General features: G+C 48.2%; 54 protein-coding genes, 1 pseudogene and 2 riboswitches (1 of these 57 running past the window's edge). Of the genes and pseudogenes, 20 read left to right on the top strand and 35 right to left on the bottom strand.

Going from position 1 to position 57671, the window contains the following annotated elements:
• Positions 1–235, top strand: partial view of a hypothetical protein gene (locus tag BLQ99_RS02790; protein ID WP_093687930.1) — the 3' end only. Its footprint begins 545 nt before the window's first position; the window shows 235 of its 780 coding nt (coding positions 546–780); the start codon falls outside the window, past its left edge; the stop codon is at positions 233–235.
• 64 nt (positions 236–299) lie between these two features.
• On the opposite strand, the gene BLQ99_RS02785 is transcribed toward BLQ99_RS02790, so the two are convergent.
• From BLQ99_RS02785 to BLQ99_RS02775, 3 genes are all read right to left on the bottom strand, one after another.
• Positions 300–929 (bottom strand): hypothetical protein, encoded by a 630-nt coding sequence (locus BLQ99_RS02785; RefSeq protein ID WP_093687928.1) that lies wholly within the window; start codon positions 927–929, stop codon positions 300–302.
• 100 nt (positions 930–1029) lie between these two features.
• Complete coding sequence (locus tag BLQ99_RS02780; RefSeq protein ID WP_171904575.1) at positions 1030–4299, bottom strand: O-linked N-acetylglucosamine transferase family protein; 3270 nt, start codon at positions 4297–4299, stop codon at positions 1030–1032.
• A gap of 114 nt (positions 4300–4413) precedes the next feature.
• On the bottom strand, positions 4414–4938 hold the full coding sequence (locus tag BLQ99_RS02775) for a hypothetical protein (RefSeq protein WP_093687924.1): 525 nt from the start codon (positions 4936–4938) through the stop codon (positions 4414–4416).
• A 543-nt stretch (positions 4939–5481) separates the two neighbouring features.
• Between BLQ99_RS02775 and BLQ99_RS02770 the strand changes: the two genes are divergently transcribed.
• Positions 5482–6168 (top strand): response regulator transcription factor, encoded by a 687-nt coding sequence (locus BLQ99_RS02770; protein WP_093687922.1) that lies wholly within the window; start codon positions 5482–5484, stop codon positions 6166–6168.
• On the top strand, positions 6165–7250 hold the full coding sequence (locus tag BLQ99_RS02765) for a sensor histidine kinase (RefSeq protein WP_093687920.1): 1086 nt from the start codon (positions 6165–6167) through the stop codon (positions 7248–7250). Before BLQ99_RS02770 ends, BLQ99_RS02765 begins: the two co-directional genes overlap by 4 nt.
• Positions 7251–7662: 412 nt before the next feature.
• Here the strand turns inward: BLQ99_RS02765 and BLQ99_RS02760 are convergent, their stop codons facing one another.
• The gene (locus tag BLQ99_RS02760; RefSeq protein ID WP_171904574.1) at positions 7663–7833 is read right to left on the bottom strand and encodes a YgaP family membrane protein; all 171 of its coding nucleotides are present in this window, start codon (positions 7831–7833) and stop codon (positions 7663–7665) included.
• Between the two features lie 207 nt (positions 7834–8040).
• Positions 8041–9342: a phosphomethylpyrimidine synthase ThiC gene (gene thiC, locus BLQ99_RS02755; protein ID WP_093687916.1), complete on the bottom strand. Its 1302-nt coding sequence runs from the start codon at positions 9340–9342 to the stop codon at positions 8041–8043.
• Positions 9343–9412: 70 nt separating this feature from the next.
• A riboswitch (TPP riboswitch) is annotated at positions 9413–9512 on the bottom strand.
• Positions 9513–9773: 261 nt separating this feature from the next.
• On the opposite strand from thiC, the gene BLQ99_RS02750 reads away from it, so the two are divergent.
• The 8 genes from BLQ99_RS02750 to BLQ99_RS02715 all read left to right on the top strand — a co-directional run bounded on the left by BLQ99_RS02750 (position 9774) and on the right by BLQ99_RS02715 (position 19074).
• Positions 9774–10670, top strand: a complete 897-nt coding sequence (locus BLQ99_RS02750) for a DMT family transporter (RefSeq protein ID WP_143005858.1) — start codon at positions 9774–9776, stop codon at positions 10668–10670.
• Positions 10671–10738: 68 nt separating this feature from the next.
• The gene (locus BLQ99_RS02745) at positions 10739–11149 is read left to right on the top strand and encodes an OsmC family protein (protein WP_093687912.1); all 411 of its coding nucleotides are present in this window, start codon (positions 10739–10741) and stop codon (positions 11147–11149) included.
• Positions 11150–11351: 202 nt separating this feature from the next.
• Positions 11352–12914, top strand: coding sequence for a sigma-54 interaction domain-containing protein (locus tag BLQ99_RS02740; RefSeq protein ID WP_093687910.1), 1563 nt, complete (start codon positions 11352–11354; stop codon positions 12912–12914).
• Between the two features lie 201 nt (positions 12915–13115).
• Entirely contained in the window at positions 13116–13940 is an 825-nt protein-coding gene (locus BLQ99_RS02735) for a beta-keto acid cleavage family enzyme (RefSeq protein ID WP_093687908.1), read from the top strand.
• Between the two features lie 28 nt (positions 13941–13968).
• Positions 13969–14913, top strand: coding sequence for a 3-hydroxyacyl-CoA dehydrogenase family protein (locus BLQ99_RS02730; RefSeq protein WP_093687906.1), 945 nt, complete (start codon positions 13969–13971; stop codon positions 14911–14913).
• A gap of 576 nt (positions 14914–15489) precedes the next feature.
• Complete coding sequence (locus BLQ99_RS02725) at positions 15490–16818, top strand: short-chain fatty acid transporter (RefSeq protein ID WP_093687904.1); 1329 nt, start codon at positions 15490–15492, stop codon at positions 16816–16818.
• 443 nt (positions 16819–17261) lie between these two features.
• Positions 17262–18671, top strand: coding sequence for an ammonium transporter (locus tag BLQ99_RS02720; protein ID WP_093687902.1), 1410 nt, complete (start codon positions 17262–17264; stop codon positions 18669–18671).
• Positions 18672–18702: 31 nt separating this feature from the next.
• Positions 18703–19074: a P-II family nitrogen regulator gene (locus tag BLQ99_RS02715; protein WP_093687900.1), complete on the top strand. Its 372-nt coding sequence runs from the start codon at positions 18703–18705 to the stop codon at positions 19072–19074.
• A gap of 92 nt (positions 19075–19166) precedes the next feature.
• Here the strand turns inward: BLQ99_RS02715 and BLQ99_RS02710 are convergent, their stop codons facing one another.
• A complete protein-coding gene (locus BLQ99_RS02710) occupies positions 19167–20312 on the bottom strand; it encodes an iron-containing alcohol dehydrogenase (RefSeq protein ID WP_093687898.1) in 1146 nt (381 codons plus the stop codon).
• A 179-nt stretch (positions 20313–20491) separates the two neighbouring features.
• On the opposite strand from BLQ99_RS02710, the gene BLQ99_RS15245 reads away from it, so the two are divergent.
• Positions 20492–21337 carry a methyl-accepting chemotaxis protein gene (locus BLQ99_RS15245; RefSeq protein ID WP_093687896.1) on the top strand — a complete coding sequence of 282 codons (846 nt, stop codon included), beginning with the start codon at positions 20492–20494 and terminating at the stop codon, positions 21335–21337.
• A gap of 166 nt (positions 21338–21503) precedes the next feature.
• Here the strand turns inward: BLQ99_RS15245 and BLQ99_RS02700 are convergent, their stop codons facing one another.
• The 4 genes from BLQ99_RS02700 to BLQ99_RS02685 form a co-directional block, all read right to left on the bottom strand.
• The gene (locus tag BLQ99_RS02700; RefSeq protein WP_093687894.1) at positions 21504–22001 is read right to left on the bottom strand and encodes a DUF6803 family protein; all 498 of its coding nucleotides are present in this window, start codon (positions 21999–22001) and stop codon (positions 21504–21506) included.
• Between the two features lie 292 nt (positions 22002–22293).
• The gene (locus BLQ99_RS02695; protein WP_093687892.1) at positions 22294–22965 is read right to left on the bottom strand and encodes a GNAT family acetyltransferase; all 672 of its coding nucleotides are present in this window, start codon (positions 22963–22965) and stop codon (positions 22294–22296) included.
• A gap of 12 nt (positions 22966–22977) precedes the next feature.
• Positions 22978–23652 carry a GNAT family N-acetyltransferase gene (locus tag BLQ99_RS02690; protein WP_093687891.1) on the bottom strand — a complete coding sequence of 225 codons (675 nt, stop codon included), beginning with the start codon at positions 23650–23652 and terminating at the stop codon, positions 22978–22980.
• Between the two features lie 31 nt (positions 23653–23683).
• On the bottom strand, positions 23684–24538 hold the full coding sequence (locus tag BLQ99_RS02685; protein ID WP_093687889.1) for a carbon-nitrogen hydrolase family protein: 855 nt from the start codon (positions 24536–24538) through the stop codon (positions 23684–23686).
• Between the two features lie 170 nt (positions 24539–24708).
• Between BLQ99_RS02685 and BLQ99_RS02680 the strand changes: the two genes are divergently transcribed.
• Complete coding sequence (locus BLQ99_RS02680; RefSeq protein WP_093687887.1) at positions 24709–25038, top strand: winged helix-turn-helix transcriptional regulator; 330 nt, start codon at positions 24709–24711, stop codon at positions 25036–25038.
• A 298-nt stretch (positions 25039–25336) separates the two neighbouring features.
• On the opposite strand, the gene BLQ99_RS02675 is transcribed toward BLQ99_RS02680, so the two are convergent.
• The 5 genes from BLQ99_RS02675 to BLQ99_RS02655 all read right to left on the bottom strand — a co-directional run bounded on the left by BLQ99_RS02675 (position 25337) and on the right by BLQ99_RS02655 (position 28885).
• Positions 25337–26167: a HipA family kinase gene (locus BLQ99_RS02675; RefSeq protein ID WP_093687885.1), complete on the bottom strand. Its 831-nt coding sequence runs from the start codon at positions 26165–26167 to the stop codon at positions 25337–25339.
• Between the two features lie 97 nt (positions 26168–26264).
• Entirely contained in the window at positions 26265–26864 is a 600-nt protein-coding gene (locus tag BLQ99_RS02670; protein WP_093687883.1) for a hypothetical protein, read from the bottom strand.
• Between the two features lie 321 nt (positions 26865–27185).
• Positions 27186–27635: a DoxX family protein gene (locus BLQ99_RS02665; RefSeq protein WP_093687881.1), complete on the bottom strand. Its 450-nt coding sequence runs from the start codon at positions 27633–27635 to the stop codon at positions 27186–27188.
• Between the two features lie 25 nt (positions 27636–27660).
• A complete protein-coding gene (locus BLQ99_RS02660; RefSeq protein ID WP_093687879.1) occupies positions 27661–28107 on the bottom strand; it encodes a MarR family winged helix-turn-helix transcriptional regulator in 447 nt (148 codons plus the stop codon).
• A gap of 307 nt (positions 28108–28414) precedes the next feature.
• On the bottom strand, positions 28415–28885 hold the full coding sequence (locus BLQ99_RS02655) for a glycosyltransferase family protein (protein ID WP_093687877.1): 471 nt from the start codon (positions 28883–28885) through the stop codon (positions 28415–28417).
• 225 nt (positions 28886–29110) lie between these two features.
• Here BLQ99_RS02655 and BLQ99_RS02650 point away from each other — a divergent pair, with 225 nt between their 5' ends.
• The 3 genes from BLQ99_RS02650 (at position 29111) to BLQ99_RS02640 (ending at position 31918) form a co-directional block, all read left to right on the top strand.
• Positions 29111–29704: a peroxiredoxin gene (locus tag BLQ99_RS02650; RefSeq protein ID WP_093687875.1), complete on the top strand. Its 594-nt coding sequence runs from the start codon at positions 29111–29113 to the stop codon at positions 29702–29704.
• A gap of 271 nt (positions 29705–29975) precedes the next feature.
• Entirely contained in the window at positions 29976–31268 is a 1293-nt protein-coding gene (locus tag BLQ99_RS02645; protein ID WP_093687873.1) for a dicarboxylate/amino acid:cation symporter, read from the top strand.
• Positions 31269–31360: 92 nt separating this feature from the next.
• The gene (locus BLQ99_RS02640; protein ID WP_093687871.1) at positions 31361–31918 is read left to right on the top strand and encodes a flavodoxin family protein; all 558 of its coding nucleotides are present in this window, start codon (positions 31361–31363) and stop codon (positions 31916–31918) included.
• A 166-nt stretch (positions 31919–32084) separates the two neighbouring features.
• On the opposite strand, the gene BLQ99_RS02635 is transcribed toward BLQ99_RS02640, so the two are convergent.
• Complete coding sequence (locus BLQ99_RS02635; protein ID WP_093687869.1) at positions 32085–33440, bottom strand: amino acid permease; 1356 nt, start codon at positions 33438–33440, stop codon at positions 32085–32087.
• A gap of 106 nt (positions 33441–33546) precedes the next feature.
• Positions 33547–33724: riboswitch (Lysine riboswitch) on the bottom strand.
• Positions 33725–34117: 393 nt separating this feature from the next.
• Here BLQ99_RS02635 and BLQ99_RS02630 point away from each other — a divergent pair.
• The gene (locus BLQ99_RS02630; protein WP_093687867.1) at positions 34118–35344 is read left to right on the top strand and encodes an IS256 family transposase; all 1227 of its coding nucleotides are present in this window, start codon (positions 34118–34120) and stop codon (positions 35342–35344) included.
• A 182-nt stretch (positions 35345–35526) separates the two neighbouring features.
• The gene (locus BLQ99_RS02625; RefSeq protein ID WP_342721889.1) at positions 35527–35688 is read left to right on the top strand and encodes a DUF1836 domain-containing protein; all 162 of its coding nucleotides are present in this window, start codon (positions 35527–35529) and stop codon (positions 35686–35688) included.
• 609 nt (positions 35689–36297) lie between these two features.
• Here the strand turns inward: BLQ99_RS02625 and nagB are convergent.
• The 7 genes from nagB to BLQ99_RS02590 form a co-directional block, all read right to left on the bottom strand.
• Positions 36298–37011: a glucosamine-6-phosphate deaminase gene (gene nagB / locus BLQ99_RS02620; RefSeq protein WP_093687865.1), complete on the bottom strand. Its 714-nt coding sequence runs from the start codon at positions 37009–37011 to the stop codon at positions 36298–36300.
• 41 nt (positions 37012–37052) lie between these two features.
• Positions 37053–38072 (bottom strand): N-acetylglucosamine kinase, encoded by a 1020-nt coding sequence (locus tag BLQ99_RS02615; protein WP_093687863.1) that lies wholly within the window; start codon positions 38070–38072, stop codon positions 37053–37055.
• A complete protein-coding gene (gene argH / locus BLQ99_RS02610; protein ID WP_093687861.1) occupies positions 38038–39549 on the bottom strand; it encodes an argininosuccinate lyase in 1512 nt (503 codons plus the stop codon). The genes BLQ99_RS02615 and argH overlap by 35 nt, the downstream gene beginning before the upstream one ends.
• Positions 39550–39576: 27 nt before the next feature.
• The gene (locus tag BLQ99_RS02605) at positions 39577–41277 is read right to left on the bottom strand and encodes an ABC transporter permease (protein WP_093687859.1); all 1701 of its coding nucleotides are present in this window, start codon (positions 41275–41277) and stop codon (positions 39577–39579) included.
• Positions 41278–41288: 11 nt separating this feature from the next.
• Complete coding sequence (locus BLQ99_RS02600) at positions 41289–42362, bottom strand: ABC transporter ATP-binding protein (protein ID WP_093687857.1); 1074 nt, start codon at positions 42360–42362, stop codon at positions 41289–41291.
• A gap of 72 nt (positions 42363–42434) precedes the next feature.
• Positions 42435–43499, bottom strand: coding sequence for an extracellular solute-binding protein (locus BLQ99_RS02595; protein WP_093687855.1), 1065 nt, complete (start codon positions 43497–43499; stop codon positions 42435–42437).
• Between the two features lie 6 nt (positions 43500–43505).
• The gene (locus BLQ99_RS02590; protein WP_093687853.1) at positions 43506–44717 is read right to left on the bottom strand and encodes an ROK family transcriptional regulator; all 1212 of its coding nucleotides are present in this window, start codon (positions 44715–44717) and stop codon (positions 43506–43508) included.
• A 245-nt stretch (positions 44718–44962) separates the two neighbouring features.
• On the opposite strand from BLQ99_RS02590, the gene BLQ99_RS02585 reads away from it, so the two are divergent.
• Positions 44963–45499, top strand: coding sequence for a pyruvate kinase alpha/beta domain-containing protein (locus BLQ99_RS02585; RefSeq protein WP_093687851.1), 537 nt, complete (start codon positions 44963–44965; stop codon positions 45497–45499).
• A 54-nt stretch (positions 45500–45553) separates the two neighbouring features.
• On the opposite strand, the gene BLQ99_RS02580 is transcribed toward BLQ99_RS02585, so the two are convergent.
• From BLQ99_RS02580 to BLQ99_RS02530, 12 genes and pseudogenes are all read right to left on the bottom strand, one after another.
• Positions 45554–46246, bottom strand: coding sequence for an aspartate/glutamate racemase family protein (locus BLQ99_RS02580; protein ID WP_093687849.1), 693 nt, complete (start codon positions 46244–46246; stop codon positions 45554–45556).
• Positions 46247–46494: 248 nt separating this feature from the next.
• Complete coding sequence (locus BLQ99_RS02575) at positions 46495–47187, bottom strand: response regulator (RefSeq protein WP_093687847.1); 693 nt, start codon at positions 47185–47187, stop codon at positions 46495–46497.
• Complete coding sequence (locus BLQ99_RS02570) at positions 47184–49898, bottom strand: sensor histidine kinase (protein ID WP_093687845.1); 2715 nt, start codon at positions 49896–49898, stop codon at positions 47184–47186. The genes BLQ99_RS02575 and BLQ99_RS02570 overlap by 4 nt, the downstream gene beginning before the upstream one ends.
• A 36-nt stretch (positions 49899–49934) precedes the next feature.
• Positions 49935–50513 (bottom strand): potassium-transporting ATPase subunit KdpC, encoded by a 579-nt coding sequence (kdpC, locus tag BLQ99_RS02565; RefSeq protein WP_093687843.1) that lies wholly within the window; start codon positions 50511–50513, stop codon positions 49935–49937.
• Positions 50514–50578: 65 nt separating this feature from the next.
• Entirely contained in the window at positions 50579–52609 is a 2031-nt protein-coding gene (kdpB, locus tag BLQ99_RS02560) for a potassium-transporting ATPase subunit KdpB (RefSeq protein ID WP_093687841.1), read from the bottom strand.
• A 16-nt stretch (positions 52610–52625) separates the two neighbouring features.
• The gene (locus tag BLQ99_RS15240) at positions 52626–53168 is read right to left on the bottom strand and encodes a potassium-transporting ATPase subunit KdpA (RefSeq protein ID WP_281240865.1); all 543 of its coding nucleotides are present in this window, start codon (positions 53166–53168) and stop codon (positions 52626–52628) included.
• Entirely contained in the window at positions 53092–54333 is a 1242-nt protein-coding gene (gene kdpA, locus BLQ99_RS02555) for a potassium-transporting ATPase subunit KdpA (RefSeq protein ID WP_281240863.1), read from the bottom strand. Before kdpA ends, BLQ99_RS15240 begins: the two co-directional genes overlap by 77 nt.
• 1 nt (position 54334) lies before the next feature.
• On the bottom strand, positions 54335–54421 hold the full coding sequence (gene kdpF / locus BLQ99_RS15395; RefSeq protein WP_093687839.1) for a K(+)-transporting ATPase subunit F: 87 nt from the start codon (positions 54419–54421) through the stop codon (positions 54335–54337).
• Between the two features lie 181 nt (positions 54422–54602).
• A complete protein-coding gene (locus tag BLQ99_RS02545; protein WP_171904573.1) occupies positions 54603–54893 on the bottom strand; it encodes a helix-turn-helix domain-containing protein in 291 nt (96 codons plus the stop codon).
• 328 nt (positions 54894–55221) lie between these two features.
• Positions 55222–55308, bottom strand: coding sequence for a hypothetical protein (locus tag BLQ99_RS15390; protein WP_425440866.1), 87 nt, complete (start codon positions 55306–55308; stop codon positions 55222–55224).
• A 72-nt stretch (positions 55309–55380) separates the two neighbouring features.
• A pseudogene (locus BLQ99_RS15125) lies at positions 55381–55527 on the bottom strand (thiolase family protein); the annotation flags it as partial.
• A 36-nt stretch (positions 55528–55563) separates the two neighbouring features.
• The gene (locus BLQ99_RS02530) at positions 55564–56046 is read right to left on the bottom strand and encodes an HD domain-containing protein (RefSeq protein WP_093687833.1); all 483 of its coding nucleotides are present in this window, start codon (positions 56044–56046) and stop codon (positions 55564–55566) included.
• 160 nt (positions 56047–56206) lie between these two features.
• Here BLQ99_RS02530 and istA point away from each other — a divergent pair.
• Positions 56207–57671, top strand: a 1465-nt coding sequence (istA, locus tag BLQ99_RS02525; protein WP_093687831.1) for an IS21 family transposase, incomplete at its 3' end; no start/stop codon positions are given.

The following is a 57671-nucleotide window of genomic DNA, read 5'->3' as shown; positions in this document are numbered from 1 at the left end:
CGGTTCCTGCATTAAAGCCGTACTGCGGGCCCAGGTCAACGCCACCGGCGATAGGATCGAGCTTAGAGGCAAAATCATTGACAAACTGTGGCGCCACGAAAACCTGTGGGTCATGGCCGTTCAGCCCTATCCTGAAATCGAAAACTTCGCACAGTTCACGGTCAAAAGCGAGTTCACTACCTTCAGCCATAACTTCCCACTTTGTAACAACATTGCCTGTCCTACCTGTCCGTAGGAAGGTTATTGCCAAGAGAGGGCAGACTGCGGTCTGCCCTCCTTTGTTTTAAAAAAGCCTTCTATTATCTTACGGCTACCACGTCGCCTGTCATTAAAAATTTCTCCAGCCGCGCGAGCTGCTCTTCGATAGCCCGGAGACGGGCGGCTATTTCCTCCAAGAGGGCCTCCTGCTTTTTCTGGCCGGTAGTCATGACCGGTTTTTGCCACAGCCGGTTCTGGCTAAAGTTTTCCGCACTACTGCCTGCCAAATTGCGTAAAAATTCGTCGACAGCGGCGGTATTGGGCAACACGTAAGCTTCCTCCCCGTATTGCCACTCTACCTCCGCATCACCTGGAAACTGTGCCATGTCTTCGCCCGCGGCGGCTGCCGGCTCAGGCGAGGCAGCGTCGGGTATGGCCTGCAGCCGGGCTGCTATTTCCTGCAATGTGACGCTCTGAACATTTTGGGCCTCTGCCTCCTCCCGCCGCCACACCCGGGTCAGAGTGAATTCGCCCGGTTCAGCGTCAGGAAGGCCGCGCAGCAGCTGCTCGCCAGCCTCTGGCGGCAATATATACACTTTTTGCTCCCCGTCCTGCCAGGCCAGATACTCATCCCGCAGCAACTGAGCCGTCGGTTCCGGCGAAGTCAGTTCCCAGCTCTGCCGTTCACCCATGGCTGCCAGTTTGCTAAAAATTTTACCTTCAGCGCTCATCGGTGGTTTAACCTCCTCTGCTTCCGCATGTTCGCCTTCTGGCAATGATTTATCCTGTGGTAAAAGATGATGTAGTATATGCAGTACGCCGGAAATGGTGTCACCATTTCCGGCGTACTGCATAAAAACCGGCCTGGTGTTTGGCAGCGCGGTACTCATTAACAAGCCGGGTTAAGACAGCCTCAAAGGCCGGCTGAGCCGCGGCGCCATTAAACAGGATGCTCCTGGCCCGCTTGCGTATCTGGTCCCTGACCCGCCGGCGCAATTCTTCATCTTGGGCAAACCGCACCGCCCAGTCAACATATTGAGTCTCATTGACGGCAATGCCTTCCTGGATGCCTAAAGCCCGGAGCATATGGGCTCCCCAACGGCTACGGGCCATCTCGCCTTCCTGGGTGACAATAGGCAATCCCATATACAGCGCTTCCATGTTGGTTGTCCAGCCGCCGTAAGGATAAGTATCAAGTTGTACATCGGCAATGGCTAATAGGGCCACTACGTGCTTAAGCGGCGGAATAATGAACAAGCGGTTGTCTACGCCTGCCTCCCGTGCTATCGTCATAATTCGTCGGGTCAACGGATTATCTACATTGGAAGCATGATAGGGCTTAAGTACGATGCAGGCATTAGGTGCCTTTTTCAGAATATCAATCAGGAGGGCGTCCCGCTGGGGACCATGCTTAATGCCGTTGGCGCAGGAAACGAAAACGACAACGTCTTCGGGAATTTTCCAGTCCTTGCGAGTAGGAAGCGGCTCTTGCGTGAACGGCGGCGGATACTGGGCCGCTCCCAAATTGGGCAGTCTTATCAGTGTCTCCCGATAGTGCCTGTCGGCATCGACCGGTTCAAAATCGCCGCTGATATAGTATTGGATTGTCGGCATACCGGTCGTCGTCCCATGGCCTACCATTGCACACTGCACGGGAGCCAACTGCAAACCGGCCAGCATGTAGGTAACCGGGTCCATACCAATGTCGGTATAGATCAAAATATCCAGTTGGCTGTCAACAATGCTTTGGGCGATACTTTCAATATCATACATGTTGGGAAACCGTTTAAAATAGTCGCTATGCTTGACAAATAATTCGCTAATCTCATCATGGTAGCCACCAAGCGCAAATACATATACTTCAAACTTGCTTTTATCATGGTGGATCACCCTGTTCACCATGTAGTAACTAACGGCCTGATGGCGAAACATTCTTGATATATAGCCAATGCGAATTTTATCGCCTGTCCGGCGCTTCTTCCGGCTATGGTCCAATGCTGCATATTGCGGGAAGAACCGCCGCATGTGCCTGGCGATAAAATCGCCAAAAGCCGAAAGAGCATCGACATTGTTGCCGCCGACATAGGAAATACGCCAGAAGCCTTCCATAACCGCGCCGACAAAGGGAATGAAAAACCGGCGTGACATAGACAATTGGCACAATTCGCTTGCGTATTGTAAAAACTTTTGTCGGTGTTGTTCCGCAATATTAAAAAACGGTACGTTAAGCAGCCAATAAGTAATGATGGCTTTGACGCAAAAAGGCAGTACCGGATGTTGCCACAGCTCAACGGCAGTAATGGGACTAGTAGGGGCGGCAAAGGGATAATCCATGCTTGCCACCATCAGCTGTTTATACCAATCGGCCGAACTCCTGTCAACGGGAAAATCTTGGCTATGCCCCGGCGCAGCGGGAACATTGGCCTCAAGGTTGAGGGAAGAGAAAGCATCGAGGAATACCTGTCGCCAGATCTTAAGAAGCAGCTGCTGCCGCTGTTCGTTCAGTTTAGCCAGTTCGGTAAGCGGTGTATGGACTAAATACTCGCGCATTTTCTCCCGCAGGATCTGGCAAAAATACAAAAGCGCCTGTTGTTCCGCCGGCGGCAACCCGTCACAGCGTAACGGCAGCAAGCGATATTTGTGCCATTGTTCAATAATGTCCCAGAATTCTGAGCTCTGGGCCGCCGCGTTTACGGACTGAAGGCAACAGCTAAAGAACCGGTCAAGAAAGATAGCCCGTTGTGGCACATCCTCCGGCGCAAAGGTATTATAGAGTTTCCGAAACTCCTGCCAGACTTGCGCCCAGCCTTGGCTTTGGCTTTTTGCTATCAACCGGGGTAACCGTTCGGGGCCCACGGCTATCAAGTTTGGGCCACCGGCAGCCCATAATATTTCTTCATAAAGATCAATATAGTCGTCTACCATGCGCTTAGCACTGAATTTATCTATAATTCTTAGCCGCGCCGCATCGCCGGCGCGCTGCCGGACAGCGCCATCATCCAGAAAATAAGTAATGCCACGGACAAGGTCGTCACTATCGCCCGGTACAGCGAGATACCCTGTTTCCGCGTGTACCACAATTTCCGGCGTGCCACCGACGGCGAAGGCCACCACCGGCGTTCCGCAGGCCATGGCCTCACAAATGGTGAGGCTTAAGTCCACTAGGGACGTTGAAACAAAAAGGTCAGCCGCCCCATAGTATTCGGCTAAGAGCCGTGGATCGGCGATGAACGGAAGGTCTATTCGCGGTGTTGGCAGCCCGGTGAACGCAGAATTATCTATGGTACCAATATTGAGCAAAAGCAGTTCCGGGTAGCGGTCATGCAATTTTTTCAAGGTCTGGGCCAAAACAACGCCGTCCTTCGCATTTTTGTCAAAACCACCATGGGCGGCAAACATAATGATTTTTTTGTCCGCAGGCAGCCCCAGCTTTTTTCGCAGCTTGGCCCGATCACCCGGACGAAAATTGTCGGTGTCGATGCCGTTGTAAATCAATCTGATGTCATGTCCCTGCAAAATGCTGTCTTTGGCCTGCTTTTCCAGCCACGCTGACGGACAGACCACCGTGAATTTAGCTATTTTGTATACCGACGCTTTAATTAGTTGCACTAACTCCCGCTGCGGCGGTTTCTTAATATTTTCGTCCTGTGGACATTGTGCGCACCAGTTATGCCGCCAGCTGTCGCAGGAACCGGAATTTAAACACCCGGCAGTGAAGGCAAGCGGGTCATGCATTGTCCATACTGTGGGTTTGGCTGTCAGGAACGGTAGCAGCAAAAAGGAAAAATAGCCGCCGTCAATACAGTGCAGGTGGACAATGTCCGCCTGGTCAAACAAAGGATCATTAAGCACCTTGATTAGCGCGGCTGAGTATAAATCAAACAAGCCCTCCTGAGATTGCTGCCTAAGCAGCTTTTGTTGCCATTTGGCCTCTGTAAATGGCGTTGGTATGACCCGTGGGTCGTTAGTAGTACAGCGATGGGCAAAGAGATGGACATCATAGCCTAAGGAGGTCATGCCATCCATGAGCGTCCAGGCAATTCTGGCCGCCCCTCCCTGGAAATCAAAAAGGTTAACATGTACAACCCGCAAGTTTCTCATCTCCTAACGAAAACGACCTTATTGGCTAACTATGCCAGCCGCCGATATCTACTGCGATGGGCGCCATCCTTTGCTATGGACAAAAAAGCGGTAATTCCGCTCTTTTCCACCAATCTATTTTGCTTCAAACAGTTTTTGCCACCATGATAGCTGCTGCCTTTCAACTGTTTTTTTTTCCAGCATAGCCCCTATTTCTGTTAGCAACCGGCGCTCCCGCTCGGCCAATTCTTGCTGCCGTTCGACTTCAATTTTTACCCGCTCGTTTTCTTGTTCCTCCAGTGCCTGGAGCAAAATAGCCACGAAAGAATTCTCCATCTGCTGCAGCTTTTCCTCAATAGTCTGGAGACGGGCGGTAATTTTCGTCAACATCTCGCTTTTCCGCTCGTTTTCAGCCAGCGTTTGGCGTAAAATAGCCGCGAAAGAACTCTCCATCTGCTGCATCTTTTCCTCAATGGTCTGGAGACGGGCGGTGATTTCTTCCAACATCTCGCTTTGACTTTTTGCATTTGTTACCTCAACTGGTTCGGTGACGTATTCATCCAGTGGCTTGTTGCGCAGGCTCAGCACCAGCTCGGTCACATCGTCGGGATTAGATAAAATGAACATTCCGTTTTGGTACTCTATGTTCTTTGGCCCCATCTTATTTGCCCCCCCTTTTCCCGCAAGTTCTTCCCCAACAATCAACACCCAGGCTATTACAATATATGTTAAAAAAATCTAAATTGTGAGTTCCTGGTGCAATAAATGTCCTAGTCCTGTATTCCCATGCCGAAGATTACGCCTTATGGGTAACAATCGCTCTACCGCAAATAATCACTGCTGCGGCCGCTGCCTGCGCTCACGGTCGCTAGCAAGGTTGCATAAAATAAACAAAATAAAATTTGATGGCAGATGCCGCAGGATAAATTAGTCGCTACTGCTAATAGCATTAAGGGAGGAAAAAACACATGGATGTGGGGTTCATGATTCGCTGGCCTAAAGCTGGTACTGTGAGCAATTTTCCTGTCGTCGGCGAAGAACTATACGCCACGTCTCTAACGCCTTTAGCTGGCTTATCTAAATTGTTAGCGTTTCGTCAGTGATGGTATCTGACGCTTACTTTGCCGTTCGCGCTCCGGCGACCAGAAAATGCATTGAACCATGGAGAAGATATAATATAATGTTCCATAGAGGTGCATAAAAATGGCTAAACGAATAGCAATTGTCGACGACGACAAGAAAATCGTCGCCCTTCTAAAAACCTATTTTGAAAAGGAAGGTTTTATCGTCTACGAAGCGTACGATGGAACCGAAGGCCTGCGGCTCATCCAAGATAAAACACCGGATATCGCGGTACTGGATGTAATGCTGCCACAGTTGGACGGGTTTGAAATATGCCGGCGACTGCGAAGAGAAGGCAATATACCGATAATCATGCTTACGGCCAGAGATGAGGAAACCGATAAGCTGATTGGCCTTGAACTGGGCGCCGACGATTATGTGGTAAAACCGTTCAGCCCCAGAGAGGTGGTAGCAAGAGTAAAAGCCATTCTGCGACGGTCCGGCAAAGGAACAGAAGAAAGCAGCGGCGTCATAATTGCCGGCCGGCTCGCGATCGATCGAGACAGACATGTGGCAAAAATCGACGATGTTCCGTTAGAGTTAACGCCAACAGAGTTCAAGCTCCTTGCCCTGCTCGCCGGCAATCCGAAAAGGGTTTTTTCCCGCCTTCAGATTATTGAGCATATACAAGGCTACTCGTTTGAAGGGTACGAAAGAACGGTCGATGCGCACGTGAAAAATTTGCGGCGAAAACTCGGCAATGCCCAGTATATCCAAACAGTCTACGGGATTGGCTATAAGTTCCTGCCGGCGGAGGCAGAAAAATGAGTGTTACTAAAAAAATAACCGGCCTTGTGTTTCTCCTCCTGGCCGTAACTGTAGGGGTAATGATATGGCTGACTGACTGGCAGATGACCACGCATTTCCGGGCTTACGTCACGGCCGTGGGCGCCGCCGGCCACGGGCACATGATGGGCATGTACGGCGTACACGAGCTGGCTTATCTGTCGTCGGTCCACCGGGGACTTGCCTGGGTAGGCGCCGGTATGCTCATTGTCGGATTGGCTGCCAGTTACGTTCTCGCCAGGGGAATTTCGGAACCGCTCAGGCGGCTCAGTCTCGCCGTGGCGGAAATCAAAGAGGGAAAATACGGCCAAAAAGTGGAGATCACCACCGGCGGCGAATTGGCAAGTCTGGCCGAGGCTTTCAACAGCATGAGCGACCGGCTGGCCATTAACGAAAAACTGCGCAAACGTCTGCTCGCCGACATCGCCCATGAACTACGAACCCCGATTACCATAATCCAAGGTAACCTGGAGGGAATGATTGACGGCATCATCGAACCGAATAAAGAACAACTTATATCGCTACACGAGGAAGCGCTTCACCTTAGCCGGCTGATTAAGGATCTGCGGGACCTCTCGCTGGCCAATGCCGGACACCTGCCGCTGGAAAAAACCAAAGTATCCCTCCTGCAATTAGCAGGCAGAAGCGTTGCCCTGCTTAACCCTATTGCCGAAGAAAAAGGGATTTTGCTCTCTTGTTCAGGCTCAGACGCCATCGTCGAAGCCGACCCTGGCCGGACGACGCAAATTTTCCAGAACTTATTGTCCAATGCGCTGCGCTACGCACGAGCCCGCGTAACGGTGACCGTAACGGAAGAAGACGAGTGGTCCGAAGTAACGGTAGCCGATGATGGCCCAGGCATACCGCCGGAACATGTTCCGCACATTTTTGATCAATTTTATCGGTGCGATGAAGCGCGTGACCGGCAAAGCGGCGGCTCCGGCATTGGCCTCGCAATCGTAAAAAGCCTGGTGGAAGCGCACGGCGGGACAGTGACCGTCCACAGCATTCCGGGCGAAGGCACTACTTTTACGGTGCGGTTTAAGACCTCCCCTGGCAATTGAAGATGCGATTCGCCTGGAGATTAACCGGGCGAGCAGAGCGAAAACAAAGCTCGCTCTGCTCGGGTTATACTTACCGCCTAAATTGCGTTCCATCGACAATTCGCCACAACTTTTTACCGTCAAAGACACGATTAGGTCGTTGCTCCGCGAGATAGACTCGGTCTTTTTAACCGAGCAGCGTAATTTATTGCTCCTCCTGCCATTTACCGGCGGGGAGGGAGTAAACGTCATACTGGAAAGACTGAAAAGCCGTCTGCCCATCCTAAACGAGGAAAGTATTTCAGCTGTCATTGCTACCTATCCCGACGACGGGGAAACGGTTCACGAGTTACTGACCGCATTAGAAAATAAACACAATGGCACGTCAAACCTTCGCCTTCCGGGTTGACCAACCCAATAAATCATAGACAAGTCAATACCCATAATAGCCTTCGATGATCTGGGACGCGCCGAAAACGGCAGCAACCACTGCCCAAGGCCCGGCAATTGTCTGGCTGGCAGCCAGCCCAAGCAAAAATCCCCCGACAACCATTCGGACGGCCCGGTCAGTATCTCCCAGGTTCTTTTGAAAATCGAGCCCCATAGCGTTTTCCCCCTTCTTTCTGCCTAAATTTCGGTTAGGTTCTAATCCTATTTTGCCCATGCGGCCAATTCTTCTTCCAGGCGGTCCACCATCCTACACCGTTGTTCTGGTTTGGCTATTCGTTCGAATAGCTCGTCCAGCTTGGCGCGGTCAAGCAGAAACGGCTAATTCGTAAACAAGAGGCCGGGAGAAAAATCTCCCGACCTCTTATTTTATACACAAGTCCTCGCCATTAAGTATTTTTTTCATGTTCTTCATCGGACACATTTTACCGCACATAGTACAAGTATCCTCGTGTTCCGGTTTGGATGATTCCCGGTAGCGGCGGGCCTTTTCCGGATCAATCGCCAGTTCGATCATGCGCGGGAAATCCACATTCGCCCGGGCTTCACTCATCGCGTTGTCCCAATCACGCGCTCCAGGAATACCTTTCGCAATATCGGCGGCGTGAGCGGCAATCTTCGCCGCGATTATTCCTTCTTTCATGTCATCAAGATCAGGTAAGCGCAGATGCTCAGCCGGCGTTACATAACAGAGAAAGTCAGCGCCGTGAGCCGCGGCAATCGCCCCGCCGATGGCGCTTGTAATATGGTCATAGCCCGGCGCGATATCGGTAACGATTGGGCCCAGGACATAAAACGGGGCGCCGTGGCACAGCCGTTTCTGCAGCATCATGTTACCTGGTATTTCATTGATGGGCATGTGGCCTGGTCCTTCGATCATTACCTGGACGTTTTTCTCCCAGGCTCGTTTGGTTAACTCACCCAGGACAATTAATTCTTCGACCTGCGCAGCGTCGGTAGCGTCGTGAATCGACCCGGGGCGGCACGCATCCCCCAGACTGAGCGTAATATCGTACTTAACGCAGATATCGAGCAGCCGGTCATAATATTCATAGAAAGGATTCTCTTGATTGTTCAGTTCCATCCAGGCAAAAAGCAGCGAGCCGCCCCGGGAAACAATATTTGTCAGCCGTTTATTCCGTTTAACCCTTTCCGCCGTGGCCCGGTTGATCCCGCAGTGGATGGTCATAAAATCGACGCCGTCTTCCGCATGGGTCTCTACGACCTTAAAAAATTCATCCACCGTTATGTCCTTGAGGTCCTTTTCCAACAGCCCCACCGCATCATACATCGGAACGGTGCCAATCATCGCCGGTGACATCTCAACCAACTTCCGCCGAAATTCCCGGGTCTTGCCGTAGCAACTTAAGTCCATGATGGCTTCAGCCTTTAACTCGATTGCCTTCCTTGCTTTTTCCAGTTCCAGTTCAATATTGCAGCAATCTTTGGAAACGCCCAAATTTACGTTGATTTTGGTCCGGAGCCCTGCGCCAATGCCTTCAGGATCTAACTTGCGGTGATTTTTGTTCGCGGGAATTACCACTTGCCCGCTGGCGACCAGTTCTCGCAGCCGGTTTGGATCCATCTTCTCTTTGGCGGCGACGATTTTCATCTGTTCGGTTATTATCCCTTTTCGCGCCGCATCCATTTGGGTACTGTAAGTCACGTCAATCCCAACCTTCCTTGTTAATCTAAAATGTAAAAAGAAAAAGCAAGCGCAGAAAAGCTTGCTTCGTATTGTTCGCTGAAAGCTTCCCTACGGTGGTGCTAACCACATCAGGTTCCAAGGGTCAGACATGCCGTCTTCTCAGCCAACAGGCCCCCCTAGCTCTCTGTCTATTCACCTATTTACATTGTATTCCAGATTAGGAGTAATGTAAAGTATCACTATTTTAATTCTTTGCCCCAGGCTTTTCCGAAGGTACCAAGGATGACCGGGGCCGTAAATATAGGTGCTGAGCCCCTCCCGCTCAAAGTCCCGCCAGGGCACATAAATAATTCCGCCTTCATATCGTGTAAGAGTTGAGAGTAAGTTATAATATTTAGAGTAAGTTATAATATTTTCGGTAAGATTTCATCACGGAGGTGCCAACCGTTTTGATACAATTTTTCAATACCGAGCGGGGAGTCTATATTTTATTGACGCTGACGGCCATACTCTGGGGAGGTAACGCAGTAGCAGCCAAATATACGGTTGGCGAGTTGTCACCGGTTACGACCGCATTTTTACGCTTCGCCGCGGTCAGCGTCATCTTGATTCTTCTGGCGTTTTATATTGAAGGCAGAAAATGCCTCCCCCGGCGGGAACAGCTGCCTGGCATCATTGCCCTGGGGATAACCGGGATAGCCCTGTTTAATTTTTTAATTTATAGCGGCGTCAAACTATCGACGGCTACCAACATGAGCCTGCTAAATGCGGTAGGCCCGGTGACTACGGCCTGTCTGGCGGCGCTCCTGCTAAACGAACGCTTAACCTTCCGCCAGTTGGCAGGGGTAGCCATATCTTTTTTCGGGGTTATTGTCGTAGTCGCCAACGGCAGCCTGGCCGTGTTGACCGGGCTAAGCTTTAACATTGGCGATATTATGCTGGCGCTGGCGCAGGTAAGCTGGGCCGTTTACTCCGTCATCGGCCGCAAGGTAATGCGCACCATGTCGGCGCTGGCGGCAACCGCCTGGGCAAGCGCAGTTGGCGCGCTCATCCTATTTGCAATTGCGCGCATGGAAGGCTTTAACGGCGCTATTGCCCTGAGTTTCTTCGGCTGGGTCAGTATGGCATATATGGTGCTGGGGAGCGGCTGTTTAGCCTTCTTTTGGTGGAATCACGGGGTATCGGTTCTCGGTCCCCATCGGGCAGCGATATTTATGAATATCGTGCCGGTAGCGGGGACGATCTTGGCCGTCCTGTTGGTAAATGAAGCGGTTTCCTGGCAGCAAATTGCCGGCGCTATGTTAATTATCAGCGGGGTTTATCTCACGACCCAAAACTCCGGTTAACGGAGGAAAAAATAGCCAAAGAGCGAACTATACATTTAAAAACGCAACTAAGCGAAAGGGGTTTTACTATGGCTACCGTACAAACGAAATATCTGGGCGGGCTACGCACCGAGTCGGTGCATCTCCAGTCCGGGAGCAAACTAATTACCGACGCCCCCACCGATAATCATGGCAAGGGAGAAGCATTTTCGCCTACTGACCTTCTGGCTACGGCTTATGGGGCCTGCGTGTTAACCATCATTGGCATTGCCGCGCAAACTCACGGCTTTAACATCGATGGCGCGGAGGTGCATACAACGAAAGTAATGGGAACCGATCCCCGCCGGATAGTCGAATTGATTACCGAAATTATTCTGCCCCATAATAATTACAGTGCCAAAGAACGAAAGATCATCGAGCTTGCGGCTAAGGAATGCCCGGTATACAACAGCCTCCACCCTGACATGAAGAAAACGGTGACATTCAAGTACCTTGGCTAACAATACCATTCGGAAAGTAAAAACGACCCAGCCGGATAAAATTTTTTAAAAAAGAGAGCGATTAATCACAAGCTCGCCAATTTCACGCTTCCGCCTAAGAAATCATGGCCTATGCTTGCCAGGTGTCAAGACTCGCGCCGCTCTTTCGAAGATAGGCTTTAAGAGCCTTTTGTGCCTTGAACGCCTGCGGGAGGTTATAAAAATGGTAAAAAAACAACAGTTTTGTCCGGTGGCGTTTTTGAAATACCTTATTGATAAATTAAGTACGGATGAATTATCGATAAATGATAAATTGGATCCCGTTAAGGATGTATCAGAAGGTCTGAAAAAAGTACTGGAAGAATATAAGCAGGCAAAAGAGTTTGACCTCAGGGAAGTTGGAGATTATCTGTATGACGGGATATATGTCGCCGATGGTGATGGGAAAACGCTCTATGTAAATAAAGCTTATGTCGAGATGACAGGCATAAACCCAGAAGAAGTAATAAACAAATATGTTACCGATTGCGAAAAAGAAGGATTATACAAAAATGCAGTAACACCCTTAGTGATCAAATATCGGAAACAGGTTAATTCTGTAGGTGAAAGTTTAAGAAATGGCAAAAAAATGCTGATTACAGGTACTCCAATTTTTGATGAAGACGGCCAAGTAAAAAAAGTAGTTGTCATTGACAGAGATATTACTAATTTATTAGCTATGAAGGCCGAATTAGAAGCAACACAAGAAAAAATCAAGGCAGTAGAGGAAGACAAACATAAAAAGAAACAGGAAATTGAACATCTCCGCAAGTTGCATCTGAATAAAAACTTTATCGGCCAGAGCCCTGAGGCCCAGCAGATAATAAAAATGGTGCATCAGGTCGCCACACTTGACGTTACAGTGTTGATTACAGGAGAGACGGGTACGGGGAAAGAAGTAGTTACCAATGAAATTTACCTTAACAGCGCCAGAAAGAATGAGCCATTTATCAAGGTTAACTGCGCAGCCATTCCCGCTAATCTGCTTGAAGCTGAGCTCTTTGGCTATGAAAAAGGCGCTTTTACGGGAGCAGCAAATACCGGCAGGATCGGCGTATTTGAACTAGCTAACAAAGGAACTTTACTGTTGGACGAGATCGGTGAGATGCCGCTAGAACTTCAACCAAAACTACTCAGAGTCCTCCAAAACAAAGAAATTACCCGCATTGGAGGAAAGAAGCCGATAAAACTTGACGTCCGAATAATTGCAGCAACCAATCGTGATTTAAAAGAATTGGTCAGACAGGGGCGGTTCAGGGGAGACCTGTATTATCGGCTCAACATTTTTCCTATCCATATTCCTCCGTTAAGAGTCAGGACAACGGATATAGAATTGCTAACACAATATTTCCTTAGCATTTACAATGGACGCTATGCAAAATATATTGAAATTGAACAGCCCGCAATAGAATTGTTAAAGCAATATCCCTGGCCGGGAAACGTGAGGGAACTCCAAAATATTATAGAAAGGTTGGTCATAATTTCTGAACCTAGAGCAGTCATCAAGGCTGACCTGATTGGTAACCTGTTGAATCTTGATCATTATCATACAGAATTCCCAAACAAGGAGTCTAGCTTGCGGGAAATTGTCCGCAATGCAGAAAAAAATGCCATAAAAAAAGCCCTGGCTATTGGTGGCAGTACAAGAAAGGCAGCTCAAATTTTAAAGATTGATCAATCGACAATTGTAAAAAAAGTCAAAAAATTGGGGATAACTCTGTCTGATGAAAAATGTCATCAAACTTGATGATGCTTTTCATCAATAATATTATTAATTTAAATGTCTGAAATGTCAGTAACTTAAACCGGTGTGTGATGAAAAATTTCATCACACACCGGTTTTATTTATGTACTATCTGGCGCGGTTTGGGGCTTAAACATATTGGCACGTTATTTGCAATATTATAGCGCAACGAAACCCAAATAATTAAACAATGAGGTGAGAGAAATGGAAAAAGTGATTATCACTGTAGCGCCGACTGGAGCATGGCCGACCAAGGAGCACAATCCTAATATTCCGCTTACGCCGCAGGAAATTGCCGATGATGTTTATGAATGCTGGAAAGCCGGAGCAGCGATCGCCCACCTACACATGCGGGATGATCAGGGCAAAGGGACTATGGACAAGGAGAAGTTTAAAGAAACCGTCAGGCTTATAAGGAGTAAGTGTGATATTGTACTTAATCTCACAACATCAGGCGATTTAAACGCTACAGATGAGGACAGGATGGCCCATTTGATTGAACTCAAACCCGAAATGGCTTCATATGACGCGGGCTCAATGAACTGGATGCATACCAGTGTGTTCCTTAACACGCCGCAGTTTTTGGAAAAGCTGGGCAAAACAATGCTTGAAAACGGCATAAAACCAGAGATAGAAATATTTGATGCCGGGATGATTTACAACTCATTATACTATGTTAAAAAAGGCGTGCTTGCTTCACCGCTACACTACCAGTTTGTCCTGGGGGCCGCGGGAGGCGTTGCCGCAACCGTAGAAAACCTTGTGTACCTGAAAAATTTGATACCGCGAGATGCTACCTGGTCAGCATTTGGCATTGGGGCGGGGCACATTCCAATCTTATATGCTACAATCGCGCTCGGAGGCCACGTTAGAGTCGGCATGGAAGATAACGTGTATTATGCCAAAAACCGATTAGCTACTTCTAACTCTGAATTCGTAGCCCGCGCAGTCAGGTTAATCAGGGAAGCGAATAAAGAAGTTGCCAGCCCGGACGAAGCCAGGCAGATATTGGGCCTGAAAACACACTAACACACTAAAAAGAAAGGCAGGAACGAATATGATCACAAAAATCGGAGTTTTAGGCGCCGGGACAATGGGGCATGGTATCGCTGAAGCATTTGCCATGTATGGTTATGATGTCAATTTATACGACATCGATGCCGCCAGGTTGAAAAATGCGTTGGCAGAAATTAGGGATGAACTGGAACTTTTGGCGGAAGAAAACTATATTCCTTTAGACTCAATCCCTAAAATTATTGACAAAATCAAGTTGCATACCGACCTGCAACAGGCAGTGACTGACCGCGACTATGTTATTGAGGCTGTCCCGGAAGTTCTAGAACTAAAACAAAGACTGTTCCAAAAGCTGGACGAGTATTGTCCTGAACATACAGTTTTGGCCAGCAATACATCTAGCCTGAAACTATCAGATATGATGGCATTGGTCAGTGAGCGCCGAAAACAACGAATGATCGTAAATCACTGGTATAACCCAGCTCATTTGATGCCCATTGTAGAAATGTCTTTTTTTGGGAATATGCCTCAGTCTATCTATAAAGAGGTTGAGAAACTATATGCCTCAATAAAAAAACAGACAGTAAAAGTCTTAAAGGACGTTCCAGGCCTTGTCGCTAACCGGATCCAGCAAGGAGTTGCCCGAGAAGTGTTCTCGATAATCGAACAAGGCATTGCAGCTCCCGAGGATGTAGACAAAGCCTTAAAATTTGGCCCCGCTTTCAGGTATGCAACCACCGGACAGCTAGAAATTGCCGATTTTGGCGGGCTGGATATCTGGTGTATTGTCGGTGATAACCTGTTGAAGGTTATGGACAACTCACAGAAGGCCAACCGTCTTTTAAGGGAAAAAGTAAAGGAGGGGAAATTAGGCATTAAATCAGGAGAGGGTTTTTACAAATATTCTTCTGAAGAAGTACCTAAAATCAGAAAAAAATTCATGAAAAAACTGATTCATCAACTTAAAGCTTCCGAGTACTATGTCTGAGACTCCATACCCCGATTTCTCAGCGTAAGAGTTCATTATGCTTTTTGTGATAAGCACACTATGATGATAGTTTCCAAGGTCAGCGGGCAAAAAAAGTCAAAAAAATAGATGTTATAAAACGGATAATATAATGTCATGTGAAAAAAGCATCCGGATTCAAGTGTCCTCCCTTCTAAGCTAAAAAAGAGGGCACTATCCGGATGCACCCCAATAATAACAATCTTAAACATAATTGATAGGGTTTAACGTGTATTCAACCACGTCACGGAAGTTAATTTAAAAGAAGTTAATTTAAAAACAGTATTATTTTATGCTATTTCATATCTATTTTCAAGAATTGAAAAAGCCTCAAAACTCAGAAATTTACCTTTCCTCTTGACACTATTGGATAAAATTCTTTATGTCCCTGATAGTTGATAAATATTTTCAGCAAAATTTTGCTAAGACCTACTCATTAACTGTTTCTAGAGAATCTAACAAAAATAAAATTTAGGACGCAACGAATTTCTAAAAACACAAGCATTATTAGTATGCACAATGTTTGACATTAACTAGAAATAGAATGGAGGGTATGACATGATTAATCGCATATTGATGTTCTTTGTCAACCTCATGCAAAAGTATCTGCCTGACCCTTTTACAATTGCCTGGCTCATAACGTTAGTTGTAGTAGTCATGGCGATAAGTATTACCAATACACCTATTATGAAAATTATCAACGACTGGGGAGAAGGGTTCTTTGGCATCTTGGCTTTTGCCATGCAAATGGCTCTCGTAATAGTATCCGGTTATGCATTGGCTGCAGCCCCAGTCGTGCGCAAATTTCTTCAATTTATTGCCAGTATACCGCACACCCCTAGGCAAACAATATTATTTATTGGTTTTGTGTCTATGGCCCTGTATTATTTAAACTGGGGATTGGGGTTGATCGCCGGTGGTTTGCTTGCCCGAGAAGCTGCCAAATTGCATCGTGATGTCGATTTTCGCCTGTTGGTTACAGCTGCTTTTTCTGGGATTATTATAACGCATGGAGGACTTTCGGCTTCAGTTCCATTATTGATTAACACCAAAGGGCACTTTTTGGAAAAAGAAATGGGCATTATTCCACTCTCACAGACAATCTTTCATCCGCAAGCAATCTTTATTACCGTCGGCCTTGCTGTCATAATTCCGTTGGTTTTGTTGCTAATGATCCCTAAAAAAGAGGATACAGTTCTAGCTGACCCGGCACTATTTGAGGAAGAGCAAAGTGCGGCAACTCCTGTGGCAATGAAAAAGCAGTTGGCGGACCATTTGGATACGAGTTTAATTTTGAATTACTCCTTAGGGTTTATGGGCGTTGCCTACATTGGCTATTTCTTTATTAAAAATGGTTTTAACCTCAATTTGAATTTACTAATCTTCATTTTCATAATCTTAGGCATATTAGCCCATGGTAGCCTGATTAATTATACTAAGGCTATAAGTAAAGGAGCCAATGCGGCTGCGGGAATCATTCTCCAATACCCGTTTTACTCAGGCATCATGGGAATAATGAAAGGCAGCGGCTTAGTATTTGTCATTTCCGACTGGTTATTAAAAATGTCGACATATGAGACTTTCGAGCTGGCTTGCTACTTTTCCTCACTGATTATAAGCATTTTTATTCCCTCGGCTGGTGGGCATTGGGTCGTACAAGCCCCGTTTATGTTGCCAGCAGCTGCCAAGTTGGGAGTAGAACCATGGAAAGTAGCCATGGGGGTGGCTTGGGGCGAAAGTATCTGGAACGTGGTATGTCCGTTCTGGGCCTTGCCTTTGCTGGCAATTGCTAATATTAACATTCGGGACTTAATAGGCTTTACTGTTCTCCTGTTTATTATCGGGAATATTATTGCGATAATGGGCATAATGTTAATACCCCATTGATGATTAAGCATATGCACGATATGTATTCCCTGTGAATGCTGTTTATAAGTGCGCCGTTCCAAGATCTCGAGAGAAGTACGTATGCTTTGCTGGCAGCATAAAACATAAAATTTGAGTAGATCTGCAAAGGCATTGTGAAGATTATGCCAATAAAATTACTAAAATTACAAAAATTACATTATCGAAATTCTAATTTTCAGACACACTTTCTCTTATTGACACATCCCGGCTGGCATAGTATAGTTATTGGCAAATAATATATTTTTAGGCAATGAAGCCTTCGCGTTTCGCGAAGGCTTCATGTTTAACAGGACAATGGCGTCCTAAGGCTTTGCCTTAGGACGCCTTCCTGTTTTTCACGGTGAAAGGAGGAATACGGCCAATGAAATGATTTATACCAGCCGGGGAATACCCAATGACTTAGCATAAAGGAAGGGATAAGGATGAAAAAGTTATGGACCATCTTAAGTTTGTGTCTTCTAATGCTGTCCGTTTTTGTGCCGGCGGCGTTTGCCGACGGCGCCGCTCCTGAACCAGCCAAAATTGACACCGGTGATACTACCTTTGTCCTAATTAGTGCCGCCTTGGTCATGCTCATGACCCCGGGTCTCGCCTTATTTTACGGCGGCATGGTCCGAACCAAAAATGTATTAAACACCATCATGCAAAGTTTCTTTATCGTCAGTTTAATCTCTGTCCAATGGGTGCTATGGGGTTATTCGCTAGCTTTCGGCCCTGATGTCAACCACATTATCGGCAGTTTGGACTGGATTGGCCTCAAGGGCGTCGGCCAAGAGGCTAACGCCGATTATGCGGCAACCATCCCCCATTTTGCGTTCATGATCTTTCAAGCAATGTTTGCCGTTATTACCCCTGCCCTTATCACCGGCGCATTTGCTGAGCGCATGAAATTTCCGGCCTTTGTTATTTTTACCCTGATTTGGGCCACCGTTGTCTATGATCCTGTTGCCCATTGGGTATGGGGTGTAGGCGGCTGGATGCGTGAGTTAGGCGTCCTTGATTTTGCCGGCGGAACCGTAGTCCATATTCTTTCGGGTGTTTCCGGTCTGGTTATTGCTTTAATGCTTGGCAAGCGCAAAGGATATGGTTCTGAGGTAATACTGCCCCACCACCTCCCCATGACCGTAATTGGCGCCTCCCTTCTCTGGTTTGGCTGGTTCGGGTTCAATGCCGGCAGCGCGCTTTCGGCCAATGGCCTTGCCGCCAGCGCTTTTACGGTAACCAATACCGCGGCCGCCGCCGCCACTGTTGCCTGGGTTTTCACGGAATGGCTGTTTCATGGTAAGCCTACCATATTAGGTGCCGCCAGCGGCTGTATTGCCGGCCTGGTCGCCATCACTCCGGCGGCCGGTTTTGTTGGAACGCTGCCGGCCGTAATTATTGGCCTGGTTGCCGGTATTGTCTGCTTCCTGGCTGTAAGTGTGGTAAAAACCAAACTTGGCTACGACGACGCACTGGATGCCTTTGGCGTCCATGGCATTGGCGGCACTTGGGGAGCTATCGCAACCGGCCTCTTTGCCTCCAAAGCGATAAATCCCGCCGGCGCCGACGGTCTGTTCTACGGCAACCCTGGCCAATTAACCGTACAGCTCATTGGGGTCGCGGCGAGTTGGGCGTTTGCCATTGTCATGACGTTCATTATTCTCAAAGTCATGGGTATGTTTATGCAGCTGCGGGCCAGTGAAAACCAAGAGATTATGGGCCTCGATCTTACCGAACATGGCGAGCGGGGTTATGCTTATCAAGATCTGATTACAGGTTCGCCCATCAGTTATGACGTGCCGGCGGAAAAAGCGGTGGCGGCCAATGCATCCGTTAGTTTAAACTCGTAAATAAAAATTAGTATTGTGCCGGAGGAAAACAATGAGAAAAATGACTAAAATTGAAATTATTACCCGTCCGGGCAAACTGGATGAACTCAAGGAGGCGCTAAACGCCATCGGGGTCACCGGCATGACGGTGAGCCAGGTTTTTGGCTGCGGGCTGCAAAAGGGACATACCGAAGTATATAGGGGGAAAGAATATAATATTAATCTTTTACCCAAAATTAAAGTAGAAATTGTCGTCTGTGAGGTACCGGTAGCAAAGGTGCTGGAAACCGCTAAACGGGTGTGTAGAACAGGCAATATCGGAGATGGCAAGATCTTTGTTTATCCTATAGAAAACGCCGTGCGAATTCGTACCGGCGAAGAAGGCGACATCGCCATCATGGATCCAAAGGACGTACCAAAATAATGACCGTTCAGCATGACGCTCGGCAAAAAAAATCGGCCTGAAGCCTTGTAACAGGATTCAGACCGATTTTTTTGTGTTAGTAGGACTACTGCCTAAACGGCGATGGACATACCGCTATAAATGCATTTAAGCAAAGCGGCCATGTCGCTCTTGGTTACGGGGACGGGGTTAACGCGGGTCGAACCTTTCAGCGAGTTTTCGACAAGTTGGTTGAAAGCCGCGGTAAACTCTTGCTCAGTTATCCCCGTTTCCCGCAGCGACTTGGGAATATTAAGAATGTCGTTTAATTTTTCAACAGCGTTGACAAAGTCGTCACACCCGACTTCGCGGGCCAGCCGGGCCAGGCGGCGCCTAACCTCCGCGTCCTGCGAATTATACTTGAGCGCATACGGCAGGACAACGGCGTTGATCAGGCCGTGGCCAAGGTCAAACTGGCCGCCAACCGCATGGGCGATGCCGTGCACCACGCCGAGCCCGACATTGGCAAAAGCCAGACCCGCCATACATTGATAGTGATGTACTTTTTCCCTGCTCTCCGGCGTCATGTCACGATAGGAAACCGGCAGATACTCCAAGAGGCCGGCCACTGCCCCTCTGGCCAAAGCCTCACTGAAGTCGTCAAGACTTTTGTTAATATAGCACTCCACGGCATGCGTGACGGCGTCCATGCCCGTCTCGGCCACAATATGGGGCGGCATGCTCATGGTGATGTCCGCGTCAAGAATGGCCACATCAGGCACAAACGCATCGGTCTTCAACCCGATTTTAAGGCTTTGGTCCCGGAAGGTAATGACCGCCGCCCTGGTCACCTCGCTGCCTGTCCCCGATGTTGATGGTATGGCGATAAACTTTACACCGCGCCTTTGCTGCGGCAGCTCGTCCGCTAACATATTGTCAAACGTAAGGTCCGGATAGTCGTACATCAGGGCCATGACCTTGGCAGCGTCAATCGGCGAGCCCCCGCCAACGGCAATCACCACATCGGGCTCTAGCTCGCGCATTTTCGCAAGGCCATCCAGGACGGCGCCGGTGTCAGGATTTTTGCCGATGCCGGAATAAACGCATGTTTCAATTTTCTTGTCTTGCAGCACTTTTTCGATTTTGGCAATTGTCCCGTTGGCGAACATGGAATTGCCGCCGGTAACGATAAACGCTCTGGCCCCATTTATTTCCCTTAGGCTGTCTAACGACCCGCGGCCGGCGATGATCGCTTGTCCGCCCAGGATAATTCTTTTCACATGCCATCACCTCAATTGATCTTTTAGGTATATTATACCATCGCTTACCGTTTGCATAATCTTTCTTTACGCCGGCGGCAAGACGGTAAATGTCAGTGGTTATTGCAGGGTTTCGCTTAGTTTTATCGAAAACTTAATTGTTTAATTGTTTTGTATTTTAGATATAAGGAGATGTCGCTATGCGGGAGAATGATGAAGCATTATTAGAAAAGTTTCGCTTTGTCCTGGAATTTTTCAATGACCTTTCCATTGGCGACTGCGGAGTCAGCCTCACCGACCGGGAAAAATACTTATATTATAAGCCCGGCAAAAAACTGGACCTTAAGGTGCAAGTCGGTTCACCGCTAAAGCCGGGCAGCGCCGTGTACCGGGCGATTCACGAAAAGAGGCGGGTAGTCATCCGCGGCGACAAATCACTCTTTGGTCAGCCCTATATTGCGGTAGCCATCCCTATCGTTAATTCAAGCGGCGAAGTCATTGGCGCAGCCTGTACGCAGGAAACGGTTGACCGCCAGGATACCCTGAAAGAAATGGCCGGCAAGTTGACCGAAAGTATTGCCGTCCTAGCCAGTACGTCTGAAGAAATTACCGCCCAAGCCGAGGAGATTACGGCAATTACGCAGGAATTGGCAAAACTTGCCCGCGAATCGGAAAAACGCATGCGCGAGACTGACCAAGTGCTGGGGTTTATTAGATCGGTGGCTAACCAGACCAATCTTTTGGGACTAAACGCCGCCATTGAAGCAGCCCGCGTGGGCGACGCCGGCCGTGGGTTCGGTGTTGTTGCCGAAGAAATCCGCAAACTGGCAGCCTCAAGTGCCGAGTCCATCCAGAAAATTGAGAGAATTATTAAGGCTATCCAGTCTGACAGCAGTCGCACTTATAACGAGATGGACAATATCCATAATATGGTGTCCCAAATTACCGCTGCAATAACCCATGTTACCAGCTCTATCCAGCAGACAAACACGCTGGCGCTTGAGCTTGACCGGCTGGCAGAAAGTCTCAGCCAGGACCAGGCTTAACTATAAAAAAATTGGCATCATGAACAAACCAGAACCATCAGCATCCGCACATGATGGTTCTGTCTTATTATTCGCATGATAAAAAGTTAGCCTGCCCCGCTAAAAGTTATATTGGAAATGCCGGGCAGGCAGTTGGTGATGGCTGGTCAACTCCGTTTAAATATCTTTAATGCATGTGAGATGGACGACCAATCCCCGCGTCTGGACTCCACCCCATAACCGTAGGATCGACCATTCCGAACACCATAGCGATATGAGCTACAACAAGAAATACCGTCAGTAACACGAAATGCAGTTTAAGTTTAGCTTCGTCGTCTTTTCCCTTAGCAATTATGCCAAGCTCCATTAGCGCAATGCTTAAGAGTGGCAGTACGCCGCTTAAATAAAAACCTACGGCAAGAATATCAGCGGCTCCGCGCCATTTGATGTTAGGAACCGCAGTAGTCATGAGATTAAGAAAAATCCCTAAGAAATAAAATCCTAGAATTATTCCCAGCCACTTGTTCAAAGCCCGCAGTGTCCCGGTTTTTTGCTGTTTATTAAATACGACAAAGAATTCGGTTGCCACCAATGCCTCTGCCAAAACAACCGGAATCACCATGTAAATTATGAGATTCCAAGGCTGATTTACAGCAAGCAACTCCATATAATGGGTCATGTTCATCTTTTCCCACCTCCTCGTAATTACGAAGTAATTATAACTTTAAATTATGAAGACATCGTGAAGAAATTATGAAGAAATTATGAAGAAATCATCAATTGCTGATGGCTTCACAGGTAGATAAACATAAAAAGGCCTGCAGGCCTTCCCCTATCACCAGGCTACAAGAAAACGCACTTCTTAAAAAGTGCGTTTCCCAACAGCTGGCAGCCACCGTCTTCACAAGGCGGTGGCTGGTTTTGTAATAAATCTGAAGATGTGAGCAGTTTTTTTGTGTTTGAAAGATTTGCTACTTTTATAACGGTAGCAAAGCCAAGACTTCCTGTTTTTCTATTTTTGATATCATGTCATACCAAGCTTGGGGTTTGTTCGGCAGTACAGCATAGTAACGCTTCAGAAACTTTGCCACCAGCTCGGCTGAAATACTTACGGTTGTTTCGTCATAAGGCAGAAAACATAAATCTAATCCCGTAACGGCCTCGCCGTCATTATTCCACGATGGGTGAACATAATCAATATTGATGCGTTTGTAGCCAAGGTGGGAAAGAACTTCACGGCGCACGAACGGATCCATGGGTTTAATTCCACCAAATTCAAACTTTCCTACTCTGTACGGATCGTAAACTTCAGCAAATATGCCAAATAATTTGTTATTGCTTGCTTTAGCCAGCGCAAACAAATCCTCTTGTCGCTTTTGCGCCAAGAAGCGGCCAATACCTAAGCCTGCCTGTCCGATAATGGTAAAATCGGTCATTGCCACATTAAAATCAGGGTAATAACGGTACTCCGTTGCACCTACAACTCTCCCCTCATGAACGGCTACGAAAACCCGAATACCAGGGTCGGCAAGGGGTTCTTTCCACAAATCGAATGCCAATACTTCCTCCTTAGGAAAAATCTGCTGCATCAGCCGGTACATTTGAACAAACAAGGGGTCAGTAATATCCGTTATTCTAATATATTCCACTACTTTAGCCTCCTATTTGCCGTTATGAAAAAAAGGGTTCTTCCATTCCATTAAAGCCGCATAATTGCATGATTCGCGATCTTCCAGATAATTGGCTACCACTCTCACCGGGGTACGGCCGCAGCGCAGCAGGAAAGTAATAACCGGATCGTAAAGTTCACCTTTAACTACCGCCGCCAGGTATTGGTCAGCAGTCATCTCGCCGGCCTTCTTGTAATATCCCGGCATCCTGCCGCCACCTAACAGTCGTTGCAAACCTTTATGGACTACCACTTCATACATCGACTGCATGAGCGCTTTGCCTAGTCCAAGCTTTCGATATGTCGGGCGGACGCAGATGTCAACAATATACAATGTGTCCCCAGCCGGATCATGATTCCGGATATAGCCGCTGTCGGTGATTTCCTCCCAGGTATGATCCAAGTGATCAGCATCAAGTTTGACCATCAGACTGGTAATTGATCCCACAAGCTCGCCGTCGATTTCTGCACACATGGCGCCTTCCGGAAACAAGGTAACATGGTTATATAGCTGGTCCTCATTCCACCATAGCTCAGACGGAAACGGTGGAGGAAAACTCTCTTGCTGAATACGGATGAGGGCAGCAAAATCTTCTACCCGGTAATTGCGAATAATCGTTTTGATTGGACGATTATTATCAAAAGCATAAAATTCCTTGCGATACATCACAGTCCCCCCTTGCTCCGGTTTTGCGGCTTTACCAGTCAGGATAGAGATCTGTTCGCCTATCGCGCCACGTCGTGACAGAACCGCGTTCTCTAACCCGGTATAGCAATTCCAAGTCAAGGTCAGCTGTAATAATCATATCGTGGTTGATTTCCCCCTCCGCCAATAGACCTCCTGGCGGAAAAGGAATATCGTTAGGGGTGATAACAGCCGCCTGACCAAAATTGGCCCGCATAAAATCTACCGTTGGCAACGAACCAACCGTTCCGGTGGTTACAACGTACACCTGGTTTTCGATCGCCCGGGCATGGCTGGTGTACCGTACCCGGTAGAAACCATGACGGTCATCAGTGCAAGAAGGACAGAAAATAACGTCAGCCCCTTTGGCTCTAACCATACGGACAATTTCCGGAAACTCAATGTCGTAACAAGTCAGAATGGCAATAGTCCCTTTTTCAGTTTCAAATACATCGATTTCATGTCCGGCGGCCATATTCCACTCTTTTACTTCCGTTGGCGTAATGTGAAGCTTAGGCTGTCGGGCTATCTTGCCATTGGGGTAGAACAGATGGGCCACATTATATAAACGCTCATCTTCCCGAATAACATGGGTTCCGCCGATTATATGCATTCCGGTTTGCTGCGCCAGTGAGGTAAATAATAAACAGTACTGCTCGGTAAAATCAGGCAGATTATGGATGCTGAGCGCATTCCCCTGGCTGTCGCCAATTGACAGCAACTGCGTCGTAACAAACTCGGGGAATAGGACAAAATCAGCTTCAAATTCGGCAGCAGTCTTGATATAATGCTCCACTTGCTGCGCAAACTCAGCAAAAGATTTAATGGTATGAAGATGATACTGCACCGCTGATACTCTTAGTTTCACTGTAACCCCTCCTTTATATCAGCCCGAAATACGAAAGCCATTTCAAAAAGGTTCAATAGACTTTATAATAAAAACGCTATGATTATTATTATGCATATACCGCTTTTGTATCAAGTACGTACTTTTTTGTAAGTTAGTATCATTAAACATATTTAGAAAGGAAATGACCTATGGGAGACCAGGAATTTAAGAACGCCGTCAAGACCACTTTAAAAACGATTGGTGGGAAGTGGAAACCAGTCATCCTCTGTTTTCTCAAAGAAGGCGTAATGCGGTTCAGCGAACTTAAACGGGAAATACCCGAAATTACAGAAAAAATGCTGACTCAACAGCTAAGAGAACTGGAGCAGGACGGTATTATTTCCCGTAAAGTGTACCCCCAAGTACCACCCAAAGTGGAATACTCCCTTACTGAATACGGCCAAACCATTCAGGAAGTTTTGGATGTCATGTATAAATGGGGACGGCAGCATCAAAAACGGATACGAGAAAAAGCATAAAAAAAGGCACACCGGCCTGCGATGTAGCCCCTTGCGCTACTTGCGGCATGGTGTTAGCCAGTTCCTGAGAAACTGAGATCCTCTCCTGGGAATACCGCCGCCAGGCTCTGGGGAATGGCCGGTTAGCCTCACGGATAGATAAACATAAAAAAACCTGCAGACTTGCCACAGGCCTTGAGCCACTGCGATAATTTAGTCTTCGCACCCCATGTCTTTGACAAGTAAAGATTTGGCCGACGCCCTTGCCGGGCGCACCATAGAGCTCCCGGTCTTGCCGCAGCAGGAACGGGAGCTTGTTTCACTTACCTGTGACTGAGCAGACGCCCCGGTCCGCGGCGGAAAGCCAACTGCGCCCGCCGCGCGCCTGGGGAATATGCTTGCGCAGCCTCTGCCAGATTTCTTCAGCCATGTCGCGCCGCACTTTGATATACTCCACCAGGGCCTGCCGCTCATTTTCGTCCGGAAGCCAATCATAGGGTATCTCCCGCACCAGTCCGCCAATTCGTTCATCAGTCAGATTTTCCACCCTGGCAAGGTAAGGGAGAAAATCCTGTGCTGTCAAGCATTCTCTGAGCAGCCATGCATAAATAAAACGAAAGTATACCCTTTTTCGCGTGCTTAATCTTTCAAGCGACCTGGGCGTCCATTTGCCGGACCTGAACAGGTGAGAATTGTCAATGGCATATATTACATATCGATCCTCTTCACGGCGCAATAAGAGGTTTTTTTTGTTATAGGTACGGTCCGGATTATGAAACATATGGTCAAATAATAGTACACCAGCCATTTCCGAAGTGTTGGACGCCTTATCCAGATTATGCTGTCCCAAATACTCCGCGCCTTCCAAGTACTCTGAGGCAAAGTGCCGTCCTGGAAGCACGCCGTATTCAGCCGACTCCGCGCCATCCGTGAGCAGAGACTCGCCAATCTCGATAATACCGCTGGGCGGAAAGGGCAAATTCATAAATTGGCCAATTTTGGCCGCCAACAGCTCGTTTACCAATACCTTCAAGCCAAGCTTGTTGTTCTGCAGTTTCACCACATACACCTTGCCGTCATCAGCACGAAAAAAACGGGGCGAGGTTATGCCAACCCCTACCCTGCCGATATATTCAATAGCAGTGAGCATACTTTCAGCCCCCGGTCAATACGCGCTTTAATTAAAAAGATCCGGTAGGGAAAGATACCGGATCTAAAAGGCCTTGAATTCACGGACTAGTATAGCATCATGTAGTCGCCCCGGAGACCGAGGTCAGGGCTTCCAGATTCACGACCACCGACCTTACGTCGTCGCCTGAAATTGCGTCCGAAGTACCAGGTACAAATATATCTTCCACTCGCAAAATCGCCAATTCATCTCTGACGTCGGTAAGAACGCCTTCAAACAGGAACCCGCCTAGAGTTGTTATGACCACTTCGTCTCCAATTCTCCGCCTTAACTGACGAATCAATTCGTGACTTTCTTGCCTTTCAGTTTCGATTCGCGCATCAGCCACAGCATTGGGAACCGGCTTCCCGTTATTAGTCTGTGCCTTAACTTCCTCCAGCGGGTCTTCGGCAATGCCGGTCCCCTTAGCGATGACTTGCCATAGATCAACATTGGCGAATTCTACTTCAAGCCGCTCGCCTCCCGGAGTAAGGATTGTCACGGCGTTTGTGTCGGCTTCGATTGCCGGTGTCAGAAAGGCAACCCGGCAGTCGTCGATTGCCTGCAAATTACCAAAGTAGACAAACCCGTCAAAGCCGAACAATAAAACGTCTGTATTCAGCTCGCGGGACAGTTCTTTGATGAGGCACTCGTTACGTATTTCCTTAAATATACCCATAAACTATCCCTCCTAAGATGTATCTACTATACTTTATGAACAGATCGCCGAATATGCCACCGTGATTGAAATTTTCCTTGCAGACCACGTTGCCCAAAACAGCCCTTCGACCGGTCGTCAAAAAAAATTCCGAAGCCCTTATTCTCAGAGCTCCGGACATTCTACGCAAATCAGCCGGATAAATGCAACAAAGGCTCCAACCCCGCATCAATGGGTTGAAGCCTTTGCGCCATCCATCCGTATGAGTAACCCTGGCAAAATTGCCAAAAACACAGACTGTACCAAATCAAGTGTCCGCTAAGCGGTTAATGCACCTTGAGCTTAATGGCCGGAAGGCTGTGTCCGTACCATATTCCTTGGCGAAAATAATTTTTCGTCCAAGCTATAAATGCCCGGACCGGCAATAATTAAACTTAAATATACAATTCCATTTTCCAAGGCTTGCGATGCGCCGAACAGCCCGGCGCCAGTCCCAAATTTCATGGCCGCAGCCACCCCCATGGTGATGGTGAGAAACAAGGCTGCAAGGCGCGTACCCAAGCCCAAAACAATCATTAGTCCACCAATAAACTCTGAAACAGCCGCCATAAATCCCCAAAATTCAGGTGCAAATGTAATCCCCACAAACTTCATAGCCGCCCCTACTTTTGCCCAGGCGGCAACACCCCCGAAAATTTTCGGTGCACCATGATACATCATCATTGTCCCCATGCCTAACCGGAGAATCAATAATCCTTCATCCTTGTACTTGTGCAAGTTGGAAAAAACCATAAAATACCTCCACAATTGCTAATTTTTAATACCCGCCGGATGTTAACAACCTGTTTTCCGCTTCCCGCCCTAATTTTTTTAAAAGCAAAATGGCCATTTCTTGTTCCGCCGGCGACAGTCCACCCATAGCGTACATAAGAGCCTGAACATGTTCCGGGAAAATCGCTTCAATAAGTGACTTCCCAGCATCACTAAGGACAGCATAAATCACCCGACGGTCTTTTTCGCATGGCCTACGGTAAAGTAACCCCTTTTTTTCCAGTTTATCCACCACATAAGTTATGCTACCGCTGGTAATTAAAATTTTTTTCCCGATCTGCTGCAGCGGATGCGGTCCTTTATGATACAACAGTTCTAAAATGGCAAATTCGGTAAGATTTAAGCCATGGCGCCGAACATCGCGTTCGTCGTGTGCCAGAATCGCCCGATAGGCGCGACTGAGGACAACATATAATTTCAGAGCTTGCGACATTTACCCCCTCCAGCTAAAATTATCTTGATTTCAAGATAATTTTAGCATATTATTACAGCGAACGTCAACCGCTTGCAACTCATCCCGTACAGGCTGCAGCTACTGCTGACAGCTGGGACCTCAATAACAGCAACAAGATCGCGTACATCAATTATAGCCTCGCTTATAACCAAAAAAGTTGCCTGCGTACTATTGGACGGGCGCAACCGGACGCCGGGAAAAACCGCCTCTTTGCCTCAAGCCTTAGGCGACCGCGGTCTTCCTTTATATACCAATCTCCAAGTGGTAAGGCCCGTGAATATGATAGTTAGTGAAACGTACAGCGCAAGCAATGGTAACTATACTGTGATCGCTGCCCTTTAAACCGGTAATTGTTTCCGCCAATAGAGACAATTCGGTCATCACCCCGGTACCGTTCCAACATTTCCTGATAAAACCTAAAGAGGGTCGGATGGGGCAAACAATCATCGTCGAAGATAATTGCCTGCTCTTCCAGGCTAAAAACCCAGTCAAGCCCGCTCGCTGTCCGCTGGCCGCACCCAAGGTTGACATCCGAGAAGTTTTTAAAGACCTTACAATCCCAGTCTACCTCTTCAATAATTGCCCTAGCGGCCAAGCACTTTTCCACATCGTCCGGATGATGTGGACGGGGGCCGTCGGCAATTATGTATAGTCTAGGCGGCTTAGCCCTCCGGATTTCGTCGAAGACCCTTTTAACAAGATGGGGCCGGTTAAAGATAATCAACACTACCGGGATAGTCAGCTCGAAATTACTCATTTCCATTCCTCCCCTGATAATTGAGTACAACGGTTGAATTTCATTCCTATCCTATTCGCGGTACTGCCGAAAAGTTAAACATTTAATTTAAGCCCCCATGCGCAAAATAGCCCCAACCCGGCGTCTCCCCCGCTTCAGCGCAGGAACGGCTCTTAAGTTTCTTGTGCTGACATAACCTCCTCCTGGCGCATATGATATAGTAGCACGACATAAGGAGGCTACTATATGGATGACTGCAAAATCGCCGCTCCCCGGCAGTGCTTCCGCCTGGAAGAGCCGGCACCGAATTTCAGCGCTCCCGCCTATTACCGCGGCCGGGAAATTGAAGTATGTCTGCGTGATTTTAGAGGAAGCTGGCTGCTGCTCTTTTTCTACTCCAGCGACTTTACGTTCGTCTGACCAACAGAACTGGCGGCAGTTGCCGACGCTTATCCGTACATTCGTGAATTAGGTGCTGATGCCATCGCAATCAGCACCGACAGCGTCTACTCCCACAAAATCTTCACCGAGATTTCCCCTAGCGCCAGCAAAATCGATTACCCGCTGCTCTCAGACCGCAACGGCAATATTGCCCGGTCCTACGGCGTATGGGGCTGCAATACTGGTGCCGCCTACCGGGCAACCTTTATCATTGACCCCGAAGGACGCATCCGCTACTACTCGGTTTACCCCCGCGAGGTGGGCCGCAACATTGGGGAAATTATCCGCACCCTCCAGGGAATTCAATATGGCGAAGCCACCGGCAAAGGCGTCCCGGCCGGTTGGAAACCGGGAATGCCAGGGCTACGTCGTGACATACGCCTGGCTGGTACGATCTAGTATCCTGCACCTTGGGATTATGCCGCCACAGTACATCTGTAGCGGCGTTTTGTTATATCCCTTGGCAGGACAAAGTGGCCAGCAGTATTGTTCTACAAATTATTCAATTTAAAATTTTTTCACTTATTGTTTTTCCCTTGAAGGAATATTAATAAATAAGGCTAATTGTATATTTGATCTTAAATTCAAGTTTACACTTTGTTATTAAAGGGGTGGTTTGTCACAGCTAAATGTTACAAAAGTAACATACTTTAGAAAAGGAGGTCTGCTAATGAAACAGTATCAAAAACTTTTATTGGGCTTTATCTTAGGTATTGTTGCTGGTTTAATTGGCTATTATTTCTTACCGCAAAAAACCTACCCGTTCATGAAAACCTTTACTGATTTTTGTACTTTAACCGGTGCAATATTCCTGAGAATGATTTTCATGGTCGTTGTTCCTCTGCTGGTATCAGCCCTTATTCTGGGTGTTTATGAACTGGGCAAAGGCCGCAACCTAGGCAAAGTAGCGGGCAGATCCATAGCGTTTACTCTGGTTTTAAGCTTTTTGGCAGTAATTATCGCCGTTTCTCTAACCAGTATACTCCAGCCGGGTGTCGGGGTGACCTTCGATAAGGCTGAGCTCGCCAAAAACCAAGGCGTGCTGACTATTAGCAAAAACGTCGAGGCCGCAAAAAATAAACCGTGGTACCAGTATTTCATTGAACTGATTCCGCAAAACCCGGTTGACTCCGCAGCCAGAGCCTTCGGCGGCGAAATTATCGCGCTCATGGTTTTCTCGCTAATTTTCGGCTATGCGCTTAGCATGATTGTTACGGATGAAAATAATCCGCTTATCAAGATGCTTGACACCATATTCAATGCCTCGTTGAAGGTTATTGAGTGGGCTATGTTGCTCGCACCCTACGGCATCTTCGCCATCGTTTTCAATACCACCTACAGGCTTGGTGCGGGCTTTTTGCAGAACGTGGCTTATTTCGCCGGGGTGGTCGTACTCGGTCTCCTTATCCAACAGTTTGTTGTTTATGGTTCTTTCCTAAAAATCTTTGCAAAGACCAACCCCTGGGAGTTCTTCAAGAACTGTAAAGAAGTTTACGTCTATGCCTTCTCAACCGCTTCTTCCAACGCAACTCTGCCGATCGCCCTTGAAGCTGCTGAAAAGACTCTAAAAATGCCCCCCCAGATTGCCCGTTTCGTACTTACCTGCGGCGCGTCTGCCAACCAGAACGGAACGGCATTGTTTGAAGGCGTCGTTGTCTTATTCTTGGCGCAAGTTTATGGCATCAACCTACCCCTTGAAAGCCAGCTTGTTGTTGTGTTAATGTCCGTTTTGGCCGGCGTAGGCACAGCGGGTGTTCCCGGCGGGTCCCTGCCGCTAATCGCAATCCTGTGCGTTTCGGTCGGCGTTCCTGCCGAAGGCATGGGCTTGATACTGGGTGTTGACCGCTTCCTGGATATGTGCCGCACTACTTTAAACGTATCCGGCGACTTGGTTATCACCAAACTGGTTAGTGCAACCGTATCCCAAAAAGATATTGAAGCGGCTAAGAGCTTTGAATGTTAATTAATGGCTGGCAGCTTAAAGAGCACTCTTGACGGGTGCTCTTTATTATGATATTTTTTCATATTACCATCTATAGCGGGAGGAAGACGCCGATGAAAGTTTTGGGGATTATTGGAAGCCCGAGGAAAAACGGCAATACGGCAGCGCTGGTAACCGCCGTATGCAAGGGAGCCGCGGCAGCAGGACACCAAACGGAGGTTATTAATATAACTGGCCTGAACATTCACGACTGCGTTGCCTGTTGCACATGCAAAACCACCAAGGGCGAGTACTGCGCCATTAAAGACGACATGCAAACCCTATATCCAAAAATTGTGGAGGCAGATTGTCTTGTTCTTGGCACTCCGGTATATATGGGACAAATGACCGGACAAATGAAGAATTTTTTTGACCGCTGGTACACCTTCATGGATGCGGACTATCAAATACGTTATCTGCCGGGGAAAAAATACATTACCGTTACGGCCAGCGGCGCACCTGCCGAAGTTTTTCAATCTTTATCAGACTACCTAAACCATTGGCTCGGCAACTTTTTTAAGATGGAACTCGTGAAAAATATCGTCGGCGGCGGTTTGGGACCGGCAGATGCCATCAACAGCCAGCCCGAACTTCTCGCTATGGCCGAGAACACTGGACGCTCCCTAAAATAATGCAAGGACAATAACTGCCACATTCTTGGCCTGAGAAAGCAGCAGGGCTCCACCACAGTAGTGGTGGAGCCCTGCTGCTTTTTAAATTATTTACATTTGCCTCAGAAAGCTTCGTCGAAGAATAATAACTGCAACAAGACCTTAATTAGTGAGGCAGTCTTAGCGGTTACGAATTAATATTTGCAGTTTCCATAACCGACTGGTTGCTAAGCTTCATATACAGATAAACGGGAATACCGATAAGGATAAGCAAAAAGCCATACATAACAGCCTCGGCACCGCTGCCGTAGATGGTCCACAGGGCATAAGCGAAGCCCAAGAGCGAGAGGAAAGAATTTTTGATAAAATTCCCAAAAGAGAACTGCCCGGTACGTTTGGACAGTAGCAGTATTTCGGCCGCCGCGGCAAAAACGTACGGCGGCAAAAAGGATAAGGTAGCTAATAAAATCATGAAGTTATAGGCCGCTGTCAGCGAATCTACATAGTTAAGGATAAGGATGACGTTAGCAATAATGCCGCTGACAATAAGCGAAGTGTGCGGCGTAGCAAACTTAGGATGAACGGAGGCGAGACCCTTAGGCAACAAACCGTCCTCGGCCGCGGCGAAACTGATGCGGGCAGTAGATAATACCCAGCCGGCAGTGGCGCCGAGGGTGGAGACAAGGGCGCCCAAAGCGATAAATTCCGAACCCCAGCCGCCGGAATACTGGTTGAGAATATCAGCCAGCGGCGAGGAAGATTGCGCGAGTGCATCTTGGCTCATCGTGCCCATGGCTACCAGGCTTATCGCCAGATACAGCACGGTCGTCAGGCCAATACCCCAGATGGTGCTCAGACGGACGTTGCGCTCCGGGTTTTGTATCTCACCGGCGGCAACGGTGGCCGACTCCAGACCGATGAACGCCCACAGTGTCGCGGTAGCGGCAGCCGAGATAGTTTCAATGCCCTTTCCCTCCGGAAACATCGGCCCGGCAATTTTGAGGTCGAAATGACCGGCGCCGACAATCACAAACACAATTAAGGGAACAACTTTCAAGATGGTAGTGATAAGGGTAACAAGACCGGCCTCCCGTACCCCTTTAATATTAATTAACGTGAAAAACCACAGCAGAAAAGATGTAATAGTAAAGGCCACAAGCCCATTTTCTTTAACGATCGGGAAGAAAAAGGATAAATAGCTGGCGAAAGCCGTTAAAATAGCAGCATTGCCGATAATAGCCCCAATCCAGTATGACCAGGCATTGATAAAGCCGGTAAACTCACCAAAGGCCATTTTGGAGAATGCGTACGGGCCGCCGGTTTGCGGGTATCGGGAGCCTAGATTGGCGAATGTCAACGCGAGCAGGATGGATCCGATGCCGGTAAAGGCCCAGGCCAGGAGCGAAGCCCCAGGGCCAGCGCTGTTGGCAAGCGTGTTCGGCATCATAAAAATACCTGAGCCAATCATGTTGCCCATGACCAGCGCGGTGGCCGCGGCCAACCCCAGCCCTTTTTTTAACTCAGGTCGCGGCTTGCTCTTCATAATGTTCTGTCCTCCTTCTTTAATCTTTATCAAAACAAAAAACAGGTACCGAGGAGATATCTCAGCACCTGTTCAAAGGCATTCTTGGGCCTTAGAGCCAACGTAGTTCTGAGATAGCGCTCCACCGAAATAAACATTTCGGTGACAGTTCTGTGCCTATTCGACCCAGACCCAGCCTGGGAAAACCGAGCAATTTTCCCAGACTTCGGCGACAACTCCTTTCGCAAAGACCCATTTGCTCAAAAGTCTTTGGTACTCTTAGTTATCGCGCCTCTACTCTACAGTTTCTTTATTTAAATTCCTACTAAAGTGTAGCAGCAAGTACATTACGTGTCAACTGGAGAAAAACAACGAAAATATGGAAAATATTCCCTTTAGAAAAAACGCGTATACTCGTTATTGAGATTATTGGGGTGTTATAACAGGTAATGTTGTAAGCGGCGGCGAAAATGTTTACGCGCCAAAAAAAAGAAACTGATAAGTCAGACTGATCCTGCGACTATAAAACCAAACGAGGTGCAGCATTTCAATGAAAAAAATTAACTTAACCGAACTAATCGAGCGTGTCCGCGAAATAAATAATATTCCGATTGAAGCAATCCCTGACATCGAGAATGTATTCTAAACTGTGTAAATGGCAATAATCTCCAATAGAATGATGAAAGGGAGATATCACCATGACACAGTTAAACGAAAAGGAAATACAGCTCGCAGCACTGATCTGCGAAGGCTGTACAACACCCGCCGAGCTGACGGCGAAACTCAAGAATTTGTTTTCCGGAGCGCTAGAAAAAATGCTTGAAGCCGAAATGGACGAGCATCTGGGTTATGAAAAGCACAGCGTTTTGGGAAATAACAGTGGCAATAGCCGCAACGGTTACGGCAAAAAGACAATAAAAAGCGAATGGGGCGAGAGCGAAATCAAGGTTCCGCGCGACCGAAACGGCACCTTTGAGCCGCAGGCCATCGAAAAAAGGCAGACACGCACTGACGACATCGAAGCGAGGGTTATGGCCATGTACGCCAAAGGTATGTCCACCCGTGATATTGAGGATCACCTCCGCGATATATACGGGGTAGAAGCCTCAGCGAGCCTCATTAGCCGGATCACTGACAAACTTATGCCGGCTGTCGTTGAATGGCAGTCGCGGCCTCTCGATGCTATATATCCAATCGTCTTCTTAGACGGGATCATGTTTAAAGTACGCAAGGACAGCCGTGTTGTCAATAAGTGCCTTTACTCCGTCTTGGGGATCAATCTTGAAGGGCGTAAGGAAATACTGGGGATATGGCTGTCAGAAAACGAAAGTGCGAGCTTCTGGGTTACCGTATGCAACGAGTTGAAAAACCGGGGCGTGGAAGATATCTTCATCGCATGTCGCGACAACCTTAGCGGGTTCTCGAACGCCATTGAGACGGTTTTCCCCAAAACGGAGCAGCAGCTGTGCGTGATACACCAGATCCGCAACTCCACAAAATACGTGCCGTACAAGGACATAAAGCCGGTCATGGCGGATTTAAAGAAGGTGTACGGAGCGCCGACGTTGGAGGATGCAGAATACCGACTGGAGGAGTTTCGTGAAAAGTGGGGCAGGAAATACCCGCAAATCCTTAAATCATGGGACGCAAACTGGGCGGAGCTGTCCACCTATTTCAAGTACCCGCAGGAGGTCCGTACACTGATATACACCACAAACGCGGTGGAGGGCTTCCATCGGATGTTACGCAAGTTCACCAAGACCAAGACGATATACCCGACGGACGATGCGGTTAGGAAATCAGTCTATATGTCAGTGCAGGAAATATCCAAGAAATGGAGTATGCCGATCCGAAACTGGGGAATAATATTCGGACAGTTGATGATCTTCTTTGAGGATCGGCTACAGGGTAAAATGGCTATATAGCCCAGGGGCTCTGCCCCCGGACCCCCGGGGTTTATCGCTTTTGTTTTCCAGGGCGGCAGTAAAAGGCGGCTCCTATAGGAATCCGCCCTGCCAAACCTCACTCGCCGCTCGGGTCGCTCCCCAGCGTTGCCCTATCCTGCGTGTGAATAAAAGCATTATTATTATGCACAAATTATTGTTAGATTATTCCATTTACACAGATTGCCGGACACTCCCCTGACATCGAATTATATATGGATCAACTATTAAGCTTTCTTAATCAACGCTTAAATCCCCAAGGTATAAAAACGGACAGCCAGATTTTTACCAAAACAATGATAAATAACCCTCCTCGATCATTTTAAATGCGGTTTACAAGGTTGTTAATTATTAGTATCAGACCAACCGTGGCTAAGGAAATAGCGGCTGTAATTCCATAAGCAAAAGCAGCATAGCTATAAATGTCCATTGTTCTCCCTCCCTTCAATTATGTTAAATAGCAGAACGAATAGTCATGGTTGTACACAATATACAGTGCATTATATACATTAATAAAACATAAAAAGTTATCACCTCTTTATCTAAGCTACTGGTGATAATTTTGGTGGTTTTCAATACTACGTGAAGTAGTTCATAGTGTTGAAAATAAAGAACACCTGGTTTGTTTTGATTATTCAAAACAAACCAGGTGTAGACTACTAAGCGCCCATTACCTTTCCGGCAATAGACCGTAAACTCCACGGCTTGTATCCCGGCTTTTTGTATAGGAACAAATTCCCATCCAATCCGCCCCGCATATACATTTGCCGCATAAGTATATTTAATTTACGGCGCAAATGAAAAAAGGAATCAATTTTAATTTAATGATACCAAATTCTCAATTATTATTCAATATGTAATTATCATTGGTGTGTTTAACTTGTGACATTGTTCCCAACCCTTCTATATCAAGGGGTTGGGGGTAGCCGTACTATTCAAATCTTGATATCGGTAATTATCGTCACATCCCTATGCAATTGCAAAATGCTGGCGGGAACAATCGTGCTGACTTCGCCGTACACCGCCTTGCGCAATATTTCTTTTTTATTATCGCCGCTGACTAACAGCAGTATTTTGCGCGCTTGCATGATTGTGCCAATGCCCATGGTGATTGCCTGTCGTGGCACCAAGTCCATACTGGAAAAAAAGCGCGCATTGGCTTTGATGGTTTCGGGCGTTAGGTCGACTACATGCGTCCGTATCGCAAGATTGTGCGAAGGTTCATTAAAGCCGATATGACCGTTTAGACCAAGACCCAGTATTTGCAGATCAATCCCGCCCGCCTGTTCAATTTTCGCGTCGTATCGGCGGCATTCTTCGGCAAGGTCAGGAGCAATCCCATTAGGAATATTGATGTTTTCCGGCTTTAGCCCAGCTTTAATCCAAAAATGAGCTTTCATATACATTGCGTAGCTTTGCGGGTGATCCGGCCCCAGGCCTACATACTCATCCAAATTAAAAGTACACGTTTCGGCAAAACTTATTAACCCTTCTTCCACTAAACGGATCAAATATCTATACATACCGATCGGCGTTTCCCCTGTTGGCAGGCCAAGGACTAAAGCTGGATTACGCAACACTTCCCGTGCCACCCACCGGGCAGCCATTTGGCTCATGGCCTGGTAGTCGCTCGTATATATATACTCCATGCCTCTGCTCCCCCCATAAAACCATTCAAGTAACATTTATGTTATTTAATGTCAAAAAGCTGGCTGTTTAGCCGAGCCAATACCTTACGATGATCAATATCTTCATACATTAGCGCCCGCAAAACGCTACCACAGATTGGGGGGTATTGCGCGTCGACAAATTCCGCCTGCGGACATTCTGTTCTTATTACATCAATCAGCATAGCGCGCAAAAAAGTCGCTTTTTGCAACACCCCGCCTGACAACAACAAATAAAAAGGCGTCTGGCGAAGACCGAGGCGATTGATAACTGACATGGCGAGCTGTTTTAAGCTTAACACCGCATCCATCACAATGCCGCGCGCTTTCCAATCGCCCTCCTCGGCCAAACGGCAAACAACAGGAGCTAAGGCAGCAACTTGGTCAACGGAAAAGCTCGAACTATATACCCAGTCGACAATATCTTCCGGATCTGCAAACGCCAGCTGGTCCAATATCGCCTTTACAACACCGGATTCCCTTTCCCGTCCGTCGTAAACGTACATGACATGCGTCAACGCCGCTTTGCCGATGGCATAGCCACTGCCGGCATCATCAAGAAGATATCCCCATCCCCCTGCTCTTGAACGGTTCCCTTGCTTAGTAATTCCGCATGCTATCGAACCTGTTCCGGCAATAACCAAAACGCCATTCTCATGACCAATGGCACCAAGTAAGCTAATTATTCCATCATTGTCAACAATCGTTTCTTCGCTTTCTATGCCCAAACGCGCCAGCATTCTGGCAACGGCGTCAGAAACTAGGCGATAATCCTTGCGGGTATCAAGACCAGCAAGGCCAAACACGGCCGCCTTCAACTTGCGTTTCTGCCTGGACGGTGCTAGCGCTTTTCCAATCGCTTCCTCCAAGCTTCTTATTGCGACTGTTATTCCTACATTCTGGTAATTGCACGGTCCGCTACGGCCGCTACCCAGTACATCACCGTCAGTCGTGCACAGCACCGCCCGACAATTGGTTGCACCGCCATCAACGGCTAATATTAAACCTTCATGCTTTTTCGCTCCAGCTGTGCCCAACTTCATCCAACCACTCCAATGCCTTCTTTATCCGCAGCTGAATATCGATCACTGCAGCTTTGTTAGCTGCCAGTATCGGCCGGCGCTTGTTTATCATCCGTTCCACCTCGACAGGCGCCGGTCCACCGGGCAAACACCGGCGCATAACAAAGTTTACCGGATCAAGCGCCTGCGATATCATTTCATCATTTACAGCGATGGCTTTCCCCAATACCTCCTCCGCAGCGGCTGCCACCAGCCGGGCATCAATCCGGCGCACACCGATTTTCGCCGCAAGTGCTGTCTTGACCGCCTTTTGCACCACCGCATGCGCTTGCCGGAAAGATATCCCGCACTCTCTAACCAGTGTGTCCGCAAGTTCGGTAACGGTAGCAAAGCTTTCGCGGGCTCTGGCCAACAAAACATCGCTGTTTACCGTCATCGTGCCGATTACCGCCGCCGTTAGCCGATAAAGCTGCGTCGCAGTTGTAAGAGCTTTCCAAAGGTACGGCTGCATGTCATCTTCGGTGTCGACGATATCGCCAAACGGCGTATTGTGCAACATGGTCAAAACTGTTTCACAAAGCCCGGTCACACTAGAGGCGAGCGAACGAATATGCTCAAAAGATACCGGGTTACGTTTTTGCGGCATAATTGAACTTATCTGCACATAAGGCTCGGCGGCCGTCACCGCGCCAAACTCCTGGGTAGACCACTGCAGAAAATCGCTAATATATCGGCCTAAACTAATCATGGACATTTTGAGAGCCAATGCTGTTTCCCCTAAATAATCGCCGCCGGCAATAGCATCATATGAATTTTCGATAAAGCCGTCAAAACCAAGCAGTTCAGCCATCCTTTGCCGGTTGATCGCGAAACCGGAAGTGGTAATTGCCGCTGCGCCCAACGGGCTTTGGTTGACCGTGTCAAGCGCCGCCGTCAAGCGCTTATAGTCCCGTCCGAGCGAATCAAGCATGGCCATAAGGTAATGCGCCATTGTCGTCGGCTGTGCCTGCTGGGTATGGGTATAACCAAGCATAATCGTCAGCTTATGCTCGTCAGCGACTTCAAGCACTGTTTCCTTAAGCTCGACAAGCGCAGCTAACGCTTCAAGCAATTTTTCCCGGATAGCCATGCGGTACATCGCTACCCCCATGTCGTTGCGGCTGCGCCCCAGGTGAAGGTTGCCGGCGATCTCACCCGCTTCTTCTATCAACAGGTGCTCCACTTGAAAAAACAAATCTTCAAACTTTCCCGTATATGTTGTCCGTTGAATCCTGTCGTCAGTGACATTGAGGATTGCTTTCATGATGCGGCAGGCGTCGCTTTGCTTTACCAATCCCTGCTCGACAAGCATAATCAGCTGAGCCTTATTTACGGCCATCATCGGCTTGAATAAATGCGCTTTTGCCTCCTCGTAGGCGGGCGCTAAAACCGTTTCCGCGTAAATCCGCCCGGGAAAACTCCTGCCTTCTCTCGCGAAAATCTTTTGGCGAAAATGCATGGTTCTGCCTCCAAAATCAAATTTAGCCTAACTGCAAGACGTTCCCATCTTGTCGCCGGTAAGTTTTTGCGTAACAAATAGTACGGTCGCAATCATCACAATCTGCAGCGTCCCGTAGGCGCAGGCAGCGCCAATCTCATAGGCGTACATGCGCTGGAAAATTGCCACCGATAGTGGCGTGGTATTGACCGTAAACAACAAAATTGATGCTACAAACTCGCCGACGCCCTGCACAAAGGCCAGCAATGTTCCGGCTAATATGCCGCTTGCCGTTACAGGCAACACTACCCGCCGAAAACTGTACCACCATGATGCGCCAAGGCTGCGCGCTGCATCTTCGATCGAAGGATCAAACTGAGCGAATGTCGCCGCGCTTGACCGAAACACAAGCGGTAAATTTCGGACAAAATATGCTAAGGGTAAGATCCAGTACGTACCTACCAGCACCTGGTTCAGACTCCATAACGTTGGCTGATTAAAGGCGGCGATAAGGTTAATGGCTACGACCGTGCCTGGCAGCGCCCAAGGTATCATAATAATCATGTCCATCAAATATTTCCCTTTAAAATCAAAACGAGACATCAGGTAGGCCGCTGCCACGCCGAATACTACATTGCCGATTGTCGCAAGCATGCTCATTTCAAAACTAGTGCGAATTGGCGCCCAAGTTCGGCTGTCGGTAAACAGCTTAAAATAATGATCAAACGTATAGTGCGGCGGCAGCGCTTGGGTAGTCCAACTCGCTTCCACGACAAAAGATAATAAAACAATGGTAAAGATAGGCAGCAACAAAATTACAACGCCAATCACCGACAATACGATGGCAGCCATTCTCCCCAAGCGGCTTGTTATCTCGCTGCGATGCGCACTGACGCCTTTACTCTGGTTGATATAATTGCGCCGTTCTTGGTACCAACGCATAATAAACAGCAAAGCGATTGAAACACTAGATAATATCACGGACTGCGTCGCCGCCATATCCAAATTGCCGTTTGTCCGCGATAAATAAATCTGCATGGTCATTGTCCGTTCGATGCCAAAAATCAACGGAGCGGTATATGAAGCCATCGACATCATAAATACGAGCAACGAAGCGGAAATAATTGCCGGCGTAAGCATTGGCAAAATAATTTTGCGCCAAACTTGCCACCTACTGGCCCCCAGACTGTAGGCGGCTTCTTCCAAGGAATGGTCAAACCCGGCGAGTGCTGCCGAAGCAGTCATATAAAAATACGTGTACATAGTAAACGTATGCACAGCGATAACGCCGGCGATGCCTTTTAGATAAAACGGCACTTGCGCTAAACCAAAAAGTTCTTTAATTAAGCGCGGAATTATCCCGCTTTCACTGAACAGGAAAACAAAAGATAACACGCCAACAAGCGGGGGCAAACCCATCGGCGCCATGACCAAGACGGACAATATTCTTCGCCCGGGGAAGTCATAGCGAGTCAACAGAAACGCCATCGTAACGCCGACTATACCGCAAGAGACTACGCTCAACACCGATATAAAAATACTGGTCAATAAGGCCTCAAGATGCGAACTATGTTGCCAGTCAAAAAAATTAAGGTAGTTAATGCCCGATAAACCGGTTTCGGTCTGTAGGCTTTCCCAAAATGTCTGCAGCATGGGATAAACTACATAACCGGCTAGAACAAGCGCTAATGGCGCAATCAAAACATAGACAAACCATGGCGAGGTAGTAATCATTGCCCAGCGCTTCATTTACCTCTCCCCTATTCCACAAAATAAATATCATTTTTATTTACGGTCAGCGCTATCTCCTCGCCGCGGTTTAAAACCTGAAATCCGGAATTAATAACCATGGCTTTGACCGCTATTTGTTCAGCCTGGACAAGATAGCTGACGCTAATGCCTGCAAACTCAGCCAGGCCAACTTTGCCGCGGACGATATTGGCCACGTCCTCATCATTGACAAGACGGAAAGCTTCCGGTCTAATCGAAAGCACCACGCGACTGCCAGGAGCGAACGATACGCCTTTATTGGCATTGCTGCGCAGCCCTACAAGCTTATGGTTGGCCGCTTTAACGACAACATCGCCGCCGTTTACTTCCTCGACCGTAGCAGTTATAAGGTTGGTTTCGCCAATAAAGGAAGCAACAAATCTATTGCTAGGGCGTGCATAGACGCTTATAGGGTCGCCAATCTGCTGGACTTTACCTGCGTTCATGACCATGATCCGGTCGGAAAGCGCCATGGCTTCGGCTTGGTCATGCGTAACATAGATGGTGGTTATCCCTAATTCCAGCTGCAGCCTTTTTATCTCGGCGCGGGTTTCTTCCCGCAGTTTCGCGTCAAGGTTTGACAACGGCTCGTCTAAAAGCAGAATATCCGGCTCAATCACGATTGCTCTGGCTAAAGCCACCCGCTGCTGTTGCCCTCCTGACAGCTGATTAATCTTTCTGTCGCCTAACCCGCTTAGGCGTACTAAATCCAGCGCTTTAGCAACCTTGGTACGGATTGCATCTCTGCTCATTTTTCTCACTTCAAGGCCAAACGCAATATTTTCCGCAACCGTCATATGGGGAAAGAGCGCGTAATTTTGAAAAACCATGCCTATATTGCGTTTGTTGGGCGGCAAAAAAGTAACATCGCGGTCGCCGAACTTGATGCAGCCTGTACTAGGATAATAAAACCCCGCAATCATGCGCAGCGTGGTCGTTTTGCCGCAGCCGCTCGGCCCTAGAAAAGTAAAAAATTCCCCCGCTTTAATTTGGACATTTATGTCTTCCACTGCCGTAACCTGGTCAAATCTTTTGGATACATTTTCCAGGGTTATTCCTAACATAAATACCTCCTTAGCAAAACATCCGGGCAGTACCGTAAATGCAGCAAGCGGGCGGAACATCCGCCCGGCTCGCTATTTTGCACCTTTACCTTTAATATTTTGATCCCAATATTGCATCCATTCTTTTTCCTTTTCCGCCAATACCAGCCAATCGATGTTCAGCGGCTTGAGATTTAAGCCTTTATACCAATCGGGCATTTTATCCTTGCTAATATCTGTTCTGGTTGGGATTTGATAAGTCTTATGCGCTAGTTCTATTTGCAATTGCTCGTCAAATAAAAATTCATAGAACTTCTTGGCGGCCTCGCTGTGTTTGGCACCTTTTATAATGCCAACACCATCAACCAGGATAGGCACGCCACTGGCAGGTAGCGCGAAATTCAACGGCCGGCCGTGTTTTTCCCGCTGCAGCAGCACGTCCTGTAAATTCCATAGACTTAATTTGCCTTCCTCGCGGGTCAACTTGATATAGAGCGTGGCAGGATCAGTCGCGTATTCCTTAGTGTTAGCATCAAGTTTCGCCAGCCAATCATACCCCTTTTGCGGATTGTTGGGGTCTTGACGGTAAATCATGGCCGAATAAATTGTCCGCATCGTACCGGAAGGCAGTACGCCCCGGATGATTATTTGTCCCTTGTATTTGGGGTCGAGCAAATCATCCCAATCTTTGGGCAAATCTTCTTTTTTCAATGCCTTATCATTGTACATGATAACTTCCGGCAACAACATTTCTCCATACCAACGGTCCTGACTATCCTTATACATGGCGGGAATCTTATCGGCAAATGTCGGTTTGTAAGCTTCCAGCAATCCTTCTTTGGCAGCCGTCATTAATGCCGCCTGCGTACCGCCCCACCAGAAATCGGCTTGGGGATTATTCTTTTCGGCCCGCACCCGCTCCAAAATTTGCTGTGCCCCCATCGTCATAACTTGGACATCGTAGTCGGGGTATTTCTGCTTGAACTTCGGGATTACCAGCTCGGTCACCGGATTTTCCCTTGCTGTGTAAATAACCAGTTTCTTTTCTTGGGCCGGCGCATTGCCCGCCTTGTCCTTGGCGCCGCCGCAACCTGCAAGACTCGCCATCAACGCAATGCCACAGCAACATGCCAAAATTTTTTTCATTTTGCTACCCATGTTTTGTTATCCCCCTTCTCCTCTCATCGCATTTTTCAGGCTACCACTCAAAGATCGGTCCGACTCCAGCACCTGGTAGACTGCCCCCATTATACCGGCCCGTTCGCGCAACTCGGCAAACTGCACCTCGGGAACAACCGGCACTAGCTTGGCCAAGTTGGTGCGAATAAAGTCAATTCCCCAGGCGCCGATATATGGCATATCACCCCCTAAGATGACCAACTCCGGATTCAATACGCTGACAACATTGGCGATGCCATAGCACCATTTCAGGCATGCCTCTTCCAGCAACGACCGAGCAACCTCACAGCCAGTCGCTTCTCGCACCAGCTTTAGAATTATATTTTCCGCGTGATCAGTCGCTAAATGGTTTAACCCCGGCGTCTTTTTTACCCGGTTGTAAAGCGCCAATGTCGAATAGTTGCCTTCAAATGTTCCATACTTATCACTAATCCGCGTTTCCAGCCTGCCAATCATCATATAGCCGATCTCACCGGCCGCGTCAGCAACGCCCCTGTATAATTGCCCGTTTAATATAATGCCTGCGCCAATGCCGGTACCAACGTAAATATACACCACATGCTGACGGCCTTTTCCCGCCCCTTTGTAAAATTCACCCAAAGCCATAAGATTGACATCATTATCAACCATAACCGGCAAAACGAACCTTTGTTCCAGTTCTTCTTTAATCGGCCAGTCATGCCAGTCAGTAATCGGCGAAAAGCTTATTTTGCCGCTGCCGCGCCGCGTAATGCCCGGCAAACCAACCCCAATCCCCAGAAGGCGCTCGCTATCTACCGCGCTGGTTTTAAGAAATGTTGCGATACATTCCTGAAGATAAGCTGATAAATCTTGTCCGGCAAAGCTTTGTTCAACACGAATACTCTGCGCGGCGACAATCGCGCCGTCAAGGTTGGCTAAAGCCAATTCAAGCCTCATGCCCTCAAAGACTGCCGCCATAATAAAAAACTGATCGGAATTTAATTCAAGCAGGATTGGTTTGCGCCCGCCGCTTGATGCTCCCTCGCCAACTTCTCTAAGCAAACCTTCCTGCAATAGCTCACTGACAATTGCCGACACACCCGGCTTGCTGAGCGAAGTCATCTTTGCCAGACTCGCGCGGGACAGCCTGCCATTTTCGCGTAGACACTGCAGTATTGCCTCACGATTTAAGCGTTTTATCGTTTGGACGTTTCCGGGCGGCTTAGCTTTTGGCATTTTTTCCTCCGTTAGTTAAGTTTACTAACTAAGTCAGTTACGACACAACCATTCGAAATTCCTTCACAAGATCTAAAAAATGTTAAAAATTCAGGCTACACTTTCATAGTAATATAAAAATCCTGCAAACCGGATAAATCCGCTGGCAGGATTTTTATAACCGATGAGATAAGAATAGGTACAATTGAATACCCTTCCCTGTACCATTGGTTTTGCCAACTCATTTTTTAATGCGAGGTGACAAAATGTATTGGAAGTCTGCAGGGCCCATTCATACGGCCAAAACAGTGCAATTAGCCATACAAAAAGCTAAAGAGTCCGGAATTAGCTCGATTGTTGTTGCATCTTGCAGCGGAAAAACGGCTGAAATGGTTGCCGGAAAAGTGGAAAATGTGGTGTGTGTAACCCATGTCAACGGCTTTGAAAAACCCGGAACCAACGAGATGGCGCCACAAATGCGCGCCCACCTTACCGAAAAAGGCGTAAAGCTACTAACGACCACGCATGTACTGTCAGGCGCGGAGCGCGGCATCAGCCGTAAATTCGGCGGCGTTTACCCCGTCGAAATCATCGCCCACACGTTGCGCATGTTTGGCCAGGGCGTCAAGGTATGCGTGGAAATCGCCGTCATGGCATTAGACGCCGGACTTATCCCGTACGGTGAAGACGTTATTGCCATTGGCGGTACCGGCGAAGGCGCCGACACGGCCGTGGTAATACGCCCGGCACATGCGGCCAATATTTTCGACACATATATTGCGGAAATTATTTGCAAACCATAGCGTGATTTGTATGGAAGCTTACTTGTGAAATGTAGGAACTTTCACGTTTTACCTTTATGCAAGCATATCGTTTAATATCGCATCAATATGGATCTGCGTTGTGTCCAAAAGCAAAACGTCCAAATCATTTTCCTGTATTATAAGCGGCAGTTCGGTGCAGCCGAGAATCAACGCATCTGCATTTTTCTCAGCTATCATTCGCTTCGCGATCTGTAGTATTGTCCTTTTATCTTCCGGTAAAACGATGCCCTCTTGCAAATTCGGGAAAATAATATTATGGATCGCCTTTTGCTCATCTGCCGTGGGGACAAATGCATCAATCCCGTATTTCGCAAACGCATTTGAATATAGCCCGCTGCTCATCGTAAAAGCCGTGCCGAATATCACAACGCTTTTGCAATTCTTTGATTGTGCGTATTTGCACGTTTCGTCGACGATGCTTATAAGGGGCAAAGGGGATTGGCTATTGACTTCATCGAATACGATATGGGCAGTATTGGCCGCCATGGCCGCAAACTCGGCCCCACCGGCCGCCAAATTTTTTATTGAGCCGACCAACCGGTTAATAAACATATCCCATTGCTTGTTGGACACATAAGCGTACATTTCGGCAAGATTTAAGCTGTCAATAATCATTTGCGGATAATTGTCGCTAGCTGTCCTCACCCGATAACCCTCGGTGATGCCTTTGTAGTAATCCAACGTGGATGCCGGGCCAATCCCGCCTACCAGTCCAAATTTTTTCATTATAAACACCTCCAGTAAATATTAGCATCGTTTCAAATATTGTTTGATTATACTGACCTAATCCATTAGCCATCTCCCATTCCAATAATTACCACTTTATATAATACAACGCTAACCATTCTTTTCCTGCCCCTGGGCTTAAAGTGACCTAAAGCCCTAATAATTTCCGTTACAAAAGAAAACCCCTTTGAAGCTGGTTTGCCTGCCCCAAAGGGATTAGGAAGAACAAGAAGATAACGACCTTTTCGTTAATTATGGCACATCAGACGATACCCAACGCCGGATTCGGTAATAATATACCGCGGCTGCGCCGGATTTTCTTCGATTTTCCGGCGCAGCTGGCCGATATATACCCGGATATAATGAGTATCTTCCACATAAGTACTGCCCCACACCGCCTTTAGCAGCTGTTTATGAGTCAGCACTCTTCCCCGGTGTTGCGCTAAAACTTTAATCAGTTCGTACTCTGTAGGCGTCAGCTTGATTTCCCGTCCGCCTACGCTAACACGCCGCCCGACCAAGTCAATAACGAGGTCGCCGCAAGAAAGGACCGGCTCAGTTTCGGATGATGCGGCCCGGCGCAAAGATACCCGCATCCGGGCCATAAGTTCGCCCATGCTGAAAGGTTTTGTTACGTAATCGTCAGCTCCGGCATCAAGAGCGTCAATTTTTTCCTGCTCCTGATCGCGTACGGTAAGTACGATGATCGGAGTCTGCGACCAATCTCGTATTGCTTTAACCACGTCTTTACCGTCCATATCCGGCAGGCCCAGGTCTATAATTATCAGGTCCGGCTTAAACGTCGCAGCGCGTACGACGCCGTCCGCACCGGTAGTTGCCTCGTCAAATTCATAGCCATGCGCGCCAAGGGATACCTTGAGTAGTTTGCGAATCTGCGGTTCATCGTCCACTACTAAGATGCGAAGTCTTTTTTCCGTCATTTCGCACCATCCTTTTCGGAAAATATTGGCTCTTCGCCTCCCGTTGGAATCTTAAAGCTGATGATTGTTCCCCCGCCCTCGCGTCTTTCCGCCCAAATAATGCCGCCGTGCGCCTCAATTATTCCTTTGCAAATCGATAGTCCCAAACCGGTACCGCTCACATACTTCGGCTGCTGTCCCCGATAGAATTTATCAAACACCCTGCCTAAATCTTCTTCCGATATTCCTACGCCGCGGTCAAGCACCGAAACTTTTACCCATTTTTCCTCTGCTTCCGCCGTAATTGATATTTCGCTTCCCCGCGCCGAATACTTCATGGCGTTGTCAATCAGATTTATTAATACTTGCTCAAGCAGAACGCAATCCGCTTTCAGTAAAGGAGTGTCTGGCGCAACATTAATCTCCAGAGAATACCGTTGCGTGGAATCGCGGAGTCTTTGCAACGCGGCGCCGATAATATCCTCAATATCACACCAGTCGATTTTAAGTTGCATCATGCCGCTTTCAAGCCGTGCCGTATCCAGAAGGTTGGTGACCAACCTCTCCATTCGCGCGGCGCCTTCCTGGATATTTTCTAACAGTTCGCGCCGGGCCGTTTCCGAATAAACCGGCTCGGCATCAAGCAAGGTAGACACAGACCCGACAATAGTTGAAAGCGGCGTCCGCAGTTCATGGGAAATCGAATTAAACAAAGCCGTGCGCAAACGGTCGGATTCGACTAACAGCGCCGCTTCCCGCGCCTTGTCAGCCAACCTGACCCGTTCTATGGCTATTGCGGCCAGACCGGCCCAGGCATCGATAAGCCTTTTTTCTTCAAGCAACACTTGTTTGTCTGTCATATGGACTCCCATCACACCGACAACATTATCCGTGGTTTTTAACGGAATATACAGATAATTCGCGCTTGGTAACGTATCGGTAGACCGTCCTGCCGCCTGTCCATGTTCAAATGCCCAACTCGCCACGGCCAACTCCGCCGGATCATCCGTAAGGCAAAACGAAGCGTTTGGTTCAAGATAATGCCCGGCCCGCAAGGTAAGTTTCCCGTTCTGCTCCGGCATCATGACCACGACGGAACGCCCGATTGTTTCGGCGGCTTGTTTGACAAGCTCGCCGGCAATCACATCCAGATCGATTACGGCCGCAATTTCCCGGCTAAAATCGTAAAGCGCCCGTGTACTCCGTTCCCGCTGACGGGCCGCAGACGCCTCGGCCCGTAACAGTTCCGTGCGTCCGCCAATGACAAAAGCCACAATAAGAAAAGTAAGGAAACTCCAACAATACCGTATATCGGCAACAGTAAACGTAAATACCGGCGGAACAAACAAAAAATCAAATACCGCCACTCCGCACACTGCGGTAAAGTAAGACGGCCATCTTCCCCACCAGAAAGCGCTCAAAGTAACCGGTAGTTGATAGAGTAACGCAATATTGACGATTTCCAAATATTCTTTCAGCAATAAACCAAATACTGTAACCGCCAGACACATCCATAAGCCGCCGGCATATGGCTTCCAGCTAAAAGGTTCTATGTCCGGCGCTGTTTTAACGTTTGATTTGGCCTTTTCTTCGGCCGTCCCTCGTATGACATAGACATTGATCCCGCCGCTCTCGCGGATCAGTTTGTCTACCACCGATCCACGCCATAAATCCCACAGCCGGCTGTGACGCGGCTTGCCGACTACGATCGAGGAAACATTTTTCGCCCGGGCAACGTCCAAAATTTCCTGCACAAGATTATTACCTACAACCGTGAGTGTTTTGGCGCCGAGTTCCTCAGCCAAGCGCATGTTGCCGGCTACCCTGTCACGATCTTTTTCATTCAACGGGCGCCTGGCCGGGGTTTCGATATGAACGGCAATCAATTCTGCCTGCAGACCGCGCGCCAGCCGCCGCGCCGCCCTGATAAGCTGCGCGGAAAACGGACTCGCGCTGACGCACACCATGACACGCTCGGCAGCCGGCCACGGCCCTTCGATCCGGTGCTCGCGCATGTAATCGCTCATGTCTTTGTCGACGCGGCTCGCGGTATAACGCAAGGCAAGCTCGCGCAACGCATTGATGTTGCCCGGCCGGAAGAAGTTGCGCAAGGCCTGTTCTGCCTGTCCGGGAACGTAGACTTTTCCTTCCTTTAGACGTTTGATAAGTTCCTCCGGGGGAATATCGATCAGTTGGACGCTGTCCGCCTGCTCGATAATATAGTCGGGCACGGTTTCCCTGACCACTACCCCGGTAATTTGCGCAACAATATCGTTTAAGCTCTCGATGTGTTGAATATTAAGCGTTGTATAAACATTAATCCCCGCCTGTAGCAGTTCCTCCACGTCCTGAAAACGCCGCACATGGCGAGAGCCGGGTATATTGGTGTGGGCCAATTCGTCCACCAGCACCAACTCCGGCTTTCGGTCAAGAATCGCGTCAATATCCATTTCATATAGCCGCTTCCCACGGTACTCAATCTGCCTGGGTGATATCCGGGGCAGCCCGGTAACCAGCCGTTCGGTTTCTTCCCGTCCATGGGTATCCACCCAGCCAATAACTACATCGACCCCCTCCTTGAGACGGCCGTGAGCTGCTTCCAGCATAGTATACGTCTTACCGACCCCTGCCGCCGCTCCCAAAAAAACAGTCAGTTTCCCCCGTGTCTCTTTATGAATGCGTTCCAGTAAAGCATCCGGGTCGGGCCGTTTCTCCTGACTTCCGTTTGGCATAATATTCCCCCGCATCTATAACGCCCTCAGGTTGGCTTAACGTTGCAAAGCGTCTAACGCTAAGTTAAGTTCTAGAACATTGACTCTGGGTTCACCCAGTATACCAAATTGGCGGTCTTTAATATGGTTATTAATTAACCGCTGCACTTCGTCAACGGTAAGGCCGCGGCTGTTCGCCACCCGCCGCGCCTGCAGATAGGCATAATCCGGTGAAATATCCGGGTCCAGTCCGCTGCCCGAGGCGAGCACCGCATCTGCAGGAACTTTTTGACCAGGTAAAAGATTATTCGCGGAACGCACATTATCCAGACGTTCAGCTACGGTTTCTATCAATTTTTTATTGGTCGGTCCCAAATTGGAACCTGCTGAAGCGGCGGCATTGTACCCATTTTGTCCCGCAGCCGACGGCCGTCCATGAAAATATTCGTTTTTTTGGAAACTCTGCCCAATGAGGAGCGAGCCAATCGGTTTTCCGTCTTTCATGACAATTGACCCGTTAGCTTGAAAAGGAAACAAGACCTGAGCCAATCCGGTCAGAGCCAAAGGATAAGCTAATCCGGTCAACACCGTCATGATCATCAATAGCAAAAACGCATTTTTTAACTGTTTCCACATCTTCCGTCAACATCCTTTTACTTCCAAATTGCTTCTTGCATTTTGTCTTTATCTGGTGCCATTCTTCATACAAGTCTTAGCGCTACAATAATCATGTCGATGATTTTAATGCCGATAAACGGTACAATCAAGCCACCAACACCATAGATAAGTAGGTTTCGTTTTAATATTACATCCGCGCCTACCGGCTGATATTTAACGCCCCGCAGCGCAAGCGGTATCAGACCGATGATAATCAGCGCATTAAAAATGACCGCGCTTAAAATCGCGCTTTCCGGAGTCGCCAAGCGCATTATGTTAAACGTATTTAACACCGGGTACGTCCCGGCAAACATGGACGGAATAATAGCAAAATATTTAGCGACATCGTTAGCGATACTGAAGGTCGTCAGTGAGCCGCGCGTCATCAAAAGTTGCTTACCGATCTCAACGATTTCGATTAATTTCGTCGGATTGCTGTCAAGGTCAACCATATTGCCGGCTTCTTTCGCCGCCTGTGTGCCGCTGTTCATGGCCACGCCGACGTCGGCCTGCGCCAATGCCGGGGCATCGTTCGTGCCGTCGCCCGTCATCGCGACGAGCATACCTTTTTCCTGATATTCCCGGATTAACCTTAGCTTGGCTTCCGGCGTCGCTTCGGCAAGAAAATCGTCTACTCCCGCTTCCGCCGCGATTGCCGCTGCCGTAAGCGGATTGTCCCCAGTTATCATAACGGTCTTAATGCCCATTTGCCGAAGCTCGCGGAAGCGTTCTTTAATACCGCCTTTAACGATATCCTTCAGGTAAATAGTCCCCATAACCTGTGCGCCTTGTACCACAACCAGCGGTGTACCGCCGGCTTTAGCAATATTTTCACAAACTAATTTTACACTTTCCGGGAACTCGCCCTTTTCCTGGCGAATATACCGCTCGATTGCGTCCATTGATCCCTTGCGTATTTTTGTCCCCCGCAGGTCGACCCCGCTCATCCTGGTCTGAGCCGTAAAAGGAACAAATTCCGCGCCGAGAGCTGACAAATCCCGTTCCCGGATATTATATTTTTCTTTCGCCAAGACAACGATACTCCGCCCTTCAGGCGTTTCGTCAGCTAAAGAAGCCAATTGCGCGATATCAGCAAGTTGCGCTTCGCTAACCCCCGGCGCCGGGATAAATTCGGTCGCCATTCGGTTCCCCAGCGTGATTGTACCGGTTTTATCGAGCAATAATACGTTTACGTCGCCGGCTGCCTCCACGGCGCGCCCGGACATAGCAAGCACGTTTCGCCTTAACAAGCGGTCCATGCCGGCAATGCCGATTGAACTTAACAGACCGCCGATAGTGGTTGGGATAAGGCAGACTAACAGCGAAATCAAAATGGTTACAGGAATCAAAGTTCCCGAATAGATTGCATACGCCTCGATGGTCGCGACAGCAACAAGAAAGATAATGGTCAAACCTACCAGCAAAATGGTCAGAGCAATTTCATTGGGAGTTTTTTGCCGCTTAGCTCCTTCGACCAGTGAGATCATCTTATCCAGAAAGGTCTCACCGGGGTTAGCGGTAATTTTTATTTTGATCCAGTCCGATAAGACGCGTGTTCCGCCGGTGACAGACGACCTGTCACCGCCCGCTTCGCGGATTACCGGCGCAGATTCGCCGGTAATGGCGCTCTCATCGACAGAGGCCATCCCTTCGATAACCTCGCCGTCGCCGGGAATAAATTCGCCGGCACTTACCAAAACTATGTCGCCTTTTCGCAGTTCGGCAGCGTCAACTCGCTTCGTGCCATTTGCGGTTACTTTATTGGCTTTCATTTGCGTACGTGCGCTGCGCAGCGCCTGCGCCTGCGCCTTTCCCCGTCCTTCCGCGATTGCCTCGGCGAAATTGGCAAAGAGAACGGTGAACCAAAGCCAGGCCGTAATTTGCAAAGTAAAGAATACATTTGCGGTACTGCCTGTTATTATGTCACGCGTCATCAGGGCGGTTGTCAGCAGCGCGCCGACATAAACGATGAACATGACCGGGTTTCTAAGCTGAGTTTTGGGGCTTAGTTTGCGAAACGATTCTTGTATGGCCTCGATGAAAATTTTTTTATCAAAACTGCTGAGGGCACTCATCTTTCAGCTATCTCCTTTAAAATGTTGTTCCCTGAAGCATTAGCAGCTGCTCGACTATCGGGCCGAGAGCCAACGCGGGGAGAAACGTCAGCGCGCCGACTATTAATACCACGCCTGCCAGCAAAATAACAAACAACCATCCGGTTGTCGGAAACGTGCCGGGACCGGGGGGCGAAATTTTCTTTTCGGCCAGACTGCCGGCGATAGCCAGCGCCGGGACAATAACGCCGAAGCGGCCGAAAAGCATAGCAACGCTTAGCCAAAGGTTATAGAACGGTGTGTTTGCCGCCAGACCGGCAAAGGCACTGCCGTTATTCCCCGCCCCCGAGGAAAAGGCATATAAAATTTCGCTCAGTCCATGCGGACCGGGATTGGCTATGGACGCCGCATTTGCCTCAACCACTGCAGCAACAGCGCTCAACAGGAGAATTGTTACGGCGGGAATTAATACCGCGAGCGTTGCCATCTTAATTTCCCCAGCCTCAATTTTTTTCCCGAGGTATTCGGGTGTCCGCCCTACCATGAGACCTACAATAAACACAGTAAGCAAGACATACATCATCATTCCATAGAAGCCGGCGCCTACGCCTCCGAAAACCACTTCCCCCGAGCATCATCTGCAGCAGCGGGACCAAACCGCCGAGAGGCGTATAGCTATCATGCATTGAGTTGACAGCGCCACAAGACGCTGCCGTCGTGATCGTGGCAAATAAAGACGAACCGCCAATACCAAAACGTACTTCCTTGCCTTCCATCGCTGTTGGGCCGTCCAGACCCATAGCAGCTAAAATCGGATTACCGGATAGCTCACTGTAATAATTTGTCAGCAGCATTCCCACAAACAAAAATATCATCGTCGCCAGCACTGCATAGCCCTGGCGCCGGTCATCAGCCATCTGCCCGAAAACAAACACGGTAGCTGCCGGAATTAAAAATATACTGAGCATTTCCAAGAAATTGGAAAGCGGCGTAGGATTCTCAAAGGGATGGGCCGAGTTTGCATTAAAGAAGCCGCCGCCGTTGACCCCCAACAGTTTTATTGCTTCCTGCGACGCGACCGGTCCCATGGCAATCTTTTGTTCGCCGCCTTCAAGCGTTTGTACGGTTACATACGGTGACAAATTCTGAATGACACCCTGCTGAACAAGGACCAAAGCAAACAAAATGGACAACGGCAACAAGATCCAAACCGTACAGCGCACCACATCGCTCCAAAAATTGCCAATATTGCCAGCTGTTTTACAGGTTAATCCCCGGATTAATGCCATTGCTACCGCCAAGCCGGTCGCCGCCGACAGAAAGTTTTGCACGGAAAGGGCTGCCATTTGCGTGAAATAACTCATTGTCGTCTCGCCGCTATAGGCCTGCCAGTTCGTATTCGTCATAAAGCTGACCGCCGTATTCAAGGCCAAATGCCACGGAGATACACCCGCTATTCGTTCAGGGTTAAACGGAAGAACATCCTGGAATACCTGAATCAAGTACACAGCCAGCAGCCCCATCAGGTTAAACACGATCAGGGAAGCTGCATACTGCCGCCAATTCATCTCTTGGGTAGCATCAATTCCGCTTAGCCGGTATATACCTTGCTCTATCGGCCGAAAAACAGGATCAAAAACCGTCTTTTCATGCGCAAACACTTTTTTCATATAAATACTTAGCGGCCATGCCAATACCAACAAGGCCGCAAGGTACGTCCCAAACAGGGCTAAATCGCTTATCATGTTAAAACTCCTCCGGTTTCATCAAAGCATAGGCCAGATAAATAAGTAACAGCATCGTGATCACTGCAGCCAACCATAACTCAGCCATGTAATATTGCCTCCTTGGGAATAATCCTTAGTAATTACAGCCATAGTATACCCCCGTCTCAGGTCAAAATGGCGTCAAAAAAATTAGCGTGGCCGTAAAAAAAATGTCAAGGAACCAGCATCCAACTACCAACACACACAAAAAAAGCACCCCATTATCCGGAATGCCTGCCAATGCCCAGTCAACACTCTTTTCTCTTAAATTTACCATATACTTTAAGATGACAGCCGCAATCTTTACGTACCAGGATAAGATCGCCGTCATCGTCGCAAACGCAATCACAACCCCCTACCAAGTCAGGAATTGTCACGCCTAGCGCATCTGCCAGCCGTGAAATTGTCTCCGTCCCCGGCCGCCATTTATTTTCTTCATAGTATTGAATTGCCAACAACGAAATGCCGACTCTTTCAGCTAACTGTTCCTGACTTAACCCTTTTGCGATCCGCAGCAGACGTATATTATCCCCTATCATACCCAATCCTCGCATTCTTTACATTTCTCTGACCACTCTTTACAAACTCACCAGTAAAAACAAACCTATCGGTATCCATGGCGTAAAGTAAGCAAAGCTAAAGTAAACCAATATAATTGTAATTCTTTCCCTTGTAAAAAAATGATAAAGAAATACGCCAAAGGTGTAAATATTTTGTAAAGATGGGTTTGCCAAAAAATAAAACAATGCTTCGCAAAAAATCCAGCGAAGCATTGTTTATTATCTTCCATCCTTTTTCACATAATATGTTTTCGGGTACAACAACCTCTGGACATACAATGGAAAGTTCATCCATCGTTTTAGTGATTCAAAAAAATTCCCCTTGGTATGCCCACATTGGAATCGTCTCCCTAGCATCCAATTTACAAACCCCTACATTCTCCTGCAAAGCCATAAAAACTAATTTTTTCTCAGACATAATTCACAAATCTCCTCTACATACCTTCACTAGAAATTACTGAAGTCGTTAACAACTTCTTTTAAGTCTAAAATTCGCAAACGCCAGATAATTAAGCGCTTGGGACATGCTTTCAAATCCTACGGCCACAGCAGCGTCCGTTTTGCCCAGCATTATTGACTGACCGAAAAGTTCAAATGCTTTCATACCAGATCCGCACTGCTGGTCACCATTATGTAAGTTTAGCCAGCACTAAGACAGTTCGCTATACCCTAGCTCAGCTATAACCTTTTTTAAACGTTCACGCTGTTCGGGTCGCTCAAGTTCGTCGCCATATTGGTAGCAATCAAGCACATCCGCATCCTTGACAATCTCCTCCAGCGGCGTGCCAACAACATGCTTATTGCTGTGGTTTTTAACTGCTTGCGCAAGTTTTTCTATCTCGTCATTGGTAAACAGCCCAATTTCCGCGAGAAACTCTTTTACTGGCTCATAGCCATTTACCGCATGATAGGCTTGCTTGCCGGTCACGATCCGACCGTAGTCATGCAGCGAGCAAGCTATCGCCGCCATTTCCGGCTCAATGTTGCGCTTGGCCGCTAAAAGCAGGCCAATTTTGGCACAGCTAACCATATGTATTTTTTCCCATTCGATCGGGTAGTCCCGTTCGGCCGTATGTTTATATTGATTAATTTTATTAAGCAGTTTGGATTGAACTAATAAAATTTTGTTCATGGTTACCTCCCTGTTTATGGCAAAATAAAAGTGCAGAGATTGGCATCCTAAAAATGCAGAGCTGAAATTCCAGTTTGGCATAAAAAGAGGCACTTGCCAACAACCAAATAATCCCTTACCGTAAAGTTGCTGAGACTAACACGGGAGGGGAATTGAAAGGATGTTGACATTGCCTCAGCAACAGTATATCAGACTTATGCGTGAAGTTGAAGGGTGTACAATCTCTGAAATCGCCAGAAACAGAAACATATCTTGGCGAACGGCCAAAAAGTACGCAGATAAAAACGACTGGAATATAGACTTTGGCCCTCGCATTAGGCAAAAACCTGTCATGGAGCCATTTCAGGAGGTCGTCGATACTTGGCTGGCAGAAGACCGTCAGCTGCCCCGTAAGCAGCGGCATACTGCCGCCCGGATTTATCAGCGACTGAAAAATGAATACGGCTTTACCGGCAGCGACCGGACTGTCCGCGCCTATGTCCAAAAACGCCGAGAGCAGATGGCCGTGGAAGATGCTCAGGCCTATCATCGCCTTGAGCACCCCGGCGGTGAAGCTCAGGTTGATTTTTGCACTGTACAGGTAAGTAAAGATGCAAAGCTGATGGAGTACAAGCTGCTCGTAGCTTCCTTTCCTTACAGCAACGCAGCCTTTGTCTATCCGGTACCACGGGAAAACCAGGAGTGCTTTCTCGAAGGCCTCAAGCGCTTGTTTGAAAAAATGGGCGGCGTACCTACCCGGATATGGTTCGACAACCTTTCGGCGGCAGTGGTGTCCGTCGAAAAAGACGGCCAACGAAAATGCACGGATGCTTTCCTTAGGTTTTGCGCCCACTATCGGTTTGATGCCGTATTTTGCAACCCCAACAAAGGCAATGAAAAAGGCCATGTGGAAAACAAATGCGGTTATAGTCGCCGGAACTGGTGTGTACCTATACCGGTATTTACCGACCAAGAAACCTTTGCACGCGAATTGACAGAGATCGAACAAGCTGACCGGCAGCGCCCTCACTATGCCAAAGGCGTCACGATCGAAGAACTGTGGCACCAGGAAACCCCTAAACTCCTCGCCTTGCCTGATAAGCCCTACGAAGTGTTGCGGTTAGATAGTGCCAAAGTTAACGGTTATGGCGAAATCCGCTTTGATAATGCCAGCTTTTTTCTCCCTGGCGTACAACCTGATGCCGACGTCTTACTAAAAGTGTTTTGGAACCGGATAGAAGTGTATGACAGCGATTACCAAAAGCTAGCCCAATTCCCCCGGCCATACACCGGCAAAACCATGGACATCCCCTGGCGGGAAGTATTGCAAAGTTTGCAGAAAAAGCCGCGCAGCGTTAACCATTCGCAGTTTGTCCGGCTGTTGCCCCTGGTTATCCAGCAGTTTGTTTTGGCCCGGGATGCCGGTGGCGCTCCCAATGAAATAAAACTGCGCCTCGGCTGGCTTAGCGAGTGGCTGACATGTTACCGGCTGGATGAGATAGCTCAGGCACTTGAAAAAGAGTGGCTTGCCGATGGCCATACAGGTGCTTTTTGTGACCGGATGATACATAGACTGTATACTATTCGTAATCCGCAAAAAACGCTGCCGGAAGTATTGCCGACCGCTCGCGAATTGCCGGCTGCTG

It is taken from the genome of Sporolituus thermophilus DSM 23256 (assembly GCF_900102435.1).
GTDB lineage: Bacteria > Bacillota > Negativicutes > Sporomusales > Thermosinaceae > Thermosinus > Thermosinus thermophilus.
Note: the sequence above shows the minus strand (reverse complement) of the source record. Positions and strands in the feature narration are given on the sequence as shown.

What these genes read in the sequence shown, in the direction of transcription:
- BLQ99_RS02665 (WP_093687881.1), bottom strand. Translation starts at nt 27,635, where the DNA reads ATGGTTTTTTCCAACTTGCACAAGTACAAGGATGAAGGATTATTGATT.
- BLQ99_RS02595 (WP_093687855.1), bottom strand. Translation starts at nt 43,499, where the DNA reads ATGGGTAGCAAAATGAAAAAAATTTTGGCATGTTGCTGTGGCATTGCG.
- BLQ99_RS02740 (WP_093687910.1), top strand. Translation starts at nt 11,352, where the DNA reads ATGGTAAAAAAACAACAGTTTTGTCCGGTGGCGTTTTTGAAATACCTT.
- kdpA (WP_281240863.1), bottom strand. Translation starts at nt 54,333, where the DNA reads ATGATAAGCGATTTAGCCCTGTTTGGGACGTACCTTGCGGCCTTGTTG.
- BLQ99_RS02775 (WP_093687924.1), bottom strand. Translation starts at nt 4,938, where the DNA reads ATGGGGCCAAAGAACATAGAGTACCAAAACGGAATGTTCATTTTATCT.
- BLQ99_RS02615 (WP_093687863.1), bottom strand. Translation starts at nt 38,072, where the DNA reads ATGAAGTTGGGCACAGCTGGAGCGAAAAAGCATGAAGGTTTAATATTA.
- BLQ99_RS02605 (WP_093687859.1), bottom strand. Translation starts at nt 41,277, where the DNA reads ATGAAGCGCTGGGCAATGATTACTACCTCGCCATGGTTTGTCTATGTT.
- kdpB (WP_093687841.1), bottom strand. Translation starts at nt 52,609, where the DNA reads ATGAGTGCCCTCAGCAGTTTTGATAAAAAAATTTTCATCGAGGCCATA.
- BLQ99_RS02745 (WP_093687912.1), top strand. Translation starts at nt 10,739, where the DNA reads ATGGCTACCGTACAAACGAAATATCTGGGCGGGCTACGCACCGAGTCG.
- BLQ99_RS02725 (WP_093687904.1), top strand. Translation starts at nt 15,490, where the DNA reads ATGATTAATCGCATATTGATGTTCTTTGTCAACCTCATGCAAAAGTAT.
- argH (WP_093687861.1), bottom strand. Translation starts at nt 39,549, where the DNA reads ATGCATTTTCGCCAAAAGATTTTCGCGAGAGAAGGCAGGAGTTTTCCC.
- BLQ99_RS02585 (WP_093687851.1), top strand. Translation starts at nt 44,963, where the DNA reads ATGTATTGGAAGTCTGCAGGGCCCATTCATACGGCCAAAACAGTGCAA.
- BLQ99_RS02680 (WP_093687887.1), top strand. Translation starts at nt 24,709, where the DNA reads ATGGGAGACCAGGAATTTAAGAACGCCGTCAAGACCACTTTAAAAACG.
- BLQ99_RS02715 (WP_093687900.1), top strand. Translation starts at nt 18,703, where the DNA reads ATGAGAAAAATGACTAAAATTGAAATTATTACCCGTCCGGGCAAACTG.
- BLQ99_RS02730 (WP_093687906.1), top strand. Translation starts at nt 13,969, where the DNA reads ATGATCACAAAAATCGGAGTTTTAGGCGCCGGGACAATGGGGCATGGT.
- BLQ99_RS02580 (WP_093687849.1), bottom strand. Translation starts at nt 46,246, where the DNA reads ATGAAAAAATTTGGACTGGTAGGCGGGATTGGCCCGGCATCCACGTTG.
- BLQ99_RS02655 (WP_093687877.1), bottom strand. Translation starts at nt 28,885, where the DNA reads ATGAGTAATTTCGAGCTGACTATCCCGGTAGTGTTGATTATCTTTAAC.
- BLQ99_RS02575 (WP_093687847.1), bottom strand. Translation starts at nt 47,187, where the DNA reads ATGACGGAAAAAAGACTTCGCATCTTAGTAGTGGACGATGAACCGCAG.
- BLQ99_RS02690 (WP_093687891.1), bottom strand. Translation starts at nt 23,652, where the DNA reads ATGTATCGCAAGGAATTTTATGCTTTTGATAATAATCGTCCAATCAAA.
- BLQ99_RS02630 (WP_093687867.1), top strand. Translation starts at nt 34,118, where the DNA reads ATGACACAGTTAAACGAAAAGGAAATACAGCTCGCAGCACTGATCTGC.
- BLQ99_RS02780 (WP_171904575.1), bottom strand. Translation starts at nt 4,299, where the DNA reads ATGAGAAACTTGCGGGTTGTACATGTTAACCTTTTTGATTTCCAGGGA.
- BLQ99_RS02735 (WP_093687908.1), top strand. Translation starts at nt 13,116, where the DNA reads ATGGAAAAAGTGATTATCACTGTAGCGCCGACTGGAGCATGGCCGACC.
- BLQ99_RS02785 (WP_093687928.1), bottom strand. Translation starts at nt 929, where the DNA reads ATGAGCGCTGAAGGTAAAATTTTTAGCAAACTGGCAGCCATGGGTGAA.
- BLQ99_RS02660 (WP_093687879.1), bottom strand. Translation starts at nt 28,107, where the DNA reads ATGTCGCAAGCTCTGAAATTATATGTTGTCCTCAGTCGCGCCTATCGG.
- BLQ99_RS02645 (WP_093687873.1), top strand. Translation starts at nt 29,976, where the DNA reads ATGAAACAGTATCAAAAACTTTTATTGGGCTTTATCTTAGGTATTGTT.
- BLQ99_RS15390 (WP_425440866.1), bottom strand. Translation starts at nt 55,308, where the DNA reads ATGGCTTTGCAGGAGAATGTAGGGGTTTGTAAATTGGATGCTAGGGAG.
- kdpF (WP_093687839.1), bottom strand. Translation starts at nt 54,421, where the DNA reads ATGGCTGAGTTATGGTTGGCTGCAGTGATCACGATGCTGTTACTTATT.
- BLQ99_RS02770 (WP_093687922.1), top strand. Translation starts at nt 5,482, where the DNA reads ATGGCTAAACGAATAGCAATTGTCGACGACGACAAGAAAATCGTCGCC.
- BLQ99_RS02720 (WP_093687902.1), top strand. Translation starts at nt 17,262, where the DNA reads ATGAAAAAGTTATGGACCATCTTAAGTTTGTGTCTTCTAATGCTGTCC.
- BLQ99_RS02700 (WP_093687894.1), bottom strand. Translation starts at nt 22,001, where the DNA reads ATGAACATGACCCATTATATGGAGTTGCTTGCTGTAAATCAGCCTTGG.
- nagB (WP_093687865.1), bottom strand. Translation starts at nt 37,011, where the DNA reads ATGGAGTATATATATACGAGCGACTACCAGGCCATGAGCCAAATGGCT.
- BLQ99_RS02600 (WP_093687857.1), bottom strand. Translation starts at nt 42,362, where the DNA reads ATGTTAGGAATAACCCTGGAAAATGTATCCAAAAGATTTGACCAGGTT.
- BLQ99_RS02530 (WP_093687833.1), bottom strand. Translation starts at nt 56,046, where the DNA reads ATGAACAAAATTTTATTAGTTCAATCCAAACTGCTTAATAAAATTAAT.
- BLQ99_RS02590 (WP_093687853.1), bottom strand. Translation starts at nt 44,717, where the DNA reads ATGCCAAAAGCTAAGCCGCCCGGAAACGTCCAAACGATAAAACGCTTA.
- kdpC (WP_093687843.1), bottom strand. Translation starts at nt 50,513, where the DNA reads ATGTGGAAACAGTTAAAAAATGCGTTTTTGCTATTGATGATCATGACG.
- BLQ99_RS02675 (WP_093687885.1), bottom strand. Translation starts at nt 26,167, where the DNA reads ATGCTCACTGCTATTGAATATATCGGCAGGGTAGGGGTTGGCATAACC.
- BLQ99_RS15240 (WP_281240865.1), bottom strand. Translation starts at nt 53,168, where the DNA reads ATGTATGTCTTGCTTACTGTGTTTATTGTAGGTCTCATGGTAGGGCGG.
- BLQ99_RS02760 (WP_171904574.1), bottom strand. Translation starts at nt 7,833, where the DNA reads ATGGGGCTCGATTTTCAAAAGAACCTGGGAGATACTGACCGGGCCGTC.
- BLQ99_RS02570 (WP_093687845.1), bottom strand. Translation starts at nt 49,898, where the DNA reads ATGCCAAACGGAAGTCAGGAGAAACGGCCCGACCCGGATGCTTTACTG.
- BLQ99_RS02670 (WP_093687883.1), bottom strand. Translation starts at nt 26,864, where the DNA reads ATGGGTATATTTAAGGAAATACGTAACGAGTGCCTCATCAAAGAACTG.
- BLQ99_RS02635 (WP_093687869.1), bottom strand. Translation starts at nt 33,440, where the DNA reads ATGAAGAGCAAGCCGCGACCTGAGTTAAAAAAAGGGCTGGGGTTGGCC.
- BLQ99_RS02640 (WP_093687871.1), top strand. Translation starts at nt 31,361, where the DNA reads ATGAAAGTTTTGGGGATTATTGGAAGCCCGAGGAAAAACGGCAATACG.
- BLQ99_RS02765 (WP_093687920.1), top strand. Translation starts at nt 6,165, where the DNA reads ATGAGTGTTACTAAAAAAATAACCGGCCTTGTGTTTCTCCTCCTGGCC.
- BLQ99_RS02545 (WP_171904573.1), bottom strand. Translation starts at nt 54,893, where the DNA reads ATGATAGGGGATAATATACGTCTGCTGCGGATCGCAAAAGGGTTAAGT.
- BLQ99_RS15245 (WP_093687896.1), top strand. Translation starts at nt 20,492, where the DNA reads ATGCGGGAGAATGATGAAGCATTATTAGAAAAGTTTCGCTTTGTCCTG.